Annotated in this window: 58 protein-coding genes and 2 pseudogenes; 50 read left to right on the forward strand and 10 right to left on the reverse strand. The window is 36.2% G+C overall.

Translation table 11 applies throughout. The annotated features are described in order from the left end of the window. Positions 1–120: pseudogene (locus tag KI369_RS06325) on the reverse strand (ornithine cyclodeaminase family protein); the annotation flags it as partial. A 169-nt stretch (positions 121–289) separates the two neighbouring features. After that, a pseudogene (locus KI369_RS06330) lies at positions 290–361 on the reverse strand (phosphoglycerate mutase); the annotation flags it as partial. Positions 362–529: 168 nt separating this feature from the next. Here KI369_RS06330 and KI369_RS06335 point away from each other — a divergent pair. The 3 genes from KI369_RS06335 to KI369_RS06345 all read left to right on the forward strand — a co-directional run bounded on the left by KI369_RS06335 (position 530) and on the right by KI369_RS06345 (position 2,452). Continuing rightward, positions 530–1,132 (forward strand): histidine phosphatase family protein, encoded by a 603-nt coding sequence (locus KI369_RS06335; RefSeq protein ID WP_212955423.1) that lies wholly within the window; start codon positions 530–532, stop codon positions 1,130–1,132. Positions 1,133–1,150: 18 nt separating this feature from the next. Then, positions 1,151–1,687 carry a delta-aminolevulinic acid dehydratase gene (locus KI369_RS06340; protein WP_212955424.1) on the forward strand — a complete coding sequence of 179 codons (537 nt, stop codon included), beginning with the start codon at positions 1,151–1,153 and terminating at the stop codon, positions 1,685–1,687. 264 nt (positions 1,688–1,951) lie between these two features. Continuing rightward, positions 1,952–2,452 (forward strand): DoxX family protein, encoded by a 501-nt coding sequence (locus KI369_RS06345; protein ID WP_212955425.1) that lies wholly within the window; start codon positions 1,952–1,954, stop codon positions 2,450–2,452. Positions 2,453–2,493: 41 nt separating this feature from the next. Here the strand turns inward: KI369_RS06345 and KI369_RS06350 are convergent, their stop codons facing one another. Both KI369_RS06350 and KI369_RS06355 read right to left on the reverse strand, forming a co-directional pair. Next, entirely contained in the window at positions 2,494–3,378 is an 885-nt protein-coding gene (locus KI369_RS06350; RefSeq protein WP_212955426.1) for an alpha/beta fold hydrolase, read from the reverse strand. A gap of 15 nt (positions 3,379–3,393) precedes the next feature. Continuing rightward, positions 3,394–4,227, reverse strand: a complete 834-nt coding sequence (locus tag KI369_RS06355; protein WP_212955427.1) for a GNAT family N-acetyltransferase — start codon at positions 4,225–4,227, stop codon at positions 3,394–3,396. A 261-nt stretch (positions 4,228–4,488) separates the two neighbouring features. Here KI369_RS06355 and KI369_RS06360 point away from each other — a divergent pair, with 261 nt between their 5' ends. Together KI369_RS06360 and KI369_RS06365 are read left to right on the forward strand one after the other, a co-directional pair. Further along, entirely contained in the window at positions 4,489–5,874 is a 1,386-nt protein-coding gene (locus tag KI369_RS06360; protein ID WP_212955429.1) for an alkaline phosphatase, read from the forward strand. A gap of 6 nt (positions 5,875–5,880) precedes the next feature. Beyond that, the gene (locus KI369_RS06365; protein WP_438800498.1) at positions 5,881–6,399 is read left to right on the forward strand and encodes a hypothetical protein; all 519 of its coding nucleotides are present in this window, start codon (positions 5,881–5,883) and stop codon (positions 6,397–6,399) included. A 54-nt stretch (positions 6,400–6,453) separates the two neighbouring features. On the opposite strand, the gene KI369_RS06370 is transcribed toward KI369_RS06365, so the two are convergent. Beyond that, positions 6,454–7,104, reverse strand: coding sequence for a GTP pyrophosphokinase (locus KI369_RS06370; RefSeq protein ID WP_000456215.1), 651 nt, complete (start codon positions 7,102–7,104; stop codon positions 6,454–6,456). Between the two features lie 338 nt (positions 7,105–7,442). Here KI369_RS06370 and rpmG point away from each other — a divergent pair, with 338 nt between their 5' ends. Further along, positions 7,443–7,592 carry a 50S ribosomal protein L33 gene (gene rpmG / locus KI369_RS06375; RefSeq protein WP_001265617.1) on the forward strand — a complete coding sequence of 50 codons (150 nt, stop codon included), beginning with the start codon at positions 7,443–7,445 and terminating at the stop codon, positions 7,590–7,592. Positions 7,593–7,680: 88 nt separating this feature from the next. Next, positions 7,681–9,177 (forward strand): YcdB/YcdC domain-containing protein, encoded by a 1,497-nt coding sequence (locus tag KI369_RS06380; protein WP_212955435.1) that lies wholly within the window; start codon positions 7,681–7,683, stop codon positions 9,175–9,177. 54 nt (positions 9,178–9,231) lie between these two features. Here KI369_RS06380 and KI369_RS06385 read toward each other — a convergent pair whose 3' ends face one another. After that, a complete protein-coding gene (locus KI369_RS06385; protein WP_212955436.1) occupies positions 9,232–9,462 on the reverse strand; it encodes a hypothetical protein in 231 nt (76 codons plus the stop codon). A 258-nt stretch (positions 9,463–9,720) separates the two neighbouring features. Between KI369_RS06385 and sigK the strand changes: the two genes are divergently transcribed. Then, on the forward strand, positions 9,721–10,434 hold the full coding sequence (gene sigK, locus KI369_RS06390) for an RNA polymerase sporulation sigma factor SigK (RefSeq protein WP_000051382.1): 714 nt from the start codon (positions 9,721–9,723) through the stop codon (positions 10,432–10,434). A gap of 290 nt (positions 10,435–10,724) precedes the next feature. Continuing rightward, positions 10,725–11,513, forward strand: a complete 789-nt coding sequence (locus tag KI369_RS06395; RefSeq protein ID WP_212955437.1) for a phosphatidylserine decarboxylase — start codon at positions 10,725–10,727, stop codon at positions 11,511–11,513. Positions 11,514–11,661: 148 nt separating this feature from the next. Here the strand turns inward: KI369_RS06395 and KI369_RS06400 are convergent, their stop codons facing one another. Then, positions 11,662–11,817 (reverse strand): sporulation histidine kinase inhibitor Sda, encoded by a 156-nt coding sequence (locus tag KI369_RS06400; protein WP_000853283.1) that lies wholly within the window; start codon positions 11,815–11,817, stop codon positions 11,662–11,664. A gap of 247 nt (positions 11,818–12,064) precedes the next feature. On the opposite strand from KI369_RS06400, the gene KI369_RS06405 reads away from it, so the two are divergent. The 8 genes from KI369_RS06405 (at position 12,065) to KI369_RS06440 (ending at position 17,200) form a co-directional block, all read left to right on the forward strand. Next, positions 12,065–12,577, forward strand: a complete 513-nt coding sequence (locus KI369_RS06405) for a YqeG family HAD IIIA-type phosphatase (protein ID WP_000765308.1) — start codon at positions 12,065–12,067, stop codon at positions 12,575–12,577. A 3-nt stretch (positions 12,578–12,580) separates the two neighbouring features. Beyond that, positions 12,581–13,687 (forward strand): ribosome biogenesis GTPase YqeH, encoded by a 1,107-nt coding sequence (gene yqeH / locus KI369_RS06410; RefSeq protein WP_144612527.1) that lies wholly within the window; start codon positions 12,581–12,583, stop codon positions 13,685–13,687. 15 nt (positions 13,688–13,702) lie between these two features. Further along, positions 13,703–14,536: a shikimate dehydrogenase gene (gene aroE / locus KI369_RS06415; protein WP_212955438.1), complete on the forward strand. Its 834-nt coding sequence runs from the start codon at positions 13,703–13,705 to the stop codon at positions 14,534–14,536. 5 nt (positions 14,537–14,541) lie between these two features. Beyond that, the gene (gene yhbY / locus KI369_RS06420; RefSeq protein ID WP_000955224.1) at positions 14,542–14,835 is read left to right on the forward strand and encodes a ribosome assembly RNA-binding protein YhbY; all 294 of its coding nucleotides are present in this window, start codon (positions 14,542–14,544) and stop codon (positions 14,833–14,835) included. 137 nt (positions 14,836–14,972) lie between these two features. Continuing rightward, on the forward strand, positions 14,973–15,542 hold the full coding sequence (gene nadD, locus KI369_RS06425; protein WP_212955439.1) for a nicotinate-nucleotide adenylyltransferase: 570 nt from the start codon (positions 14,973–14,975) through the stop codon (positions 15,540–15,542). Further along, positions 15,532–16,101, forward strand: a complete 570-nt coding sequence (gene yqeK / locus KI369_RS06430; protein WP_212955440.1) for a bis(5'-nucleosyl)-tetraphosphatase (symmetrical) YqeK — start codon at positions 15,532–15,534, stop codon at positions 16,099–16,101. Before nadD ends, yqeK begins: the two co-directional genes overlap by 11 nt. Next, positions 16,098–16,454 carry a ribosome silencing factor gene (gene rsfS, locus KI369_RS06435; RefSeq protein WP_212955441.1) on the forward strand — a complete coding sequence of 119 codons (357 nt, stop codon included), beginning with the start codon at positions 16,098–16,100 and terminating at the stop codon, positions 16,452–16,454. The genes yqeK and rsfS overlap by 4 nt, the downstream gene beginning before the upstream one ends. Beyond that, entirely contained in the window at positions 16,451–17,200 is a 750-nt protein-coding gene (locus KI369_RS06440; protein ID WP_212955442.1) for a class I SAM-dependent DNA methyltransferase, read from the forward strand. The genes rsfS and KI369_RS06440 overlap by 4 nt, the downstream gene beginning before the upstream one ends. A 171-nt stretch (positions 17,201–17,371) precedes the next feature. On the opposite strand, the gene comER is transcribed toward KI369_RS06440, so the two are convergent. Next, positions 17,372–18,199 carry a late competence protein ComER gene (gene comER / locus KI369_RS06445; RefSeq protein WP_212955443.1) on the reverse strand — a complete coding sequence of 276 codons (828 nt, stop codon included), beginning with the start codon at positions 18,197–18,199 and terminating at the stop codon, positions 17,372–17,374. 77 nt (positions 18,200–18,276) lie between these two features. Between comER and KI369_RS06450 the strand changes: the two genes are divergently transcribed. The 3 genes from KI369_RS06450 to KI369_RS06460 all read left to right on the forward strand — a co-directional run bounded on the left by KI369_RS06450 (position 18,277) and on the right by KI369_RS06460 (position 21,833). After that, positions 18,277–18,876 carry a helix-hairpin-helix domain-containing protein gene (locus tag KI369_RS06450; RefSeq protein WP_212955444.1) on the forward strand — a complete coding sequence of 200 codons (600 nt, stop codon included), beginning with the start codon at positions 18,277–18,279 and terminating at the stop codon, positions 18,874–18,876. Positions 18,877–18,939: 63 nt separating this feature from the next. Next, on the forward strand, positions 18,940–19,497 hold the full coding sequence (locus KI369_RS06455) for a ComE operon protein 2 (RefSeq protein WP_000439786.1): 558 nt from the start codon (positions 18,940–18,942) through the stop codon (positions 19,495–19,497). Positions 19,498–19,511: 14 nt separating this feature from the next. After that, entirely contained in the window at positions 19,512–21,833 is a 2,322-nt protein-coding gene (locus KI369_RS06460; RefSeq protein WP_212955445.1) for a DNA internalization-related competence protein ComEC/Rec2, read from the forward strand. 29 nt (positions 21,834–21,862) lie between these two features. On the opposite strand, the gene KI369_RS06465 is transcribed toward KI369_RS06460, so the two are convergent. Continuing rightward, on the reverse strand, positions 21,863–21,997 hold the full coding sequence (locus KI369_RS06465; protein WP_000997609.1) for a YqzM family protein: 135 nt from the start codon (positions 21,995–21,997) through the stop codon (positions 21,863–21,865). 346 nt (positions 21,998–22,343) lie between these two features. Here KI369_RS06465 and holA point away from each other — a divergent pair, with 346 nt between their 5' ends. Beyond that, entirely contained in the window at positions 22,344–23,354 is a 1,011-nt protein-coding gene (holA, locus tag KI369_RS06470; protein WP_212955446.1) for a DNA polymerase III subunit delta, read from the forward strand. A gap of 83 nt (positions 23,355–23,437) precedes the next feature. On the opposite strand, the gene rpsT is transcribed toward holA, so the two are convergent. Continuing rightward, positions 23,438–23,695: a 30S ribosomal protein S20 gene (rpsT, locus tag KI369_RS06475; protein ID WP_001274011.1), complete on the reverse strand. Its 258-nt coding sequence runs from the start codon at positions 23,693–23,695 to the stop codon at positions 23,438–23,440. Between the two features lie 181 nt (positions 23,696–23,876). On the opposite strand from rpsT, the gene gpr reads away from it, so the two are divergent. The 29 genes from gpr to rpoD all read left to right on the forward strand — a co-directional run bounded on the left by gpr (position 23,877) and on the right by rpoD (position 52,210). Continuing rightward, positions 23,877–24,980, forward strand: a complete 1,104-nt coding sequence (gpr, locus tag KI369_RS06480) for a GPR endopeptidase (protein ID WP_212955447.1) — start codon at positions 23,877–23,879, stop codon at positions 24,978–24,980. Beyond that, positions 24,980–25,348 (forward strand): YqxA family protein, encoded by a 369-nt coding sequence (locus tag KI369_RS06485; RefSeq protein ID WP_212955460.1) that lies wholly within the window; start codon positions 24,980–24,982, stop codon positions 25,346–25,348. The genes gpr and KI369_RS06485 overlap by 1 nt, the downstream gene beginning before the upstream one ends. A gap of 204 nt (positions 25,349–25,552) precedes the next feature. Beyond that, the gene (gene lepA, locus KI369_RS06490; protein WP_144612543.1) at positions 25,553–27,376 is read left to right on the forward strand and encodes an elongation factor 4; all 1,824 of its coding nucleotides are present in this window, start codon (positions 25,553–25,555) and stop codon (positions 27,374–27,376) included. A 150-nt stretch (positions 27,377–27,526) separates the two neighbouring features. Beyond that, positions 27,527–27,901: a winged helix-turn-helix transcriptional regulator gene (locus KI369_RS06495; RefSeq protein WP_001293536.1), complete on the forward strand. Its 375-nt coding sequence runs from the start codon at positions 27,527–27,529 to the stop codon at positions 27,899–27,901. A gap of 51 nt (positions 27,902–27,952) precedes the next feature. Further along, entirely contained in the window at positions 27,953–29,092 is a 1,140-nt protein-coding gene (gene hemW, locus KI369_RS06500; RefSeq protein WP_212955448.1) for a radical SAM family heme chaperone HemW, read from the forward strand. Between the two features lie 133 nt (positions 29,093–29,225). Further along, on the forward strand, positions 29,226–30,242 hold the full coding sequence (gene hrcA / locus KI369_RS06505; RefSeq protein WP_212955449.1) for a heat-inducible transcriptional repressor HrcA: 1,017 nt from the start codon (positions 29,226–29,228) through the stop codon (positions 30,240–30,242). 114 nt (positions 30,243–30,356) lie between these two features. Continuing rightward, positions 30,357–30,923 carry a nucleotide exchange factor GrpE gene (gene grpE, locus KI369_RS06510; RefSeq protein ID WP_193672006.1) on the forward strand — a complete coding sequence of 189 codons (567 nt, stop codon included), beginning with the start codon at positions 30,357–30,359 and terminating at the stop codon, positions 30,921–30,923. 26 nt (positions 30,924–30,949) lie between these two features. After that, a complete protein-coding gene (gene dnaK / locus KI369_RS06515) occupies positions 30,950–32,785 on the forward strand; it encodes a molecular chaperone DnaK (RefSeq protein ID WP_212955450.1) in 1,836 nt (611 codons plus the stop codon). Between the two features lie 193 nt (positions 32,786–32,978). Then, the gene (dnaJ, locus tag KI369_RS06520) at positions 32,979–34,094 is read left to right on the forward strand and encodes a molecular chaperone DnaJ (protein ID WP_016086237.1); all 1,116 of its coding nucleotides are present in this window, start codon (positions 32,979–32,981) and stop codon (positions 34,092–34,094) included. A gap of 28 nt (positions 34,095–34,122) precedes the next feature. Continuing rightward, positions 34,123–35,061, forward strand: a complete 939-nt coding sequence (gene prmA / locus KI369_RS06525) for a 50S ribosomal protein L11 methyltransferase (protein WP_212955451.1) — start codon at positions 34,123–34,125, stop codon at positions 35,059–35,061. Between the two features lie 144 nt (positions 35,062–35,205). Beyond that, the gene (locus KI369_RS06530) at positions 35,206–35,955 is read left to right on the forward strand and encodes a 16S rRNA (uracil(1498)-N(3))-methyltransferase (protein WP_064474770.1); all 750 of its coding nucleotides are present in this window, start codon (positions 35,206–35,208) and stop codon (positions 35,953–35,955) included. 6 nt (positions 35,956–35,961) lie between these two features. Further along, positions 35,962–37,314 (forward strand): tRNA (N(6)-L-threonylcarbamoyladenosine(37)-C(2))-methylthiotransferase MtaB, encoded by a 1,353-nt coding sequence (mtaB, locus tag KI369_RS06535; protein ID WP_212955452.1) that lies wholly within the window; start codon positions 35,962–35,964, stop codon positions 37,312–37,314. A 452-nt stretch (positions 37,315–37,766) separates the two neighbouring features. Beyond that, complete coding sequence (gene rpsU / locus KI369_RS06540; RefSeq protein ID WP_000048061.1) at positions 37,767–37,940, forward strand: 30S ribosomal protein S21; 174 nt, start codon at positions 37,767–37,769, stop codon at positions 37,938–37,940. Between the two features lie 15 nt (positions 37,941–37,955). Further along, a complete protein-coding gene (locus KI369_RS06545; protein WP_212955453.1) occupies positions 37,956–38,399 on the forward strand; it encodes a GatB/YqeY domain-containing protein in 444 nt (147 codons plus the stop codon). A gap of 108 nt (positions 38,400–38,507) precedes the next feature. Continuing rightward, positions 38,508–38,801 carry a sporulation protein YqfC gene (gene yqfC / locus KI369_RS06550; protein WP_212955454.1) on the forward strand — a complete coding sequence of 98 codons (294 nt, stop codon included), beginning with the start codon at positions 38,508–38,510 and terminating at the stop codon, positions 38,799–38,801. Between the two features lie 177 nt (positions 38,802–38,978). After that, positions 38,979–40,178 carry a sporulation protein YqfD gene (gene yqfD, locus KI369_RS06555; RefSeq protein WP_212955455.1) on the forward strand — a complete coding sequence of 400 codons (1,200 nt, stop codon included), beginning with the start codon at positions 38,979–38,981 and terminating at the stop codon, positions 40,176–40,178. A 3-nt stretch (positions 40,179–40,181) separates the two neighbouring features. Continuing rightward, the gene (locus KI369_RS06560) at positions 40,182–41,141 is read left to right on the forward strand and encodes a PhoH family protein (RefSeq protein WP_144612551.1); all 960 of its coding nucleotides are present in this window, start codon (positions 40,182–40,184) and stop codon (positions 41,139–41,141) included. A 193-nt stretch (positions 41,142–41,334) separates the two neighbouring features. After that, the gene (locus tag KI369_RS06565) at positions 41,335–43,479 is read left to right on the forward strand and encodes an HD family phosphohydrolase (protein WP_212955456.1); all 2,145 of its coding nucleotides are present in this window, start codon (positions 41,335–41,337) and stop codon (positions 43,477–43,479) included. Beyond that, positions 43,476–43,946, forward strand: coding sequence for an rRNA maturation RNase YbeY (ybeY, locus tag KI369_RS06570; protein ID WP_212955457.1), 471 nt, complete (start codon positions 43,476–43,478; stop codon positions 43,944–43,946). Before KI369_RS06565 ends, ybeY begins: the two co-directional genes overlap by 4 nt. After that, complete coding sequence (locus KI369_RS06575) at positions 43,943–44,296, forward strand: diacylglycerol kinase family protein (protein ID WP_144612558.1); 354 nt, start codon at positions 43,943–43,945, stop codon at positions 44,294–44,296. Before ybeY ends, KI369_RS06575 begins: the two co-directional genes overlap by 4 nt. A 99-nt stretch (positions 44,297–44,395) precedes the next feature. Beyond that, the gene (locus tag KI369_RS06580) at positions 44,396–44,794 is read left to right on the forward strand and encodes a cytidine deaminase (protein ID WP_063260793.1); all 399 of its coding nucleotides are present in this window, start codon (positions 44,396–44,398) and stop codon (positions 44,792–44,794) included. Further along, positions 44,787–45,692, forward strand: a complete 906-nt coding sequence (gene era, locus KI369_RS06585) for a GTPase Era (RefSeq protein WP_048531222.1) — start codon at positions 44,787–44,789, stop codon at positions 45,690–45,692. Before KI369_RS06580 ends, era begins: the two co-directional genes overlap by 8 nt. Positions 45,693–45,868: 176 nt before the next feature. Then, positions 45,869–46,012, forward strand: a complete 144-nt coding sequence (locus KI369_RS06590) for a YqzL family protein (protein WP_000883924.1) — start codon at positions 45,869–45,871, stop codon at positions 46,010–46,012. A 33-nt stretch (positions 46,013–46,045) separates the two neighbouring features. Beyond that, the gene (gene recO / locus KI369_RS06595) at positions 46,046–46,792 is read left to right on the forward strand and encodes a DNA repair protein RecO (protein ID WP_144612562.1); all 747 of its coding nucleotides are present in this window, start codon (positions 46,046–46,048) and stop codon (positions 46,790–46,792) included. A gap of 107 nt (positions 46,793–46,899) precedes the next feature. Further along, the gene (ccpN, locus tag KI369_RS06600; protein ID WP_000583758.1) at positions 46,900–47,532 is read left to right on the forward strand and encodes a transcriptional regulator CcpN; all 633 of its coding nucleotides are present in this window, start codon (positions 46,900–46,902) and stop codon (positions 47,530–47,532) included. 29 nt (positions 47,533–47,561) lie between these two features. Beyond that, positions 47,562–48,374, forward strand: coding sequence for a pyruvate, water dikinase regulatory protein (locus tag KI369_RS06605; protein WP_212955458.1), 813 nt, complete (start codon positions 47,562–47,564; stop codon positions 48,372–48,374). Positions 48,375–48,741: 367 nt separating this feature from the next. Continuing rightward, positions 48,742–48,897, forward strand: coding sequence for a hypothetical protein (locus KI369_RS06610; RefSeq protein WP_212955461.1), 156 nt, complete (start codon positions 48,742–48,744; stop codon positions 48,895–48,897). Positions 48,898–49,226: 329 nt separating this feature from the next. Further along, positions 49,227–51,023, forward strand: coding sequence for a DNA primase (gene dnaG / locus KI369_RS06615; protein ID WP_212955459.1), 1,797 nt, complete (start codon positions 49,227–49,229; stop codon positions 51,021–51,023). A gap of 59 nt (positions 51,024–51,082) precedes the next feature. Further along, positions 51,083–52,210 carry an RNA polymerase sigma factor RpoD gene (gene rpoD, locus KI369_RS06620; RefSeq protein WP_144612568.1) on the forward strand — a complete coding sequence of 376 codons (1,128 nt, stop codon included), beginning with the start codon at positions 51,083–51,085 and terminating at the stop codon, positions 52,208–52,210. Positions 52,211–52,412 lie beyond the last annotated feature (202 nt).

Here is a 52,412-nt window from a genome sequence, read left to right on the forward strand (position 1 = left end):
GCCGCGTATTGGTGTGATCGTTCTTTCTGCGGAAAATTCTTGTAAAGCAAGCGCCGCGTATTCAATGACTTCGTTCATATTTACTAAGTTTCTTTGTTCGTTCGCGCTTATGACTAGCATATCTTTCCACCTCCTCCTTCTACCCCGTATTAACGGGCAGTAAGACTCCCATCTAAAAATTCGGTTGAACAAAGAAGTTACATGGGAGATCAACTGCCCGTAAAAGCCCGATTGGTTCAACTAATAATCCGTGGGGGATGAACAAAACCCCCACGGATTAAAGTTTCACTTTATCACTACTAAAAAATCCGTTTATATATCCCCATATAATCATTCTGATTAAGATGGTTATCCATTTCATATTTGTGATTCCCCTCTCTTGTAAAAAGTATTTTACATGTATGTTTGTAATAGTTCCTAATCATTTGTGTCAAACATTTTTTACATATCAGTTTTGTATGTAGCAGGAATAAAGGGTCAAATAGGGAAGAAATATGTAAGAGGATTCCATATTGAGAGGAGGATGGGTATGAAACTCGTCTTTGTTCGGCACGGTGAAGGAGAACATACAAAAGATTTGCCGGCAAGTTTACAAGTGCTTCATCCACCATTAACGGATGAGGGAAGGAATCAGGCTGGATTCATTCAATACAATGTACCATTACAGGAAACGGATATATTAATCGCTAGCCCTACACTTAGAACTTTACAAACGGCAGCGATATGGAGTGAGAAAGTAGCTTGTCAAAAAATCGTCCATCCATATGCATCCCCACGTATTTTTCCTTATCGAGAAGGAGCAAAAACATTACCATGTGACCACATAGTAGATCAGGGGGTAATAACAAATTTATTTCCACATTTTTCGATAGAGAAAAGTACAAATAAACAGCTATGGACGGAAGGTATAAATACTATTCCAGAGAATCGTTTTCAGCAAATCGTAGATGAATTTCTTCTTTGGTGTTGTCAGCTAGGCGCTGAAAGAATTTGCATTGTATCTCACGACGGGACAATTACAGCATATAGGCAATATTTACAGAAAGTCGTTTTAACTAGATCAGATTTTTTGAAAGAAACGGATATATATGAAATGGACTTATCCCATAAAATTCTGATTGATAAGGGCTGATTATAGGATGGGGGTTGTATGTTGAATATTGCATTAGTAGTTGGTTTTAATTCGGATTTAGAGGCGCAATCAATCCGAGCATCACTTGAATACTTTGGGGCGAAAGTTATAACGTACTGGATTGGTAGACCGAAAGAATTCATCGACATTCTTTCTGGAAAGGATTTATATAACGATATTAATTATGTTGTCTTTTGCTTTCATGGTGAAGAAGGAAAGTTTGTCATGGAAGAGTTAGGCGAAGAAGTATATGAACAAGATGAACCGAGAGGATATTTTGGTACAGAAGAAATTTACGAATATGCAAAATTGCATAATACACATATTGTAAATAGCGGGTGCACGTTAGGGGATCAAAATTTAGCAAAATCTTTTTTACATAGTGGTGCGAAATCATATATTGGATCGATTGATTATGTAGATGGAAATGCAGCACTTATGTTTACTATACGCTTATTTTATGGGGTTATTAACCATGGGAAAACGTTAGAAGAAGCGTTTCAAGAAGCGAGTTTAATTGATGAGGAGACACGTACATTTCGATTCTATAAGTAGTGTGAAACACGTTTATTCTATATTCGAATAAACGTGTTTCACATTTAACTCACATTTTTTTTACATTTTCTTCAATGAAAACCATTATCACTTATGGTATGATATGTTCAAGTTTTTACAGGTAATAGAAGTTACTATATAAACGTTAGTTTTTAATGTTTCATACACATGTCGTGAATTATTTGTAATTAACATTTTAAAAATAAGTAACTAATGTTATTATATTATCTGTAACTAACTTAATTACAACTTTAGGAGGAAGATATGGTAATTCAATTTTTAAGAGAAAACAAAGCAGTTTCTTTTGTGTTAGCAGTAATTCGAGTGTATCTTGGTTACACATGGTTAATGGCTGGAATTGGTAAACTACAAGGAACAGGATTCGATGCAACTGGTTATTTACAGGGTGCAATTGAAAAATCTAAAGGAGCACAACCGGCTGTTCAATCTTGGTGGGCATCATTTTTACAAGATTTCGCAATTCCAAACGTTGATCTATTTAATACACTTGTAACGTGGGGAGAAATTTTAGTCGGAATTGGTTTAATTGTAGGCTGTTTAACAAAAACAGCGGTCTTTTTCGGTCTTGTAATGAACTTTTCCTATATGTTTAGTGGGTCAATTGGTGTGAATCCTGAAATGGTTATTCTATCCATATTCGTTCTAGTTTCTGGTATGAATGCTGGTAAATTTGGAATAGATGGTTTCGTTATTCCGAAAGTATTAGGTTCAAAAACTCAAAAACGCCAAAAGCAAGCTGCTTAATATATGAAAGCGGGTATCTCAAAATGAGATACCCGCTTATGTTATTTTTCAACTTTTATTGGATTGTTTTTAAAGAATTCTTTTACATAACCTACAAATTCTTGTGGTTCTTGACGAAATGGTGCATGATAACCTTTTTCGATAACATGGAAAGTACTATTTTTTAAGAATTGATGATATGTTTCTCCTTCTTTCCAAGAAACGCTACTATCATTTCTTCCCCATATAATTAATGTTGGTTGTTTCAGTTCATTTGCATTGATTTGAAGACGTCTCGGCCATAATTTCATTTTATTGTAATGCTCTTCATCATTACGTTTAAATTTCACTTTGCTCTCATCATAATCTGCAATAGAAGAAACGGTATTTAAATCAGTCGATAACTGTGGTTTTGGTGAACCTTGTTTATTAACGAGTGTATGCGGACCGCCTGTAGCATCAGTTAAAATAAGGTGGGTAACGGCTTCAGGATATAAATACGTTAAATTAAGAGAAATTTCTCCGCCCATTGAGTGTCCTAGTATCGCAAACGAATTATAACCTAGTTTTTTCATTAATTTATAATACAAATTTGCATGAGTAGGGAAAGAATAATGAAAATCTATCGGCTTAGATGAGCGGCCGAATCCTAAAGCATCTACAGAAATAATTGTATGATCTTTTGATAGGTCTGAGTAAATCTTTTGAAAACCATTTGACGATCCTCCAAATCCATGGATCATAAGTAAAGGTGGTTTTTCATTACCAATCTTTTTGAAGTAAATGGTTTGACCATCTATTTCTACCATTTTTTCCTCGGTAGCTAGTTTCGCTGTAATTGTATTTTTCACTTGTTTTACTTGTTCTACTGGCTTTTCTGCTGCACTACATCCTACTAATAGTGTAAGAGTAAGACAACTTACCATAAAATAGCTAAATCGCCTCAATGAGGTGTCTCCTTTCTAACATAACGCTGTATCTATCATAGCAAATAGCATATTACGATTTCCAGGAAGTTGGCTACCATTTTTTATCATAAGAGGTGAAAGAAGCGTTTCTTGGAAATTTTCTGTTTGAAGAAGTTTGCGAAATGAAAATTGTGAATGTGGGACATCAATTCTTACTGTGCCATTCCAACATTCACATATGTTTTGTAGTAATTGAATAGCATCTTCTTCTCGTTTGGCGATAAGTGGATTGATACATAATATATTACCTTTTTGTATGCATAAGGAAAAAGCTTCTATACGGTTATGTCTCTCAATTTTAAAAGAGTGGCTCGTTCTTGGTAATAGTAATGAATAAAGTAAAGAACGATCGGCACCAGTTGTAATTTGATCGAGGGAAATAAGCGATATAAGGTCTTTTTCTTTTATTTGTTTTGTATGAGTGATATTTGTCTTAGTAGTTTGTTTTTCAAAACGATGAATCGTCGTTATTGTTTGAAATCCGCATGATGTATAAAGAGGCTCGCCAGCTTTTGTTGCAATAAGTGCAATTGGTTGTTTTTTATGAGTGTGTTCTAAGCAGTGATTAAGCAAAATACGCCCGATGCCTCGGCCTTGAAAATGAGGATGGACGATTAACATACCAATAGTAGAAAACCTATCTTTAAAAGGAAATACGCCTCCAGCTGCAATCAGTTTATTTTCATGCATATAACCGACAAGTGTACCGAGAGAAAGGTACATTTCGAATTGTTTTTTCATAAATGCTTTATTTTGTAACCATCCAATAGATTTGCAAAGGTCGAGTAAATCAAAAATAAAAGTTTCATCTAGCTTTATTATTTTCATAAATGTTCACCACATTTCTATTAATTTTCATAAAAGTAGATTGAAAATGTTAAATAAGAGATTTACGTTACATGAAATCCAACTTGTTTATATTTTGATTGTAAAGGGGAAGATGGTTGATATGAAAAGACAAAGTTATACAAATTATAACTGATATTTACATAAGTTAACAAAAAATTTACATATAACTAATTTTCTCTTAACAGTCTTCTATTAAATTTGATAGTGGGAAATGAATAACCTAATTAGGGGGACAAGACAGTGAAAAAGTTTGTGAAAAAAGCATGGCCATTTGCAGTTGTGGCGTCGTTAGCAGTTACTTCGGTAGCAACATGGAATTTTACACGTTCTAGTGAAGTGAGCGCAGATGAGAGCGGAAGCAATGCAAAGATTAAAAATGTCATTGTATTAATTGGGGATGGTATGGGCCCTTCATATATGACGGCTCACCGTTATATGAAAGATAATCCAAAAACATTTGAGATGGAATCTACAGAGTTTGATAAACATCTTGTAGGAACACAAAAAACATATCCGGAAGATGAACATGAAAATATCACAGACTCTGCATCTGCAGCAACTGCTATGTCAGCAGGAATTAAAACATATAATGCGGCAATTGCAGTTGATAATGATAAAGCAGAAGTGAAAACTGTTCTTGAACAAGCGAAAGAAAAAGGAAAATCAACGGGACTTGTTGCTACTTCTGAAATTACACATGCAACACCAGCTGCTTTCGGTGCGCATGATATTAGTCGTAAAAATATGGACGCAATTGCAAATGATTATTTTGATGAAAAAATTAAAGGGAAGCATAAAGTAGACGTTATGCTTGGCGGCGGAGTAAATAACTTTGTTAGAAAAGATCGTAATCTTACAGAAGAATTTAAGAAATCTGGTTATAGCTATGTAACTGATCGCAATCAATTGTTAAATGATAAAAACGATCAAATTCTAGGTTTATTTGCGCCAGGCGGTTTAGATAAAATGATTGACCGTACCGATAAAACACCTTCATTAGAAGAAATGACAAATGCAGCAATTGAACGTTTGAACAAAAATAAAAATGGTTTCTTCTTAATGGTTGAAGGAAGTCAAATCGACTGGGCTGGACACGATAATGATATTGTTGGTGCAATGAGTGAAATGGAAGACTTTGAAAAAGCATTTAAAGCAGCGATTGAGTTTGCGAAAAAAGATAAAAATACGTTAGTCGTTGCAACGGCAGACCATGCTACTGGTGGATTATCGTTAGGTGCGAATGGCGAGTATAACTTTAAAGTAGATCCAATTAAAGCTGCAAAACGCACACCAGACTTCATGGCAAATGAGATTGCAAAAGGTGCAAATGTAGAAGAAACATTGAAAAAATATATTGATTTACAATTAACACCAGAAGAAATTAAAGCGGTAAATGATATTGCTCCTTCAAAAGATGTAACAAAGATTGATAACGCGATTGAGGATATTTTCAATAAGCGTTCGGTTACAGGCTGGACGACAGGTGGACATACAGGGGAAGATGTAAACGTATATGCATTTGGACCTGGTAAATACTTGTTCTCTGGTGTTCAAGAGAATACAAATATCGCTAAACGTGTCTTTGATATTGTTGGCGGTGGCGATCCGAATAAAGGAAGACGCTAATTATAAATGAAAGTGAGGCGAAATGCCTCACTTTTCTTTTTAGGAGATGGGGAAATGAGTTCGTTTTTCAGATGGGTAGGATCTCTTCTAATAGGAGCATTATTGCTAGTGGGATGTCAATCGAAGGAGAATCATATAGAAGAACAAAAATCTACTACTACAAAAACTGAGGAAAAGGTAGAAATAACGAAAGAAGAAGAGAAATCGATTCAAGATGTGATGGAGAAATTTGTACGGACGACAAATGAAAAAAATCTTGCTGAACATATGGAGTTATTTTCAAGGAAGATGCCTAGTGCTGAAGACTTGAAAACACAAAAAGAAGCCGCTTTTCAAAAGGGAAATAAGAAAATTGAATTGGAACATATAGACATAAAAGCTAGTAAAGTAGGGTATGTTGTTGTTGAAACAAAGGAAAAGGAACTAGAAGGAGCGGTCACTCTTCAGAAGACTGTACAGTATGCGCTTGGAAAAGAAGAGGATGGATGGAAAATTGAAGAAGTTCGCACCATAGGGAAGAAGTAACGTAAAACTTCCGTAAATGGCGAAATAAAAAGGTTCTCATTGGAGAGAACCTTTTTATAGTGGTAACATAATTTGATTTGAGCATGCTTCAATATCATCAATATCTTGGCGAATGGTTGCCATTTTATTATCGAGGTCTTCAGCCTTCATTGCTGCATCATGTAGTTCATCTTTTAAATACTCAGGTATTTTCCCTTCATATTTATAATAAAGTTTATGTTCTAAACTTGCCCAGAAGTCCATTGCGAGCGTACGTAACTGAATTTCTGCAAAGACTTCTTTTGTACCAGAATTCAGTGATAAAGGATATTTAATAATCATGTGTAAACTTTTATAGCCGTTTCCCTTTGGATTAGCGATATAATCTTTTACCTCTATGATTTCCATATCTTCACGCTTTTGAATGACTTCTTTTAAATGATAAATATCTTCTACGAAGCAACATGTAATACGAATGCCGATAATATCTTGTAAATGCGTTTGCGCATTTTCAACTGTCGGTAATAAGTTTTTACGCTCAAGCTTTTTAATAATACTTTCAGGCTGTTTTAATCTTGTTTTTATATGTTCAAACGGGTTGTAATCCTCTAAAAATTGGGCTTCCCGGTTCATAATTTCAAATTTAGTTTTTAACTCTTCTAAAGCAAATGTATATGGTAGTACAAAAGCTTTCCAATAGTTAACGGTTGATTGATTATATTCCATTTATATACACACCTTTTCCTATTTACAAGTGAGGTTGTTATTATACTAAATACCAAAGCATATAAGCGCAAGCAGCAAATGATGAGATCATAAAACGATATTTAGTTTTCATACTTTCAGCTCCTTTCAAGTAAAATTCTATATGAATAAACGTGATTGTTAATAAGTTCACTATGTATAATCCCTATAGTAATAGATTCATGTGAATTTCGTATGAACTAATTGTTTCAGATTTTTGTCTTTTTTTTGCAATTGACAAATAGAATAAAATTATATAACATATAAATCGTAATCATTACGATTTAGTTTGCGATCTTTAAAAGAAAGGAGAATTACATATGCGTGTAAATATTACATTAGCTTGTACGGAGTGTGGTGATCGTAATTATATTTCTAAAAAGAATAAACGAAACAATCCAGAGCGTATCGAACTAAAAAAATATTGCCCACGATTAAAACGGGTAACGCTACATCGTGAGACGAAGTAGGAGACTAGAGATCACTCTAGTCTTTTTTGTTTATAGTTCTTTGGTTTTGTTTGTTATAATTACCTTAAATTGTAATAAATGGAGGGGTATGATGAATCAAAGAGATAAAGAAAGAAAAGAGAAAGTGGCTCATATGATTGATATTCCAGATGATTATAAGCTTGTTGTAGATGATCAAGAAAGTGTGGATGATCCATATCATCTATTATGGTGGGAGCATAAAGAGGATGAGGAGAGAACGATACAAATTACGTTGAATAGACATACTGGTAATTTAATTGAATTTAGTATAGATGATAAAAAATATTTTTCGAGCGGTAAGGAAGCGATAGGAGAGAATAAAGCAAGAGAGATTGCAAATGCATTCTTAAAAAAATATACAAAAGAAGGATATGAATTTTATACATATGTAACGGTTAAGGACGACAGACGTGGTTGGAAAGAAGTAAATTATATGCAAGAAGTGAATGGTTATCCATTGCCGAATACAGGGGGTGTTGTGCGAGTTTGTCCTTCAGGTAATGTTATGCATTTTCATTATAATGGACAAAAAGCTATTGATGAAAAAACGGTATGGCCAAGTGAGATTGTTGAGGAGAACGTCGTCTTAGAAAATTTGAAAGCTAGACAAGATATGAGACTTGTATTTGTAGATTTAACACATTCTTCATGTGAGTATGAAAATGGAGAAGAAATAAAAGGGTATCATTTTGTATATGAACCAGAACCTAGCCATGCGTTTATTAATGCAAGTACAGGTAAAGATTTATTTGGACCAGAACATTATAAATTACCTTCTACAGTACTTGTTGATAAACCGCTAAAGAGTAGTCAAAAAAAAGATGTGTTTGATTTATTTGATTGGGATAAGGGGAAATTTGTCAAATTAGATGAAAAAGTAGATGAGGATGAAGTCCGGTTAAAATTTGTATTAAAAGAAGAATTACAAAAAGAAATAGAAGAGAAGGATTCATATTCAATGGATGAGTTCTATAAGAAACATTTTCCGATGTTGAAGCATGATGAATTCGTTGTAATTACTTTAGATAAAGAAACAGATCAATTGCTTTCTTTTTTCATGTGGAAGGACGAGAAAAAAAGAAAAACAGTATTATCAAGAGAACAATGTTTACAAAAAGCAATTCAATTTTTAGAGCGAATGATTCCGGATATCACACAATATCTTCGTCTTTGGGAGGAACGTGAAGAAGCAGAAGATGGGATTGAAAGATTTACCTTTTCTGTATATGTGAATGGTATTCCGGCAGAGTATAAGCAATTTATGATCAATATCAATGCAGAAAATGGTGCAGTGATGAGCTACTCTGGAGAATCTAGCAATTTTATAAAAGAATTACTTACATATGAAACAACACCGAAAGTAACAAAAGAAAAAGCGTTAGAAATATACAAGGATGCTCTTCGAGTTAAATTAGAATGGTCTATAGATCATGAGGCAGAAGAAACGGCATATCAATTGCTGTATAAACAAACGACGGATGAAAATGATAAAGAATTCTTCGAGTGTAGTCGAGAAATTCGTTATATTAATGCCTATACTGGAGGGGAAATTTGGAGCAAATAAGCTTTTAAATAAGGGAAAAGGTCTTCGAGAGAAGACCTTTTTTAGAAAGAACAATTATTTTTCGTATGTATCAATTTTGTATAACCACTTCTGTACACTAGCGGGTGGTCCTTCTGTTCGCCACTTTGTTGTACACATTCCACAAGAACAGTGGACTTTTCCTTTTGCAAAAATACCGGCAATTTCAGGAGTATATCCCCAGGCGTGTTTTGCAATATCCATCTTTCGGCGCATTGTACGTTGACGTTGGTGTCTCGTGTAAGCACGTGTTCTTTCAAATTTCATATTTGTAATCCCTCCTTGTAGTACAAGCAGCTTGCAAGAGCGTACAAGGAGTTCATCTCTTACAAGCTACTCGTGTACAAGAGGGAAATGAAATATTTCATATTCCACTCTCCAATCTTTTGTTTAAGTATACGTAGTGGGGCTTTATGAGACAATTATTATGCTTAAAAACAAATTGGAATGATATCGTACAGACACAAACAACCTCACGCCCACATACACTTAGTAAAGACCACTATTTTGGCGGAGGTGAAAGGTTTGAGTCTATTCGCCGCAATTGGATATATGGTTCGAGAAGTGTTTGTCTTTGTTTCTTATGTGAAGAATAATGCGTTCCCACAGCCGTTATCGTCAGACGATGAGAGAAAGTACTTAGAGTTAATGGAGCAAGGTGATGCTCAAGCGAGAAATCTGTTAATTGAACATAATTTACGGCTTGTAGCTCATATCGTTAAAAAATTTGAAAACACCGGTGAAGATGCAGAAGATTTAATTTCAATTGGTACAATTGGGCTCATTAAAGCAATAGAGAGTTATTCTGCGGGGAAAGGAACAAAGCTTGCGACGTATGCAGCACGCTGTATTGAAAATGAAATTTTGATGCATTTACGTGTACTGAAAAAAACGAAAAAAGACGTTTCACTTCATGATCCAATCGGGCAAGATAAAGAGGGGAATGAAATATCGCTTATTGATATATTAAAATCAGAGTCTGAAGATGTAATTGATATGATCCAGCTTAGTATGGAGTTAGAAAAGATTAAAGAGTATATTGATATTTTAGACGAACGAGAGAAAGAAGTTATCGTGAAGCGTTTTGGACTGGGGCTTGATAAGGAGAAAACGCAACGAGAGATTGCGAAGGCACTTGGTATTTCCAGAAGCTACGTATCAAGAATTGAAAAGCGCGCTTTAATGAAAATGTTCCATGAATTTGTAAGAGCTGAGAAAGAGAAGAAAGCGAAAGAATAATGTATATTGCAAGCAGCCATATTTTAAAATGGGCTGCTTTTCTTTTTGTAAATAAGGAAAGAAAAAGAGTTGTGTTTAGAAGAAATCCATGTTCACTGTTGAAAATGACGGATTCTATCTGTAATATTAGAGGGTGCTAAACAATTTAAGAATAATACCATACTTAGTTTTCCGCATGTATAATATGGCGGTTCTATATGATATGTGGGAATAAGAACCAATTTTACATCTGATATAGAAGGAAAAGAAGGGGAAGCTAAAGTTATAGACTGATTAGGAGGTTTCGCAATTTGCGACGTACATTATATCGACTTATGATCGAACTTACAAATGGTCGTTTTACTTCTTATATATTACGTAAATTTGCACAATCTCGTTTGAGCTCTATCATTATTCCATCGTATGCGAAAGTTTTTCAAATTAATCAAGATGAGATGGAAAAGGGTTTGAAGGAATATAGAACATTGCATGAATTATTTACGCGTAAGCTAAAAGAAGGAAAGCGTAGTATTGATACAGATGCATCGAGTATCGTTAGTCCTGTTGATGGTGTTTTTGCTGATCACGGTCCTATTGAGGACACAAAAACATTTGATATTAAAGGCAAGCGTTATTCAATCGTGGATATGCTAGGTAATGAAGAACGTGCAAAGCGATATGCAGGTGGTACATACATGGTTATTTATTTAAGCCCAAGTCATTATCATCGTATTCATAGTCCGCTTTCTGGTTCCGTGACTGAAAGATTTGTACTTGGTAGAAAGTCATATCCGGTAAATGCAGCTGGTATGGAATACGGGAAAGAGCCATTGTCAAAAAATTATCGCTCTGTTACAGAAGTAAATAGTGACGGTAAACATATGGCGCTTGTAAAAGTAGGAGCTATGTTTGTTAATAGTATTGAACTACTGCATGAAAGAGACACTGTTCAAAAAGGTGAAGAAATGGCATACTTTACATTTGGTTCAACAGTTGTGTTATTGTTTGAAAAAGATATGATAAAAGTAGTGCAGGAATTGAAGAGTGGACAAGAGCTTCGTCTTGGTGAAAAAATTGCTACTCGATTGGCTCATAAGTAAAGAAAAGATTTTATAACTGTAAGCAAGAGTTATGGACAAAGATGCTTAATGATGAAATTCCCTAGATGGGAGTACTTGTTTATTCGAGAGCCATCGCAGGATGGCTCTTTTTACAAGTTAGCTCATTGAAATTTCACTTTATATGTAATCAAGACGATTTGACAAGCTTGTCCTCTAATGAGCGTCTAATCATTTCTTGTTTTATAAGTAAAATGAAGTCGGGATTTAATTTTAGTTCTTTTGCTTTATAATAAGACTCAGTGAGTAACTCAGTAGATAACTGTTCCATATATTTTGTTTTCAAGGTGAGTCACCTCCTAATAATTTAAGGATTGATTCGTTGTTGCATTTAATGTACCAAAAAAATATGACAGTCACAAACGAGTGGTTATCCACATACCTAGGTGGATAAAATGTGTATAGATTGTTAGTAAATTCCAAATTGACTGAAAAATTAATGTGGAAAATGTGTACAATTTTATCCACAGGTCATATATCGAAATATGTTGTCGAAAAATTTTTATGAAAACTCCTCAAAGAGGTGAAAGAAATTGAAGCTATTTTTACCAAATGAATATGTAAAAAATGTATATCATGTTCAACCAGAAGATTTGAAAAAACGTGGAATTAAAGGTGTTATTACTGATTTAGATAACACGTTAATTGAATGGGATCGTCCAAATGCAACGCCACAACTTGAAGAATGGTTTTTGAAAATGAAAGAGCAAGGCATTCAAGTAACGGTCGTTTCAAATAATAATGAGCAACGTGTGAAAGACTTTGCTGATCCATTAGGTATTCCATTTATTCATAGTGCGCGTAAACCATTTGTTCGCGCGTTTAAGCGTGCGATACAAGAGATGCATCTGCAACCAGATGAAGTTGTAGTAATTGGAGATCAGTTACTAACTGATGTGCTAGGTGGAAACCGAGTGGGACTTCATACGATTTTAGTTGTACCGGTAGCACAAACGGACGGATTAGTAACGCGCTTTAATCGAAAAATTGAACGAAGAATTATGAGAAATATGAAGAAAAAAGGTTTAATTAACTGGGAGGAATAAAGTTTGACTGAAACAATTAAATGTATTGGTTGCGGTGTAGAAATTCAAACAGAAGATAAAAATGAAGTGGGATATGCTCCTACCTCATCTTTAGAGAAAGAACAAGTAATTTGTCAACGCTGTTTTCGCTTGAAACATTACAACGAAATTCAAGATGTATCATTAACAGATGATGACTTCCTACGTATTCTAAATGGAATTGGAAAATCGGATGCGTTAGTAGTTAAGATTGTAGATATTTTTGATTTTAATGGTAGCTGGTTACCTGGATTACATCGTTTCGTGGGAAATAATAAAGTATTACTTGTTGGAAATAAAGCTGATTTAATTCCTAAGTCAGTAAAACATGATAAAGTAAAGCATTGGATGCGCTATAGTGCAAAGCAGCTAGGATTAAAGCCAGAAGATGTCTTTTTAATTAGTGCAGCGAAAGGGCAAGGAATTGCTGAGCTAGCAGATGCTATTGAGTATTATCGCGACGGAAAAGATGTTTACGTTGTAGGATGTACGAATGTAGGAAAATCAACATTTATTAATCGTATGATTAAAGAATTTAGTGATGAGACTGAAAATGTAATTACAACATCTCATTTCCCAGGAACAACACTTGATTTAATTGATATTCCGTTAGATGAAGAATCTTCTTTATATGATACGCCAGGTATTATTAACCACCATCAAATGGCTCATTATGTTGGAAAACAAAGCTTAAAGCTTATTACACCAACAAAAGAAATTAAGCCGATGGTGTTCCAGTTAAATGAAGAACAAACATTATTCTTCAGTGGCTTGGCGCGTTTTGATTATGTAAGTGGTGGTCGTCGTGCATTTACTTGTCACTTCTCGAATCGTTTAACAATCCATCGTACAAAGCTTGAGAAAGCAGATGAATTGTATAAAAATCATGCTGGGGATTTACTAAGCCCGCCAACACCGGAAGAACTAGAAAATATGCCAGAGCTAGTGAAGTACGAATTTAATATCCGTGAACCAAAAACGGATGTTGTATTCTCTGGATTAGGATGGGTTACTGTAAACGAACCGGGAGCGAAAATTGTTGCACACGTACCAAAAGGAGTAAGTGTTTCATTGCGTAAATCTTTAATTTAATATGGAGAGGGATTTATGAAACAATTATATGGTGTAATCGGAAATCCAATTGGACATTCATTATCGCCCGTTATGCATAACGATGCATTTGAACACTTGAATATGGATGCCCATTATCATGCATTTCTTGTTAAAGAGGAAGTGCTAGGGGAAGCAGTAAGAGGTTTAAAAGCATTAGGTATTTCAGGATTTAATGTAACAACTCCGCATAAAGTTGCTATTATGGATTATTTGGATGAGATTGACCCGCTAGCAAAACAAATCGGTGCAGTAAATACAGTGGTTCATAAGGATGGAAAATTGATTGGCTACAATACAGATGGAATTGGTTTTGTCCGAGCATTGCAGTCCATTAGTAGTGAACCACTTCAAGAGAAACGTATTTTATTGCTTGGCGCAGGTGGTGCTAGTCGAGCTATTTATTTTTCTCTTGCTGATGTAGGTGTGAAAGAGGTTGATGTAGCTAATCGTACAATAGATAAGGCGAAAGAACTTATTGCTGCATGTACGGCTACTGTTTCTTCTGTTCCTTTATCTTTAGAAAAAGCAACAGAAGAACAAGGAAATTATGATATTATCATTCAGACGACAACGATAGGTATGCATCCACGTGTTGAACATACGCCATTACAAATTTCTTCGTTAAAAAAAGGGACGATTGTATCAGATATAATTTACAACCCATTTGAAACGAAAATTTTATGTGAGGCGAAAGAGCAAGGTGCACTCATTCAAAATGGTATTGATATGTTTGTTTATCAAGGTGCACTTGCGTTTGAAATGTGGACAGGGCGCGTGCCAAATATCGAACGAATGAAACAATTAGTTATAAGAAAGCTTGGAGGCTAACATACATGTTAACAGGAAAACAAAAAAGATTTTTACGTGCACAAGCACATCATTTAACACCAATTTTTCAAGTAGGAAAAGGCGGAGTAAATGAAAATATGATTAAACAAATCGCAGATACTTTAGAAGCTCGTGAGCTATTTAAAGTAAGTGTGCTACAAAACTGTGAATTCGATCGCCGTGAAGTTGCAGAAGAACTTGCAAAAGGTGCACGTGCTGAAATCGTTCAAGTAATTGGAAGCACAATCGTTTTATACAAAGAATCAAGAGAAAATAAACAAATTAAGCTTCCTCGATAAAAAGATTAGCACGAGCTATTTTTATCGCTGATATGTAATGATGTAGAGAGCGAAACCAATTGAACTTTTATTAATAGCAACTCTCTTCATTCCTTACCGAAGAGAGTTGCTGTACGTAAAAGGAAGGGGCGTTTCTTTTGAGGAAAATTGGCATCATTGGCGGTACGTTTGATCCGCCACATTATGGACATTTGCTAATTGCAAATGAAGTATATCACGCTTTGAATTTAGAAGAAGTATGGTTCTTACCGAACCAAATTCCACCGCATAAACAAGGGCGGAATATTACAAGTGTAGAAAATCGCTTGCAAATGTTAGAACTTGCGACTGAGGCGGAGGAGCATTTTTCCATTTGTTTAGAAGAGCTAAACAGGAAGGGCCCATCTTACACGTATGACACTATGTTACAATTGACGAAGAAGTATCCGGATGTGCAGTTTCACTTTATTATTGGTGGAGATATGGTTGAGTATTTACCGAAGTGGTATAACATTGAAGCGTTACTTAATCTTGTAACATTTGTTGGGGTTGCAAGACCTGGTTATACATTGCGTACACCTTATCCTATTACCACTGTGGAAATTCCGGAGTTTGCAGTTTCTTCATCTTTATTGCGTGAGAGATATAAAGAGAAGAGAACATGTAAATATTTACTTCCTGAAAAAGTACAGGTATATATCGAGAGGAATGGGTTGTATGAATCGTGACAAAGCACTTCATATTGTCAAACAACAAATGCATGAAAAACGTTATATACACACAATTGGTGTAATGGAGACAGCAATTGAACTTGCTAAGTTATACGGTGTGGATGAAAAAAAGGCTGAAGTTGCAGCTATATTCCATGATTATGCGAAGTGTAGAGCGATTTCTGAGATGGAAGAGATTATTAAAAGTGAAGATTTGCCGAAAGATTTACTTTGTTATAACAAAGAGTTATGGCATGCACCTGTTGGGGCATACTTAGTAGAAAAAGAAGTAGGCATTACGGATCCTGAAATCCTGCAAGCTATTACATATCATACAAGTGGTCATGAGAACATGACGATGTTAGATAAAGTAATTTATGTAGCTGATTACATTGAGCCTGGGCGAAAGTTTCCAGGAGTGGAGGAAGCTCGTAAACTCGCATATACGGATGTAAATCAAGCTTTATTATTTGCGTTAAAGCGAACAATTCAATTTTTAATGGAAAAAAATCAAACGATTTATCCATTAACATTCCAAACATACAACGCAGTTATCAAGGAGGAAATGAGTAAATGAAAGATAAAGATTTATTAGTATTAGCAGCAAAAGCAGCTGATGATAAGAGAGCAGAAGATATGGTTGTCCTAAACATGCAAGGTATTTCACCAATTGCAGATTATTTCATTATTTGTCACGGTAACTCAGATAAGCAAGTGCAAGCAATTGCACGTGAAATTAAAGCAAAAGCACACGAGTTCCAAATCGACGTACAACGTATGGAAGGTTTTGACGAAGCACGCTGGGTATTAGTTGACCTTGGAGATGTAGTTGCTCATGTATTCCATAAAGATGAGCGTAATCACTATAATTTAGAGCGTCTATGGGGCGATGTGCCACGTGAAGATATTACAGAAGAGCTAGACCAATGAATTACGAACAATTTGCATTGCTGTACGACGAACTCATGAATGATGTCCCTTATGATAAATGGGTAGAATTCACAGAGGAAAGCTTACAGCAAGCGGATATGAAAGAGGCGAAGATTCTTGATGTAGCATGCGGTACTGGTAATGTAACACTTCCGCTTGTACAAAAGGGTTACGATGTAATCGGTGTCGATCTTTCAGAAGAAATGTTAGCAGTTGCTCAGCAAAAACTAGGCGGGGAAGGATATTTTATTCCTTTTTATCAACAAGATATGCAAGAGCTTGATGTTCCGGGTGAGTTTGACTGTGTAACGATTTTTTGTGATTCATTAAATTATGTATTGCAAGAAGATGGAGTGCAAGAAACGTTTCGAAGAGTGTTTCACCATTTACGTCAAGATGGTTTGTTTTTATTTGATGTACATTCTTTATATAAAATACATCATGTATTTCAAAATGAAACATACACAGTAAATGGAGAAGAAATATCTCTTATTTGGAATTGCTTCCCTGGTGAAGAATCAAATAGTGTAGAACATGATTTAACGTTCTTTGTTCAAGATCCAGAAGAAGATGTGTACCATCGTTTTGACGAATGTCACGTGCAACGTGCATATCTGGTTGAAGAGTTAACGAAATGGCTTGAAGCAACTGGTTTTACAGTGCTTCGCGTAACCGGTGACTTTGAGAGACTTGAAGTTACAGAACAAACAGAGCGTATTTTCTTCATGGCAAAGAAAAACGGATAAAACAAAAGCAACCGAGAAGGTTGCTTTTGTTTTGTAAAGAAGATGTACTTTTCGTTCTAGCATAATTAGAAGGTGTTATACGTGAATTGTAAAAATACTGGTTTAAGTGAAATTGTAATGTAAAAAAGTAAGTATTTATAAAAAGGATTTGGAATGACGATGACGTATTTATTATGTGTGTTTATTAAATTGCTGATCAACGCATTTTAAATCTTCATCAAATTTCTCGTGTGTCCGCTCAATTAATTTATGAAACATATCCCCAACATGTTCTTCTAAAACACGAATGCCTTCTCCTGTAACGCCGCCTTTAACACATACTTTTTCTTGTAAAGTAGGCAATGTGAAAATCCCTTTTTCAAGTAGTTTCCCCATTCCAACGACCATTTCACTTACTAAAGTAGTGGCTTCTTCATGTGTAATATTTGTTTTATCTACAGCAGCGTTAATGAAACATTGTAATAAGTAGCTAAAGAATGCAGGGCCGCAGCTTGCTATATCAGATGAAACGCGCGTTATATCTTCTTCTATTACAAGGGGAGTAGAAATGTTTTTGAATAGGCGAAATAGCTTTTGTTGCCACTCTTCAGAGCATTTACTTCCAAACGTAAATAGTGATGCACCAGACAGGGCGCGGTTTGTAATGCTCGGAATGATACGTGCAACGTGGCAAGGTACAAGTGTCTCTAATTGTGATGGAGATATTGGACTTGTGATAGAAACTAAGCACTTTTCATCAGAGAAATGTTCAGCGTACTTTTGTAGGATCGGGTATATATCTATCGGTTTTACGCAAATAAAAATAAGATGTGATCGTTCGATTACCTCATCGATAGTTTTGGCTATATGAACAGAAGGGTATTTTTCCTTTATGTGATATGCTTTGGCGGGCGTTCGATTAATCATTGTAAGGCACGAAGGTTTGACAGCACGGGTTTCTAAAAATGCGTCGATTAGTATATTCCCCATGTTCCCTGTCCCTATAATTCCTATGTTCAATGTTTCATCCCTCCTTCGTAACAGCTTTCTCCTAAACAATATGAATGATGTTATAAATTTATGATTAGAGGTGAAAAATGATGTGGGATTTTCCAAAGAAATGGTTGGGGTTAGTAGCTATTATTGGAACTGTACTTTTTCTTCTTTTTTGGAAAACAAACCAGTACACAGAGCGAGCGGTCATTGCAACGAATGTTCAAACGAAAGAGATCGAGAAAAAAAGTAAACCGAAAATATCGGATACAAAGCAGCAGAAAAAAATAATTGTAATTGATATAAAAGGGGCTGTTGTTAAAGAAGGGGTGTATGAAATGAAAGAAGGGGACCGGGTCAAGGATGCCATTGAACAGGCAGGTGGTTTTTTACCTGAAGCAGATAGGAAGAAGGTAAATTTAGCACAAATGGTACAAGACCAAATGATCCTTAATGTACCGAATACAAACGAACAAGTACAAGAAGTAGCTGCTATTTCAAAGGGGGAGGGGAAAGTTCAAATAAATGCAGCTACTAAAGAACAACTTGAAAAAATTACAGGCATTGGTTCTCGGAAAGCAGAAAGTATTTTGAAATATCGAGAGGAACATGGTCCTTTTCAGAAAATAGAAGATTTGTTAGAGATTGATGGGATCGGTGTGAAGTCATTGGAAAAAATAAAAGATCAAATTATTATTCCGTAAAAGATTGACGAAGTTTTTCTTCATTCGCTACACTACAAGTAGACAAAAAAGTAGGTGAAAAATATGGAACGAATTTCATGGGATCAATATTTTATGACGCAAAGCCATTTGCTATCTTTACGTAGTACATGTACAAGGCTTGCAGTAGGAGCGACAATCGTTCGTGATAAACGAATTATTGCTGGTGGATATAATGGTTCAATTAAAGGTGGCGTACATTGTATAGATGACGGATGCTACGTTATTGATAATCATTGTGTTCGTACAATTCACGCAGAAATGAATGCTTTATTACAATGTGCAAAGTTTGGTGTGAAAACGGAGGAAGCGGAAATTTATGTTACGCATTTTCCTTGTTTACAATGCTGTAAGGCAATTATTCAAAGTGGTATTACAGCGGTTTATTATGCGCAGGATTATAAAAATCATCCATATGCCGTAGAGTTATTTGAAAAAGCGAATGTAACAGTGAAACACGTTCCGCTAGAATATAATATTGCAGCATTAGAGGATCAAAAGCGTCATATGGAGTTAAAAGAACTATTTGCATCTTTAGAAAAAGAGAACTTATCGATGGAAGAATTACAGCATGTATTCACGAAAGCAAAAATGATGCTATAAGGAGTGAGTATAAGTTGCATGGACAATGGGGCTATGTTGCAATCTCATTTATAATAGGGATTGCAACTGCCTTCTCCTCTTCGGTTTTATTGCTGATTAGTTGTCTCGTTCTATATGTTATCTTTTGTTTGTATCGTACTTCGCGTAAAACCTTCCTTTATTGTATAATAGCGTGTTTTAGTGGCGCTATGTACACTGCGTATGTTCAAGGGCAAAACAAGCCTCTAGGAGAGTCCTACGAAGCTACAAGAGGAGTGATATACAATACACCTCTTATTAACGGGGATCGTCTATCATTCCAAGTTGAAGATCAGTATAAAAATATAGTGCAGTTACGTTACAAAATTAAATCAGCCTCGGAAAAGAAACAACTGCGTCAATTACATGCAGGAGCATCATGTGTATTCGAAGGTGAGAGGAAAGAACCACCGATAGCTCGGAATTTTCATGGTTTTAATTATCGTGATTATTTGTATAAGCAAAATATTCATTTCATATTGGAAGCTACACATATTTCTGAATGCTATAAAACATCATTGTCACCTGTGCAATGGATTCTTCTTTTAAGGCAGCAAGCAATCTTGGGAGTTACAGAAATGTTACCGGAGCAATCAGGTGCTTTTATGAATGCATTAGTATTTGGTGATAGACAACAAATGATATATGAAGTTGAAGAGCAATATCAACAATTTGGTCTTGTACATTTGTTGGCGATTTCAGGATCGCATATTGTATTGTTAATGGTGATCGTGTATTTTATTTTGCTAAGAATTGGTTTGACGAGGGAGGTAGCGACAGTATGTCTTATCTTTTGCATTCCTCTATATACGATTTTAGCAGGAGCATCACCATCTGTTATAAGAGCTTCTATAACAGGAGTTTTGATGTTGATTGCTTTCATATGTTCTATTCGTTTATCTAGCTTAGATGCTTTAAGTGTAACAGCTATATGTATGCTTATATTTGATCCGTATCTTGTGTTTAATATTGGCTTTCAGTTTTCTTTCGTTGGTAGTTTTGCTTTACTTTTGTCAGCCTCGTTTTTACTAGAGAGTAGTAATGGAGTAATCAGAAATTCTATTTATATTTCTCTTATTTCACAGCTCGTTAGTACTCCAATTTTGTTATATCACTTCGGTTATTTTTCTCCATATAGTATTTTTCTTAATATTCTATACGTTCCATTTTTATCTCTCATTGTGTTGCCGTGCAGTATTGTTATCTTGGTGTGTATACCGATCGTCCCATTTCTTGCAACAGGACTTGCGAATGTACTATCAATAGGATTGAATCTTTCCAATGATTTTTTAAGGTATTGTGAAAGTTTACCATTTATCCGCCTTAATTTCGGACGAACACCCATACTTCTTGTAGCTCTATATTGCGCGAGTATTGTTAGTGTATTAATGGTTTGGGAAAGGTGGATGTCGAAGGGGATTATGCTTATAGCCTCGGGTATATTTCTGTTTATTTGTACATGTCATTATGCATCTCCGTATTTTCGGGAAAGCGGGAGTGTGACATTTCTTGATGTTGGACAGGGGGACGCGATATTAATTCGCCTTCCGTACGATAAAGAGATTTATCTTATTGATACTGGTGGAACAATTCGTGTAAACAAGGAAGAATGGCAGCGGAAAAAGCATGAATTTTCAGTTGGGAATGATATTTTGATCCCTTATTTACAAAAGGAGGGCATTAAAACAATCGATAAATTAATCGTAACGCATGGAGATGCTGATCATATAGGTGCTGCGCAAGAGTTATTATCAAATATAAATGTAAAAGAAGTTGTATTTGGCCGAAAGGAACAAGATGCGTTATTAGAAAAAGGGTTAAAGAAACAGGCGTTAGAAAAGGAAGTGAAAATAAGTGAAGTGGGGGAAGGGGAGAGTTGGAGTGTAAATGAGGCGGAATTTTTTGTGTTAGCTCCAACAGGAAAAGAAAGAAGTGAGAATAACGCTTCAATTGTAATATGGGCAAAATTAGGAGGGTTAACGTGGCTGTTTACAGGTGATGTAGAAGAAGAAGGAGAGAAGTTTTTAATAGCTATGTATCCAGATTTACGGACCGATGTTTTAAAGGTTGCTCATCATGGGAGTAACACGTCGTCTATAGCGCCTTTTTTGAGCGCTGTACAGCCTAATATAGCGATTATTTCTGCAGGTGAGCGTAATAGGTATGGACACCCTCATAAGGAAGTTATAGAGCGTTTTGAGAAGATGGGGATTGAAATATGGCGCACGGATAAGCAAGGTGCTATTTCCTATGTTTTTAAAGGGGAACACGGAACCTTTCGTAGTAAAATCACATATGATGAAACACATAATAGATAAAAAAGAAGACTGCCAGTAAGCAGCAGTCTTTAAGAACCGATAAATTTAATAACAGTTGCAATGATGAAAAGTGTTGCGAAAAAACCAAATGAGACGATAAATCCTACCCCTGAATCAATAGCGTCATTGCGTTTACTTTGAACGTTTTGTTCAAAATCATTCATTTAGAATCCCTCCCCAACATTCCACTTTAGTATAAAATATTGTCAGAAAAAAATCTACAATTTCCATAGGAAGACAAATATAGCTTTTTTACTACTTTTAAATCATGAAGTAACGTGAGTTTTTTGTTTCCAAGCATGTTAACAGTTGGCACTTATACTCGAATTTTTATTGTGAATAATAAAGGGAAGGTGATTACCGCACACCAATAAGAAACCCGGGACTTATTGCGTGGCGTTTAATATAAATAAAGGGACGGGTTATACAGCCTGTTCCTTTGTACTTGTAAAACAAAAGCTAGGGCATTAGTATAAATATATATTGCCAAGTTAGGGAGTAGGAAAAAGTATGAGTGATATACATAAAAAGATTAAAAAGAAGCAGTTTGCTCCGTTGTATTTAGTGTATGGAACGGAAGCGTTTTTTATAAATGAAACGATAAAGCTTATTACAACAGAAGCGCTTGAAGAGGAAGATCGCGAGTTTAATGTTGTGACATATGATTTAGAAGAAGCATATCTAGAAGATGTGGTTGAGGATGCACGTACACTTCCTTTTTTTGGAGAACGTAAAGTGCTATTAATAAAATCACCACTATTTTTAACTTCACAAAAAGAAAAGTTAGAGCAGAATATAAAAATTTTAGAAGAATACATTGGGGAGCCTTCTCCATTTTCTATTCTTGTTTTTGTTGCGCCTTACGAAAAACTGGATGAACGAAAAAAAATTACAAAACTATTAAAGAAAACAGCGGATGTAGTAGAAGCGAATGCGATGCAAGTGCAGGATGTTCAGAAGTGGATTGTTGCCCGCGCGGATGAAGTGCATGTACATATTGATAATGGTGCTGTTAGTTTGTTGTTAGAGCTTGTGGGAAGTAATGTAACGATGTTGGCGAAGGAAATGGACAAATTAACGTTATACGTCGGTATGGGCGGAGAGATTACACCGAAACTTGTTGCAGATCTTGTGCCAAAATCAGTGGAACAAAATGTGTTTGCTTTGACAGAAAAAGTGGTAAAAAAAGATATCGCAGGTGCGATGCAAATTTTGGATGGATTATTTACGCAGCAAGAGGAACCCATTAAACTGCTTGCGTTATTGGTAAGTCAATTCCGCTTGCTCTATCAAGTGAAAGAGTTACAGCAACGTGGTTATGGACAAAATCAAATTGCGTCTCATATTGGTGTGCATCCATATCGTGTAAAGTTAGCGATGAATCAAACGAAGTTTTTCTCTTTTGAAGAATTAAAAAAAGTAATTATAGAATTAGCGGAAGCTGATTATAGTATGAAGACAGGAAAAATGGATAAGAAACTTGTGCTTGAGTTTTTCTTAATGCGGTTAAATCATATGTAATGAAACAAAAAAGTTCACGTGCTTAGTGCGTGAACTTTTTTGTATATAAAAAAACGATCCAAATGGATCGTTTTTTAAACGCCTTACGCGTTTACTTGTTTCGCTAAGCGAGATTTTTGACGAGCTGCAGCGTTTTGGTGGATAAGACCTTTACGAGCTGCTTTGTCAAGTTTTTTAGAAGCAGTTTTGAAAGCTTCTTTAGCATTTTCAAGATCGTTATTAGTAACTAAAGCTTCTACAGTTTTAACAGCAGAACGCATGTCAGACTTGATAGAAGCGTTATGTGCACGACGCTCTTCGCTAAGTTTAGCGCGTTTGATAGCAGATTTGATGTTTGCCATACTTTTCACCTCCCTGGTGCAATCGAATGACTCGATTCATAACATAGAACAAGTGATATTCTATCAAACGGTGAAGAGAATTGCAATAGTATATCAATGAAATTTCACGTAAAGGAAAGAATGACCTTATATAACTTTGGGAAATCTAACGATATTTACTATGAATTACGGAGGAGATACGATGAAAGAACCATTGGATTTAAGTAAATATAGTGTTAGAACTGACCTTGCTGTAGAGGCACATCAAATGTTGCAAGAGCGTCAAGAAGAGCAACAAGGGATACAAGGAGTTATTGTAAAAGAGAGGGAAGAAGAAGGTATTACCATTACGAAAGTAACGATTGATGAAGTTGCCTCTGAATCGATGGGGAAAAAACCGGGGAGTTATTTAACGCTTGAAGTACAAGGTATACGTCAACAAGATACAGAGCTGCAACAAAAAGTAGAGCGTATTTTTGCAAAAGAATTTTCTTATTTCTTAGAAGAGGTTGGCGTTACGAAAGAAGCGAGTTGTTTAATTGTTGGTCTTGGGAATTGGAATGTAACGCCAGATGCGCTTGGACCGATAGTTGTAGAAAATGTATTGGTAACGAGACATTTGTTTCAATTACAGCCTGAAAGTGTAGAAGAAGGGTTTAGACCTGTTAGTGCGATTCGGCCGGGGGTAATGGGGATTACAGGAATTGAAACGAGCGATGTCATTTATGGAATCATTGAGAAGACGAAGCCAGACTTTGTCATTGCAATTGATGCATTAGCTGCTCGTTCTATTGAACGAGTGAATAGCACGATACAAATTTCTGATACGGGAATTCATCCTGGATCAGGTGTTGGGAATAAACGTAAGGAACTAAGTAAAGAAACATTGGGTATTCCTGTTATCGCGATTGGTGTTCCGACTGTGGTTGATGCCGTTTCGATTACAAGCGATACAATTGATTTTATTTTGAAACATTTTGGCAGGGAGATGAAGGAAGGGAACAAACCTTCCCGATCTTTGTTACCAGCTGGATTTACATTTGGAGAAAAGAAAAAATTAACAGAAGAAGATATGCCGGATGAAAAGAGCCGGAATATGTTTTTAGGTGCTGTAGGTACACTGGAAGATGAAGAGAAGAGAAAATTAATTTATGAAGTGTTATCTCCTCTTGGCCATAATTTAATGGTGACTCCGAAAGAAGTGGATGCCTTTATAGAGGATATGGCAAATGTAATAGCGAGCGGTTTAAATGCAGCGCTGCATCATCAAATTGACCAAGATAATACAGGAGCATACACACATTGATGGGAAGAGACGATAATCATGTAAGCAGCTTTTCGCTTTTATGTATATGTAGTGCGGCCATATGTTTACTTATGATAATAGCAGGGGTGGCACTGGCTAATCATGGTTTGAAGAGTATGAAAGGTTATCAGCAAATGTCATATGAACAAATCGCTCATATGACAGGAACAGAGGGGGCGGGTGTAGAATCAGAAATTTTGGGAAGTTCGTTTTCCGTTACCGAAAAACAAAAACAATTAGAAAGCTTAAAAAGTTTTAATGTTGTAGAAGGAATTGGTATGGCAATAGCAAGTGCTACTTATGAAGTAACAAAGTTTGGAACGGATATAGTTGTTGGGAAAGTGAAAGAGATTTTTAGCCAAGGGTAGCAAGAAGAACGGTTGTCTTACCATTTTGTACGACAGCCGTTTTTTAATTTGAAAAAGGTTTGTCTCTTATGGTTTGTTCGCATAAGATATAGATAGAATGATTTGTATTGTAAGCAGCACGAGTTTTCATTGAATCTTTGCTGCTCTATTGATATAATCAGTGCTAGTGTATATTGGCGAGACTATTAGGAGTTGAGAACATAGATGAACAAAGAAGAAAGAGCAAAAAGACAGTCCAAAATCCGTAATTTCTCTATCATTGCTCATATTGACCACGGAAAATCAACGTTAGCAGACCGTATTTTAGAGAAAACAAACGCGTTAACACAACGTGAAATGAAAGCTCAATTGCTTGACTCTATGGATTTAGAGCGTGAGCGTGGTATTACAATTAAATTAAACGCAGTACAGTTAACGTATAAAGCAAAAGACGGTGAAGAATATATTCTTCACTTAATTGATACACCAGGACACGTCGACTTTACGTATGAAGTATCTCGTAGTTTAGCGGCTTGTGAAGGTGCAATTCTTGTAGTAGATGCGGCGCAAGGTATTGAAGCGCAAACGTTAGCAAACGTATACTTAGCGCTTGATAACAATTTAGAAATTTTACCGGTTATTAATAAAATCGACTTACCAAGTGCAGACCCAGAACGTGTACGTCAAGAGGTAGAAGATGTAATCGGTTTAGATGCATCAGAAGCTGTACTTGCTTCTGCAAAAGCTGGGATTGGTATTGAAGAAATTTTAGAACAAATCGTTGAAAAAGTACCAGCACCAACAGGTGATTCTGAAGAGCCGTTACAATGTATGATTTTTGACTCTTTATATGATCCGTACCGTGGTGTAATTGCTTATATCCGTGTTGTAAATGGAACGGTAAAAGTTGGCGATAAAGTACGTATGATGGCAACTGGTAAAGAATTTGAAGTAACAGAAGTAGGTGTATTTACACCGAAGACTACGCAACGTGATGAGTTAACTGTAGGTGATGTAGGATTCTTAGCGGCATCGATTAAAAATGTTGGTGACACACGTGTTGGTGATACGATTACACATGCGAAACGTCCAGCTGCAGAGCCGTTAGCAGGTTATCGTAAATTAAACCCAATGGTATTCTGTGGTTTATATCCAATTGATTCTGCACGTTACAACGACTTACGTGATGCGTTAGAAAAATTAGAGTTAAACGATTCTGCTCTTGAGTTTGAACCAGAAACATCTCAAGCACTAGGATTTGGTTTCCGTTGTGGTTTCTTAGGACTTCTTCACATGGAAATCATTCAAGAACGTATTGAACGTGAATTTAAAATTGACTTAATTACAACAGCGCCAAGCGTTATTTATAAAGTGTATTTAACAAACGGTGAAGATGTTATTGTTGATAATCCATCTAATATGCCAGATCCACAGTCTATCGATCGTGTAGAAGAGCCGTTTGTAAAGGCTTCAATTATGGTTCCAAATGACTATGTTGGAGCTGTAATGGAAATTTGCCAAGGTAAACGTGGAACGTTTATTGATATGCAATATTTAGATGAAACACGTGTTACATTAACATATGAAATCCCGTTATCAGAAATCGTATATGATTTCTTCGATCAGTTGAAATCAAACACAAAAGGATATGCATCATTTGACTACGAGTTAATTGGCTACAAACCATCTAAACTTGTGAAAATGGATATTCTTTTAAATAATGAACAAGTCGATGCTTTATCATTTATCGTGCATCGTGATTCAGCGTATGACCGCGGTAAAGTGATTGTAGAGAAATTAAAAGATTTAATTCCAAGACAGCAGTTTGAAGTACCAATTCAAGCGACGATCGGAAACAAAGTTGTAGCGCGTTCTACAATTAAGGCGATGCGTAAAAACGTACTTGCGAAATGTTACGGTGGTGACATTTCTCGTAAACGTAAACTTCTTGATAAGCAAAAAGAAGGTAAAAAACGTATGAAGTCTGTTGGTTCTGTAGAAGTACCGCAAGAAGCGTTCATGGCTGTACTGAAAATGGATGACAATTAATAATTGATTGTTATTTCATGCGAATCGATATAAAAAAAGAAGTCGTTTATACGACTTCTTTTTTATATCATTACTTTTTAGACAACATAGCTTCTCTCATTTACAATAGTGAGAGAGCTTTTTAGTTCATATAGAGTTAGGGGTTTGTTAATGTCCGAAAATATTCGAAAAGATATTCACGAGAAAATACAAAATGGCAATTTTAATTGTGAAAAGGAATTGACGCTTTCTATTATTAGCGGAAAGTGGAAAGTTGTGATACTGTGGCATCTTGGTGTGGAAGGACCTCATCGTTTTAGTGAATTACAACGATTATTCCCAAGCATTTCTCATAAAGTTTTGTCGAATCAATTAAAAGAGTTAATGGAAGATGGGATTGTTGACCGAACAGTATACCCAGAAATTCCTCCGCGAGTGGAGTATTATATGACGGAATTAGGCATGTCGCTTTTACCAATCGTTGAAATGATGTATGATTGGGGAAAAATGCGAATGGAGCAAATTCGTAATACGTTAGAGAAGTAAAGAAGCCTCCCGAGCGCGGAGGTTTTCTTTTTAGAAAGGTAGGAGTTATTTTTGGTGCAAGCTGCATATATTCATATTCCGTTTTGTCAGCATATTTGTCACTATTGTGATTTTAATAAAGTGTTTATTGAACGCCAACCGGTCGATCAATATTTAGAGTATTTAGAGAAAGAAATAATAAATACAGTTCAAAAGGTACCGTTTGATAGTATGAAAACGATTTTTGTTGGTGGAGGAACTCCGACAGCGTTAAACATGGAGCAGACAAAGAAATTATTAGATATTATAAATCGTCGTTTACGTCCATTTGCCCCGAATTGTGAATTAACATTTGAAGCGAATCCGGGTGATTTGCCGAAAGAGAAGTTAAATGTGTTACTAGAAGGTGGAGTAAACCGAATTAGTTTTGGTGTACAAACATTTCGAGACGAATTGCTTGAGAAAATTGGACGTAAGCATACGAGGGAAGATGCGTTTGTAGCAATTAGAGAAGCGCAGGAAGTGGGCTTTAAAAATATAAATGTAGACATTATTTATGCTCTGCCAGGGCAGACGATAGAAGATGTAAAAGAAACATTGGACATTGCTTTTACACTTGGTGTGCAACATTTCTCCGCATATTCATTAATTGTGGAACCGAAAACTGTATTTTATAACTTAATGAATAAAGGGAAATTAAGACTTCCAGGTGAAGACCACGAAGCGAAAATGTATGAAATGGTAATGGATGAAATGGAGAAACACGGCTATAGCCAGTATGAAATTAGCAATTTCTCAAAAGGTGATAATGAAAGTAGACATAATCTCACATACTGGAATAATGAAGAGTATTATGGATTTGGAGCTGGAGCGCATAGTTATGTAAATGGAGAACGTATCCAAAATGTAGGGCCGCTCAAGCAATATTTTAATAAAATCGATGAAACTGGATTTCCGTATTTAGATGTTCACGCGGTGACGGAGAAAGAAAGAATGGAAGAAGAGTTGTTCTTAGGGCTTCGAAAAACAAAAGGTGTATCTAAAATAGCGTTTCAAAAGAAATTTAATATGGAAATGAATCAGGTTTTTGCGAAGCAGTTACAAAGCAACCAAGAACAAGGGTTGCTTGAAGAGAGTGATGGATATGTTCGTTTAACGCGAAAAGGAAAGTTATTAGGGAATGAAGTATTCCAATCATTTTTGATTGACTAATTAAATGTTCCATTAACGTGAAAAAGTTTCATTATTTCGTGACGTTTCCGTTGACAATTGAATGTCAATTTTGGTAAGTTATTAATAGATTTAGCACTCGAAGACAAAGAGTGCTAACAGAGGTGATGATGAGATGCTTACGGAACGTCAGCTCTTAATTTTACAAACAATTATTGATGACTTTATTGGATCAGCGCAACCTGTTGGGTCGAGGACGTTGGCGAAGAAAGATGAAATTACGTATAGTTCAGCTACTATTCGAAATGAAATGGCTGATTTAGAGGAACTAGGATTTATTGAGAAAACGCATAGTTCTTCAGGACGTGTTCCTTCTGAAAAAGGATATCGTTTTTATGTAGACCATCTGTTAGCGCCGCAAAATTTACCGAACGATGAAATTGTACAAATTAAAGATTTGTTTGCTGAAAGAATTTTTGAAGCGGAAAAGATTGCACAGCAATCGGCTCAAATTTTATCAGAGATTACGAATTATACGGCCATTGTTCTTGGACCGAAGTTAAGCACAAATAAACTTAAAAACGTACAAATTGTACCGCTTGATCGTCAAACTGCAGTCGCTATTATTGTAACGGATACAGGGCATGTACAAAGCAAAACGATTACCGTTCCGGAATCTGTTGATTTATCAGATTTAGAAAAAATGGTTAATATTTTAAATGAAAAGCTGTCGGGCGTACCAATGGCAGAACTGCATAACAAAATCTTTAAAGAGATTGTTACAGTTTTACGTGGGTATGTTCATAATTACGATAGTGCAATAAAAATGTTAGATGGTACATTTCAAGTTCCTTTATCGGAAAAGATATACTTTGGAGGAAAAGCAAATATGCTTTCGCAACCAGAGTTCCATGACATTCACAAAGTAAGATCCTTGCTGACGATGATTGATAATGAAGCCGAGTTTTATGACATTTTGCGTCATAAACAAGTAGGTATTCAAGTGAAAATCGGTAGGGAAAACTCTGCGACGGCCATGGAAGATTGTAGTTTAATTTCTGCAACATATTCGATTGGAGAAGAGCAGCTTGGAACAATTGCTATTTTAGGTCCGACAAGAATGCAGTACTCTCGGGTAATTAGTTTGTTACAGTTATTTACGAGACAATTTACTGATGGACTTAAAAAGTAAATAAGAGTAATACATTCGCTCAAGTAATGAAATTTTCATTGCTGTGTGTAATATATAATGCTTAGGTAATTGTGTTCAGCATAATACCTAATACCTTTTAAGGAGGTGAATATTGTGGAAGAGCGTAACGAACAAGTGGTAGAAGAAGTAAAAGAAGCGCAAGTTGAAGAAGCTGTCACGGCAGAAAACAGTGAAAAAACTGTAGAAGAAAAAAGTGAGGCTGCTCTTTTACAAGAAAAAGTAGATGAGTTACAAGCGAAACTAACGGAAACGGAAGGTCGCACATTACGTCTACAAGCTGATTTTGAAAATTATAAGCGTCGTGTCCAAATGGATAAACAGGCTGCTGAAAAATATAGAGCACAAAGTCTAGTTTCAGATATTTTGCCAGCTCTTGATAATTTTGAAAGAGCAATGCAAGTGGAAGCAACTGATGAGCAAACGAAATCCTTGTTACAAGGTATGGAAATGGTGCATCGTCAATTGTTAGAAGCACTGACTAAAGAAGGTGTTGAAGCGATTGAAGCTGTTGGTAAACAGTTTGATCCTAATGAACACCAAGCTATTATGCAAGTGGAAGATAGTGAATTTGAATCAAACGCGGTAGTTGAAGAATTCCAAAAAGGTTATAAACTAAAAGACCGTGTGATTCGCCCATCAATGGTAAAAGTAAATCAATAATTTACATAAAAGTAGGAGGATTCGCCATGAGTAAAATTATCGGTATTGACTTAGGTACAACAAACTCTTGTGTAGCTGTTATGGAAGGTGGAGAACCAAAGGTTATCCCAAATCCAGAAGGAAACCGTACAACACCTTCTGTTGTAGCTTTTAAAAATGAAGAGCGTCAAGTTGGGGAAGTTGCAAAGCGTCAAGCAATTACAAACCCAAATACAATCATGTCTGTTAAACGTCATATGGGTACAGACTACAAAGTAGAAGTTGAAGGTAAAGATTATACACCTCAAGAAATTTCTGCAATCATTTTACAAAACTTAAAAGCTTCTGCTGAAGCATACTTAGGTGAAACAGTTACGAAAGCTGTTATTACAGTACCTGCATACTTCAACGATGCAGAACGTCAAGCGACAAAAGATGCTGGTCGTATCGCTGGTTTAGAAGTTGAGCGTATCATTAACGAACCAACAGCAGCAGCGCTTGCTTACGGTTTAGAAAAACAAGATGAAGAGCAAAAAATCTTAGTATATGACTTAGGTGGCGGTACATTTGACGTATCTATCCTTGAGTTAGCAGACGGAACATTCGAAGTTATTTCAACTGCTGGTGACAATCGTCTTGGTGGAGATGACTTTGACCAAGTTATTATTGACCACTTAGTAGCTGAGTTCAAAAAAGAAAATAACATTGATTTAAGCCAAGATAAAATGGCACTTCAACGTTTGAAAGATGCAGCTGAAAAAGCGAAAAAAGATCTTTCAGGTGTAACACAAACACAAATTTCATTACCATTCATTAGTGCCGGAGCTGCTGGTCCATTACACTTAGAATTAACATTAACAAGAGCGAAATTCGAAGAGCTTTCAGCAGGTCTTGTTGAAAGAACTTTAGAGCCAACTCGTCGTGCATTAAAAGACGCTGGTTTTGCTCCAAGCGAATTAGATAAAGTTATCCTTGTTGGTGGATCTACTCGTATCCCAGCTGTACAAGAAGCTATTAAACGTGAAACTGGTAAAGAACCATATAAAGGTGTAAACCCTGATGAAGTTGTAGCATTAGGTGCTGCAGTTCAAGGTGGCGTACTTACTGGTGATGTAGAAGGCGTACTATTATTAGATGTAACTCCACTTTCTTTAGGTATTGAAACTATGGGTGGTGTGTTCACGAAATTAATCGAGCGTAACACTACAATTCCAACAAGTAAGTCACAAGTATTCTCGACAGCTGCTGATAACCAACCGGCAGTAGACATTCACGTATTACAAGGTGAGCGTCCAATGTCAGCTGATAACAAAACATTAGGTCGTTTCCAATTAACAGACCTTCCACCAGCACCACGTGGTATTCCACAAATCGAAGTAACATTCGATATTGATGCGAACGGTATCGTTAACGTACGTGCGAAAGACTTAGGAACAAGCAAAGAACAAGCTATTACAATCCAATCTTCTTCAGGTCTTTCTGATGAAGAAGTAGATCGTATGGTACAAGAAGCAGAAGCAAATGCTGACGCTGACCAAAAACGTAAGGAAGAAGTTGAACTTCGTAACGAAGCTGACCAACTTGTATTCCAAACGGACAAAGTTGTAAAAGATTTAGAAGGTAAAGTGGATGAGGCTGAAGTTGCAAAAGCAACAGAAGCGAAAGAGGCACTACAAGCTGCGATCGAGAAGAATGAGCTTGAGGAAATCCGTGCGAAAAAAGACGCTTTACAAGAAATCGTACAACAATTAAGTGTTAAATTATACGAGCAAGCTCAAGCAGCTGCAGGGCAAGCAGAAGGTGCACAAGGGGCACAAGATGCTGGCGCGAAGAAAGACAATGTAGTAGACGCTGAGTTTGAAGAAGTAAAAGAAGATAAGTAATATAAATAAGTAAGATGACAAAAAGTCAAAGTCAAGCGTGCCTTGGCTTTGGCTTTTTTCATGAATGAGAAGAAAAGTGTGAGGTTCTTAAGTTTTTTACTTTGCATACTGTAAGTGAGGAAACTTTGTTGCAAAGCACTTTCTTTCGGTGTTAAAATTACGTTTATGTGAAAGATTCGGGGGTTGTAAATTTATGAGTAAACGAGATTATTATGAGGTCCTTGGACTTAGCAAGGGTGCTTCAAAAGATGAAATAAAAAAAGCGTATCGTCGTTTGGCTAAAAAATACCATCCAGACGTAAGTAAAGAAGAAAATGCAATTGAAAAGTTTAAAGAAGTACAAGAAGCATACGAAGTATTAAGCGACGATCAAAAGCGCGCGCAATATGATCAATTTGGTCATGCTGGTGCAAATCAAGGTTTCGGTGGCTTTGGCGGCGGAGGAGACTTCGGCGGTGGCTTCGGTTTCGAAGATATCTTTAGTTCGTTCTTTGGCGGCGGTGGCGGTAGACGTCGTGATCCAAATGCTCCGCGTCAAGGTGCTGATTTACAATATCAAGTTACTTTAGAGTTTGAAGAAGCTATTTTTGGTAAAGAATTAAATGTCGAGATTCCAGTAGAAGATCCATGTGATACTTGTAAAGGTAGCGGAGCGAAACCAGGAACTTCAAAAGAAACATGTAAACATTGTTCAGGATCAGGGCAAGTAAGTGTAGAACAAAATACACCATTTGGTCGTATCGTAAACCGTCAAGCTTGTGGTCATTGTTCAGGAACTGGTCAAATGATTAAAGAAAAATGTACGACATGTCACGGTTCTGGTAAAGTACGTAAACGTAAAAAAATCAACGTTAAAATTCCAGCAGGTATTGATAATGGTCAACAAATTCGCGTATCTGGAAAAGGTGAAGCGGGCGTAAATGGCGGACCGGCAGGAGATTTATATGTTGTTGTTCATGTAAGAAATCATGAATTCTTTGAGCGTGAAGGAGACCACATTATTTGCGAAATGCCATTAACATTTGCGCAAATGGCACTTGGTGCTGAAGTGGAAGTTCCTACTGTTCATGGGAAAGTGAAGCTGAAAATTCCAGCAGGAACACAAACAGGAACAGAATTCCGCTTAAAAGGAAAAGGTGCTCCAAACGTACGTGGATACGGTCAAGGAGATCAATATGTAGTCGTTCGTGTTGTTGTACCGACGAAATTAACTTCACATCAAAAAGATTTATTACGTGAATTTGCGGGACAAGAAGAGCAGGATGATAGTCTATTTGGAAAGCTTAAACGTGCTTTCAAAGGGGAATAATGGAAATAAAAAATGGAGTTGGTAAATTGTGAAATGGTCAGAAATTAGTATTCATACAACAGAAGAAGCAGTAGAAGCTGTCTCTCATATTTTACATGAAGCTGGTGCTAGTGGAGTTGCGATTGAGGATCCAGCGGAATTGACGAAAGAGCGCGAGCAACAATATGGTGAAATTTATGCATTGAATCCAGATGAATATCCGGCGGAAGGTGTATTAATAAAAGCGTATTTCCCGCAAACGGATTCTTTACATGAAACGATTGCAGGTGTAAAATCATCTATTGATATGCTTCCATCTTACGACATCGAAATTGGTACTGGAAATATTACAGTTAACGAAGTCAATGAAGAAGATTGGGCTACTGCTTGGAAAAAATATTACCATCCAGTACAAATTTCTGATACATTCACAATTGTGCCGACGTGGGAAGAATATACACCATCTTCTCCGGAAGAAAAAATTATTGAATTAGATCCAGGTATGGCGTTTGGGACAGGAACTCATCCGACAACAACGATGTGTATTCGTGCATTAGAAAAAACAGTTCAGCCAGGTGACACTATCATTGATGTAGGAACAGGTTCTGGTGTACTTAGTATTGCAGCGGCAAAATTAGGTGCGTCTTCTGTTCAAGCGTATGATTTAGATCCGGTTGCGGTTGAAAGTGCAGAAATGAATGTACGTTTAAATAAAACAGATGATATCGTTTCTGTTGGGCAAAATAGTCTTTTAGAAGGCATTGAAGGTCCTGTTGATTTAATTGTAGCTAACTTATTAGCAGAAATTATTCTATTATTCCCTGAAGATGCAGCAAGAGTTGTGAAGTCGGGCGGATTATTTATTACATCCGGCATTATTGCAGCGAAGGAAAAGGTAATTTCTGAAGCATTAGAAAAAGCTGGATTTACAATTAAAGAAGTGTTACGAATGGAAGATTGGGTAGCAATTATTGCACGAAATGCGTAATATAGATTTTAGTCTATAATGAAAAGGGGAGTCTCTCACTATAAGGTGAGGGACTTGCCGTTTGTTATATGAAAAATGATAACGTTTCGTTCTTTTCGTAAGTGATGACTTACGAAAGGAACGAAACTCTACTAAGGTGATTATATGCAACGTTATTTTGTAGAAGAAAAATATGTAAATGAGACAAGTATTCGCATTGTAGGTGATGACGTACATCATATCGCAAGAGTGATGCGTATGTCAGCTGGTGATCACATTTACTGCTGTGTAAACGGAAAAACAGCAGTATGTTCAATTGATGAAATTACCAGTGAATTTATTAATACGGCTATTGTAGAATGGGTAGAGGCGTCAAGTGAACTTCCTGTTTTCGTGACGATTGCAAGTGGACTGCCGAAAGGAGATAAGCTAGAGTTAATTTTCCAAAAAGGAACTGAGCTTGGGGCAGCTGCATTCTTACCATTTCAAGCATCTCGATCTATCGTAAAATGGGATGCAAAAAAAGCTGATAAAAAAGTTGAGCGTTTAAGAAAAATTGTGAAAGAAGCTGCGGAACAATCGCATAGAAGTGAAATTCCAGAAGTGCATGCTCCGGCATCGTTTAAGCAATTGCTTTCAATGAGTAATGAGTATGATGTATGTCTTGTTGCGTACGAAGAGGAAGCAAAACAAGGTGAGAAGTCCAATTTTGCTAAAGCTTTAACGACGATGAAACCAGGCCAAAAACTATTGATTGTATTTGGACCAGAAGGTGGTTTAGCGGAGGAAGAGATTACTACGCTTCGTGAACATAAATTTGTACCATGTAGTTTAGGACCAAGAATTTTAAGAACAGAAACGGCGCCGTTATACGCGTTAAGTGCTGCTTCGTATCATTTTGAATTGATGGGGTGATGATCAATGTCAACTGTTGCGTTCCATACGTTAGGTTGTAAAGTAAACCACTATGAAACAGAAGCCATTTGGCAATTGTTTAAGCAAGGTGGATATGAAAGAACTGAATATGAAAAGAAAGCTGATGTATATGTTATTAATACGTGTACAGTAACGAATACCGGAGATAAGAAAAGTCGTCAAGTTATTAGACGTGCTGTTCGTCAAAACCCGGATGCGGTAATTTGTGTAACGGGATGTTACGCACAAACATCTCCAGCGGAAATTATGGCGATTCCAGGTGTAGATATTGTAGTTGGTACACAGGATCGTGAAAAGATGTTAGGATACATCGAAGAATTCCGCAAAGAGCGTCAACCAATTAATGCTGTCCGCAACATTATGAAAACACGTGTATACGAAGAACTAGATGTACCTTATTTCACGGATCGTACACGTGCATCTTTAAAAATACAAGAAGGTTGTAATAACTTCTGTACATTCTGTATTATTCCTTGGGCACGTGGTTTAATGCGTTCTCGTGATGGGAAAGAAGTTATTAAACAAGCACAGCAATTAGTAAATGCAGGCTATAAAGAAATCGTCTTAACAGGTATTCATACAGGTGGGTACGGCGAAGATATTAAAGATTATAACTTAGCTGGATTACTTCGTGATATGGAAGCGGAAGTAGGCGGATTAAAGCGTCTTCGTATTTCTTCTATTGAAGCGAGTCAGATTTCAGATGAAGTAATTGAAGTGTTAGATAAGTCAGAAGTAGTTGTGCGTCACTTACACATTCCATTGCAATCTGGATCTAATACTGTATTAAAGCGTATGCGTCGTAAGTATACGATGGAATTTTTCCAAGAGCGTTTAGATCGTTTGAAAGAAGCGTTACCAGGTCTTGCGATTACATCGGACGTAATCGTTGGTTTCCCAGGTGAAACGGAAGAAGAATTTATGGAAACATACAATTTCATTAAAGAGAATCGCTTCTCTGAGTTACACGTGTTCCCTTACTCCAAACGTACAGGAACACCTGCAGCGCGTATGGAAGATCAAGTTCCTGAAGATGTGAAGAACGATCGTGTTCACCGCTTAATTGAACTATCTAATCAATTAGCGAAAGAGTATGCGTCACAGTTTGAAGGAGAAGTACTTGAAATTATTCCAGAAGAACAATTTAAAGAGGGCGACCGTGAGGGGTTATATGTAGGTTATACAGATAACTACTTGAAAATTGTATTTGAAGGATCCGAAGAATTAATTGGTAAACTAGTGAAAGTGAAAATCACGAAAGCTGGTTATCCATATAACGAAGCGCAATTTGTTCGTGTTCTTGAAGATGATGTAAAAAAAGAATCAGCAAGCGCATAAAGTGAAACTTTAATCAGCGGAGGGTGAATCTCCCGCTGATTATTAGCCCGATACCCACCTAACTTCTTTGTTTTGGCTAAATTTTGAGGTGGGGGTCTTACTGTCCGGTAAATAGCGGGTAAAAAAAGCATGCAAACGGAAACGATTTGCATGCTTTCTTTTTTAGTGGAGAAGTTAAGTACTGAAAATGTACGAAATGCGTAGTTGTGTCGTATATTGTTGTATGAAAAAAGGTGTCATGACAAAAATATAGTTGTCTTCAGAAGAAAGGATAACAGCTATCTGCATAGTTTTTGAAAAAGGAAGAGCATCTATTCTTCTTTTATTCTGCCAAATAGTTGACCTGAAGTGATAAAATGTATTATAATCGTAAAAGACATGCTGAAGAAGTGTTTCTTTTTGCATGCTGAAGTTAGTATGTAAGTGTGATGTTTCGGAGGGAGGGAAAGAGAATGTCAAAAACAGTCGTTCGTAAAAACGAGTCTTTGGAGGATGCACTTCGCCGTTTTAAAAGATCGGTTTCTAAAACTGGTACACTTGCTGAAGCAAGAAAGCGCGAGTTTTATGAAAAACCAAGTGTAAAACGTAAGAAGAAATCTGAAGCGGCAAGAAAGCGTAAATTCTAAGAGAGGGTGTAAGTTATGAGTCTTCTCGGTCGTTTAAACGATGATATGAAACAAGCGATGAAGAATAAACAAAAAGAAAAATTAACCGTCATTCGTATGGTTAAGGCTGCTTTACAAAATGAAGGTATTAAACTGCAACATACTCTTACTGAAGAAGAGGAATTAACAGTTTTAGCTCGTGAAGTAAAACAGTATAAGGACTCCCTCCTTGAATTTAAAAAAGCTGGTCGTGAAGACCTTGTTGATAAACTGCAAAGTGAAATTCAGATTTTAAGCGCATATTTGCCGGAGCAATTAACTGAAGAGGAACTGGTTGAGGTAATCAAGCAAGTTATTTCTGAAGTTGGTGCGACTTCTAAAGCAGATATGGGTAAGGTGATGACTGCTGTTATGCCGAAAGTAAAAGGTAAAACAGACGGATCACTTGTGAATAAGCTGGTTATCCAGCTATTAGCATAAAAAAACGTCTCATTTCGTATGAGACGTTTTTTTATGCTTTTTTTCCGTTTGGACGTGATATTACAAGCTCTTTTTTCATACATATGGGATGAGAGGGGGTCTTTGGAGATGAAAAAATTAGAACAAATGAAGAATTGGTTAACGAAGCAAATAGACCTGCCAGTGGATGTGCTAATGGATCTACCTCGGATCACGCTTGTTGGGCAAGTGCATATCTATATAGAAAATCATCGAGGTTTATTAGTATTTTCAGATAAAGAAGTAAGATTGTTGTTAAAGCATGGTCAATTATTAATTAAGGGGCAATCCTTTGTTATTAAAACAATCCTTCCAGAAGAACTTTTGCTTGAAGGGATGATTGAGCAAGTGACGTTTTTGGAAAACGAACAGAAAGAGAAGTGAGGGAAACTTCCGTATGTGAAGTTTTTCTTCTTTATTCTAACGATTTGACCCTACTATTTAGTTTATTCTTGCTATTTATGGAAAATAAAACTCTTTATTTCATTTTCGTACGAGCTATTTTACTAATTAAAGTGAAAAGTAGTGTGTCTACTTTGGGAAAGGTAGTGAAGGTAGTAGATGAAAAATAAATGGTTTATAAAGTGGCTTGGGTATGTAAAAGTACGAATTGAAGGTAGAGGAGCAGAGCGGTTCGTTAACGAATGTGTACGTAGGAAATTATTAGTTTGGGACGTTAAGAAAATTGCTGATGAAACGTTAGTTTTTTGTATGCTATTACGAGATGTGAAAAAAATAAAACCAATTTATAGAAAAAATGAATGTAAACTATATTTTATTGGGCGTTACGGTTTTCCTTTTTTGAATAAGCGTTTAATTAAAAATAGTGGATTTTTAATTGGTTTTTTAATTTTCTTTTTTGGTATGATTGCATTATCTAATATGGTTTGGAAAATTGAAATTACAGGAGCAAAACCTGAAACAGAATATATATTGATGAAAGAATTAGACAAAATGGGTATTAAAAAAGGAAAATTACAATTCCAAATGCCTAGTGTAGAAGATGTACAACGTCATTTGACAGACAATATTAATGCGATTACTTGGGCAGGACTAGAAATAAGAGGAACGACGTACCATTTTAAAATTGTTGAAAAAAATGAACCGAAAAAAGAAAAGGAACAAAGGCCGCAAAATTTAGTGGCTAAAAAAGAAGCAATTGTTACAAAAACATTTATTGAAGTAGGAAAGCCAGTCGTTTTAAAAAATGACCATGTAGAAAAAGGGCAACTTCTTGTATCAGGGATATATGGTAATGAGGAGAGTCCAACGATTGTTTCGGCGAAAGGTATTGTATACGGAGAAACGTGGTACACATCTCAGGTGAATGTGCCGCTAAAGACACAATTTCAAGTATATACTGGCAATACCTATAATGAGCATTACCTTACATTTGGAAGTGCAAAAATAAAAATATGGGGATTTCAACATGATAAGTATAAACGCTCTCGTACGGAAAGTGTAAAACATAATGTGAAATTATTTGGTTTTACACTGCCGATCGCGTACGAAAAAGATATCGTGCGTGAAGAGGAAGAAGCAAATCGAGAATATACAGAAAAACAGGCAATGAAAGTAGCGAAAGAGATGGCTGAAAAAGAACTAAAGAAAAAATTGGATGAACATGCTATGATTGTAAGTGATAAGATTTTGAGTAAAGAGGTTGAGGCGGATCAACTAAAAGTCACATTGCATTATACTGTGATTGAAAATATTGCAGAGTCACAACCAATATCCGAATCCGATATTCAAGGAGACTGAGTAATGGCAGAACAATTAGTAGAAATGAACCAACAATTGGAAAATACTAACGAAGCAATCGCTCTTTTTGGAGTCAATGATGCTCATTTGAAAGTAATTGAACGGGAACTGAATGTATCGATTGTAACAAGAGGTGAAACTGTTCATGCATCTGGAGCAGTTGAAACTGTGACACTCGTAGAAAAAATCTTACAGCAATTACTTGTTGTTATTCGAAAAGGTGTATCAATTGCAGAAAGAGATGTTGCGTATGCAATTCAGCTCGCACAACAAGGGAAAATTGCTCAATTTGAAGAGTTATATGAAGAAGAAATCTTTAAAACGGCAAAAGGTAAATCCATTCGTGTAAAAACAATGGGGCAAAGAAGGTATATTCATGCAATGAAGAAGAATGATATTGTATTTGGAATAGGACCTGCTGGGACTGGGAAAACATACTTAGCTGTAGTAATGGCTGTGAGAGCTTTAAAGCAAGGGTATGTAAAGAAAATCATTTTAACGAGACCGGCTGTAGAAGCTGGAGAAAGTTTAGGTTTTTTACCAGGAGATTTGAAAGAGAAGGTAGATCCGTATTTACGTCCATTGTATGATGCATTGCACGATATTCTTGGACAAGAATATACGCAGCGTATGATGGAGCGAGGTGTAATTGAAATCGCGCCTCTTGCTTATATGAGAGGGCGTACGCTCGATGATTCATTTGTTATTTTAGATGAAGCGCAAAATACAACGGGTGCACAAATAAAAATGTTTTTAACAAGATTGGGTTTTAGTTCTAAAATGGTTATTACAGGGGACCCTTCACAAGTAGACTTACCAAAAGGGGTAAAATCAGGGCTTTCGCTAGCTTCTAACATTTTATCTGGTGTATCAGGTCTTTCGTTCATTACGTTAGAACAAACAGACGTTGTGAGGCATCCACTGGTGCAACGTATTATTGAGGCATATGATAAAATGGAATGATCCTATTTGTCAGGATCATTTCTTTTTGTATTAAGGTTGGCGAACGACATATTTTTTACTATCATAAAAGATAAGAGAAATAAACTATAGGTACTGGTGTATCAAAATATTACCTAAAGGTATCGTTGGCTAGAAGAAATGAAAGCTATAAATAGTTTCACTTTATTTCTGGAGAGGAGAAGGTATTGAAATCATGTTAAGATCTCAAGAAATTTCTAAGTGGTTTCGTAATTTACAACATTCGAAAAAACTAAGTTGGATTTCTTACGTTTTATTAGGGGCAGTGCTGTTTTTTGCACTTATGAATAATGTAAAACCAGAGCAATTAGATGTTGATATGTATTCTATTGCAAAAAAAACAATTCATTCTCCTATTAAAATTGAAGATAAGGTTATAACGGACAGAAAAAAACAAGAGGCCGCTCAAAAAGTTGGGGATCAATATACATATAGAAGTGAATATAAACAAAATAGAGTAGATATTGTAAATGATGTTTTTGCCAAGGTAAATGAAGTAATTCAAGAAATGAAAGCTGCTGGACCTGAAGAGCAAAAAAAGATGACCGATGCAAATAAATTAGAAAAGTTGAAGAAGAAGTTGCCATCTAATTTAACAAAGGAATTATCTGAAGAGAATTTATTATACTTTATTAATGCAGAACCGGATCAATTAGAATTAGCAAAGAACGCGGCTTTAACGTCTGTTAGTGTTATTATGGGTGGAAATATTAAAATGTCCGAAGAAATAGCAGCAAAAGAGCGGTTTGTTAATGAAATGAAAAGCCTCAATGTGAATAGCGGATTGAAGGAAGCTGTGAATGCGCTAGGATCATATGCGATTACAGCAAATTATTTTTATGATCCGGCTGTAACGAAAGAGAAGAAGAAAGCGGAAGAAGATTTAGTTCCACCTGTTTATATTCTTCAAGGACAAGTTATTGTTAGAGAAGGTGAAACGATTTCAAGTGATATGTATAATCAGTTGAAATTAGTTGGTTTATTAGAGAAAGGTAATAGTTTTCAGCCTTATGTTGGATTAGCAGTGCTCATCGGTGTGTTACTGTACTTCATGCATAAGCAGTTTGAAGTGTTTTTACAGCGTAAAAGAGAAGATAGACCGTATATTTTAGCTTATATTACAATTTTGTCTATCACGATTGTTTTAATGAAAACTATTAGTTTGTTTCAAAAGCTTGAATATGCAGGGATTGCGTATGTTGTCCCAGTTGCGATGGGAACAATACTTGTAAAACTAATGATTGGCGATCGATTTGTATTTTTAACAAGTATGATTTTTTCTGTGTGCGGAAGTATTATGTTTAATGAAGGGGTAACAAGCACACTGAATTATAGTGTAGGTATTTATGTGTTATTAAGTTCATTATCAGTAAGCATTTTCTTAAGAGAAAAAAATCGTCGTACGATGATTTTACAAGCTGGTATACTCGTTTCTATCTTAAATGTAGTCGTCTTAGCGGCGTTATTATTATTACGTAATGGGAATTTTTCACCTCTTGAAATTGGAACACAATTATTGATGGCTTCCGTTTCAGGAATTATCTCATCCGTTTTAGCTATGGGGATATTACCATATTTAGAGAGTGGACTTGGGATTGTATCAAGCATGAAGCTTATGGAGCTATCGAGTCCGAATCATCCGCTTTTGCGTAGAATTTTGTTAGAAGCGCCAGGAACATATCACCATAGTGTAATGGTAGCGAATCTTTCTGAGGCAGCTTGTGAAGCGGTTGGAGCAAATGGTGTATTAGCACGTGTAGGAGCGTATTATCATGATGTAGGGAAAACAGTACAACCGCAATTCTTTATTGAAAACCAGATGGGAATTGAAAATCCACATGATAAATTAGATCCTGTGACAAGTAAAGATATTATCATTGCCCATGTAACAGATGGAGTGAAAATGCTCGAAGAATACCATATTCCACAAGAAATTATCGATATTGCTGGACAACACCATGGTACAACACTGCTTAAATATTTTTATTATAAGGCGATTAAAGAAGATAAAGAAAAATATACAGAAGAGATGTTCCGTTATCCGGGCTCAAAAGCAACTTCTAAAGAATCGGCAATCGTTGGTATTGCTGATAGCGTTGAGGCGGCGGTACGTTCTATGAATCATCCAACGCCAGATCAAATTAATAATTTAGTACAAAGTATTATTAAAGATCGCTTGCAAGATGGGCAATTTAGTGAATGTGATTTGACATTTAAGGAACTACAAATCGTTGGAAAAACGTTATGTGAAACGTTAAATGGTATTTTCCATTCGCGTATTACATATCCGGAACCACCGGAAGAGAAGGAGAAAGAATGAGTTTATTAATTGATTTCATTGATGAAACAGAAGAAGTGAAAGAAGAATATGTGAATTTAATTCGTGAGATATTAGGAACAGCGGCTCAAATGGAAAAAATAGAGGCTGGTGCGGAGTTATCAGTGACATTTGTAGATAACGAACGCATTCGTGAGATTAATCGTGATTATCGAGATAAGGATCAGCCTACTGATGTCATTTCCTTTGCTATGGAAGAAATGGGAGAAGGAGAAATGGAAATTGTAGGTGCAGAGATGCCGCGTATGTTAGGTGACCTTATTATTTCTATTCCGAGAGCGAAAGAACAAGCTGAAGAGTATGGGCATTCTTTTGATCGTGAACTTGGATTTTTAGCGTTACATGGCTTTTTACATTTACTTGGTTATGACCACATGACAGAAGAAGATGAAAAAGAAATGTTTGGAAGGCAAAAAGAAATTTTAGAGGCATTTGGATTAGGTCGATGAAAAAAGGAAAACTTATAAATAGTTTTGGATATGCTATAGCAGGTATATTCTTTTGTCTTCGTCATGAACGAAATATGAAAATTCATTATTTAGCCGCAGTCATTGTTATATGCTGCGGCTTTTATTTCCATATTACGAAAGTAGAGTGGATGATATTACTTATTGTAATAGGAATTGTAATGAGTTTAGAGATGGTAAATACGGCTGTGGAAAAAACAGTAGATTTAGCGACTACCGATATACATCCGTTTGCGAAAATTGCAAAGGATGTTGCAGCGGGAGCAGTTTTATTGTTTGCGATAATAGCCGTTATAATTGGTGCTATTATCTTTTTACCGTATGTGGTATAGTTGCATTCCAAAGCTTTTATTAAGCTTTGAAAGTGCCGTAAAGGCCTTTAATAAGAGAGTGTATCTATTCACAGCTGTGAACAGGAAGGATGCGGGAATATGAATAGTGAACAATTAATTCAAGAAGCAATCGAAGCGCGTAAACAAGCGTACGTACCATATTCTAAATTTCAAGTAGGTGCAGCATTATTAACACAGGATGGAAAAGTATATCGTGGATGTAATGTTGAGAATGCATCATATGGCTTATGTAATTGTGCAGAAAGAACAGCTTTATTTAAGGCGGTTTCTGAAGGAGATAAAGAGTTTGTAGCTATCGCGATTGTAGCGGACACAAAGCGTCCAGTACCTCCTTGTGGAGCATGTCGACAAGTTATGGTAGAATTATGTAAACAGGATACGAAAGTATACCTATCAAATCTACATGGTGACGTTCAAGAGACGACAGTCGGAGAGTTGTTACCAGGAGCATTTTTAGCGGAGGATTTACATGAATAGAAAAGGTTATAAATCAGGTTTTGTCTCTATTATTGGCAGACCGAATGTTGGGAAATCTACATTTTTAAATCGTATTATCGGCCAGAAAATTGCCATTATGAGTGACAAACCACAAACAACTCGTAATAAAATTCAAGGCGTATATACAGAAAATGATTCACAAGTAATTTTCATTGATACACCAGGAATACATAAACCTAAACATAAATTAGGCGACTTCATGGTGAAGATGGCTCAAACGACATTAAAAGAAGTTGATATTGTTCTGTTTATGGTCAATGCAGTTGAAGGATTTGGTCGTGGTGAGGAATTTATCATTGAGAAATTAAAAGAAACGAAACAACCAGTATTTTTAGTAATTAATAAAATCGACCAACTTCATCCAGAGCAATTATTAGAGTTAATTGATCAATACCGCAAACTACACGAGTTTGCAGAGATTGTACCAATTTCTGCATTAGACGGTAATAATGTGGACGCTTTAATTGGAACAATTAAAAAGTATTTACCAGAAGGACCGCAATACTATCCAGATAATCAAGTAACGGATCATCCGGAGAGATTTATTATTGCAGAGCTTATTCGTGAGAAAGTACTACATTTAACACGTGAAGAAGTGCCACATTCTGTGGCTGTTGTTATCGATGCAATTCAAAAACGCGAAGGCGGGGCAGTTTATATCAATGCAACGATTGTTGTGGAACGTCCATCGCAAAAAGGGATTATTATCGGAAAACAAGGGAAGATGTTAAAAGAAGTTGGTAAGCGAGCTCGCTTTGATATTGAAGCATTACTTGGTTCTAAAGTATTTTTAGAAGTATGGGTAAAAGTGCAAAAAGATTGGCGTAATAAAATGTCTCAGCTTCGTGACCTTGGTTTCCGCGAAGACGAGTACTAAAATAGAGTAAAGCTGTAATCAGCGGATGTTTTGTTCATCCGCTGATTATTGGTTTTTATGAGTTTTGACAAATTAGGAAAAATTTTTCTCACATGAAAATGGACAAAATGGGTCAATTTAATAACAACAAAGGAAATTGGTTTATAGGCTACGCTTATTGAGAAAGGTGGATTCTTATGCTAGATTTTACCTGGAAGTTTTTCTCCAAAACAGGAAGCATTGAAACGTACTTGCTTTTGAAAGAAATGGAAAAAGACGTAAACGATGAGATGGATCAACATGAAGAGGAGCTAGCGCATCTAGACTCTCCAATTTCTTGACCCGTTTTGTTCAAACCTTGGATGGTGACGAACATGTTTCAAAAAGTTGAGGGCATCATTATCCGTACGACAGATTACGGAGAAACGAACAAGATTGTTACAATATTCTCAAGAGAATTGGGTAAGGTAAGTGCAATGGCAAGAGGAGCGAAAAAACCGAAAAGTCGGTTAGCATCTGTTTCGCAACTTATGACACATGGTAATTTTCTTATTCAAATGGGATCTGGACTTGGAACTTTGCAACAAGGCGAGATTATTTCAACCATGAAAGAAATTCGCGAGGATATATTTTTAACTGCTTATGCATCATTTATTATTGAGTTAACTGATAAAGCAACAGAAGATAAAAAACATAATCCATATTTATTTGAAATGTTATATCAAACGTTGCATTATATGTGTGAGGGTGTTGATCCAGAAGTATTATCATTAATTTATCAAACGAAAATGCTTCCGGTATTAGGGATGCGCCCATACTTTGATACATGTGCGATTTGTCATCAAGAAACAGATTTTGTCGCCTTCTCTGTTCGGGAAGGCGGTTTTCTGTGCTCGCGTCATGCTGAGCAAGACCAGTATCGCATACCAGTGGGGGAAGCTGTTCATAAATTGTTACGTCTTTTCTACCACTTCGATTTACATAGACTTGGCAATGTATCAGTGAAGGATAGCACAAAAAAACAAATGCGTTTAGTATTGAATACATATTATGATGAATATTGCGGGATTTATTTGAAATCAAGACGTTTCTTAGAACAACTTGATAAGTTTCAAATATAATTTTGGGCCGTATACGGTCCTTTTTACATCCTATCTTTTTCGAATAGCATATTTAGTATATAATATTTAAGAGATAGTATAACTTTTTTCGTTGTGCATTAAAGGTGGTGATTATCATAGAGCTGAATAAACGGCAAGAACATATCATTCAGATTGTAAAAGATCACGGTCCTATTACAGGGGAGTCAATTGCTGCGCAATTGGGATTAACACGTGCAACGCTAAGACCAGACTTAGCAATTTTAACGATGGCTGGTTATTTAGAAGCGCGTCCACGCGTAGGTTATTTTTATACGGGTAAAACTGGGGGGCAGCTATTATCTGAAGCTGTTAAGAAAATTAAAGTACAAGATTATCAATCTAGACCAGTTGTAATTGATAAAAATGTATCAGTATACGATGCGATTTGTACTATGTTTTTAGAGGATGTAGGTACATTATTCGTTGTAGATCAATCGACTCTATTAGTTGGCGTTGTATCTCGTAAAGATTTATTACGAGCTAGCCTAGGAAAGCAGGATTTAACCTCTCTTCCGGTTAATATTATCATGACAAGGATGCCAAACATTGCGATGTGTCGTAGAGAAGATTCTTTATATGATATTGCGATGGAATTAATAGAAAGACAGATTGACGCGATGCCAGTTGTAAAAGATACGAAACAAGGTTTAGAAGTGATTGGACGAATTACAAAAACAAATATTACACGTGCGTTTGTAAACTTAGTAAATAACGAATAAGTGTAATTTGTTTAAAGTGAGGTAATGTAATGGATAATAAAATCGTATATGTCGTATCTGACTCTGTTGGAGAAACGGCTGATTTGGTTGTTCGAGCGGCAATGGGGCAATTCCCATTTGCTCCTGATATTAGACGTGTACCGTATGTAGAAGATACAGGGACATTAAAAGAAGTGATTTCGATTGCTAAGAGCAATCAAGCGCTTATTTGTTTTACGTTAGTAAAGCCTGACATGCGTCAGTATTTAGTGGCAGAGGCTGCAAAAGAGGGCGTAGAAGCATATGATATTATCGGGCCTCTAATTGATCAAATTGAAGAAATTACAGGGCAAGTGCCGAGGTATGAGCCGGGTGTTGTTCGTAGATTAGATGAAGAATACTTTAAAAAGATTGAAGCGATTGAGTTTGCTGTAAAGTATGATGATGGTAGAGACGCACGTGGTATTTTAAAAGCAGATATCGTATTGATTGGCATTTCGCGCACATCAAAAACACCACTTTCTCAATATTTAGCTCATAACAAACGTTTGAAAGTTGCTAATGTACCACTCGTACCAGAAGTAGATCCGCCTGAAGAATTATATCAAGTGGCTAAAGAAAAATGCTTCGGTTTGAAAATTACGCCAGATAAGTTGAATCATATTCGAAAAGAGCGATTGAAATCACTTGGACTAAGTGACGGTGCAACATATGCCAATATTAATCGTATTAAAGAAGAAATTGATCACTTTGAGAATGTAGTTAGTAAAATAAATTGTCAAGTAATTGATGTATCGAATAAAGCGATTGAAGAAACAGCCAACATTATTGTGAATGCAGTGCAAAACCAAAAAATGTTTTAGCACATTTACCAAAGGTGAATGTGCTTTTTTCGCTCGTGAGAAACACAATGCCTGTTGATTTCGTAATAGATTATAGCGAAGTGGTTATACTTATATTCTTCTGTCTTTTTATTATGCTAAAGGCACGGTTTCGTTATCCTGAAATAGAAGATGAAAAAATAAAGGGATATGTAGCGTAGTTGAAGAAAATATATTATAATAAAAAATTGTGATAAAAACCTATATTTTACGTTTAGACTTTAATTTTTCAGAATAAACTAGGGATAGGATTTACGAAAAGACATGTAATTACGTTAAATCGACAAAATCTATACAAGAAAACGCACATTATGGGAGGATTCGCAGAAGGGATGTAGAATACAGAAATATGCAAAACATCAATATCGTATTAGTTGATGCAGATGCATATCCTGTGAATGCTGAAAATTGTGCAAGTTGGAACGAAAGTTCATGTCGAAATTTTGTTTGTCACATCGTATGCTCATCGTTTAAGGAAGCAGCAAGGAAAATTGGATCTATGTAGATACTGAATAAGCTAAAGTTGATTTTTTATATGTATCAACATGCAAAAGAAACAGATCTCGTGATCACATAGCATATGGTGCTTGCTAGTCTTCTTGTAAAAAAGTGTATATGTATTGTCTCCAGGAGGTACATTTGTAACAGATGAGCAAATGGATACAATTTTATATAGTAGGTACGTATCTGCGAAATTACGCAGAAAAAGGCCTACAAAATCGTTTGATAACGTGATCGACAACACTTTCTAATAAATTTAGAAAAAATATTGTCGAATTATAAAGGAATTTTTTAATTTATATCGAATACAAAATACGACACGGAGATGGATTTATGGGGAACAGAATTCCCGAAGAAGTTGTTGAACAGATTCGGACGTCATCGGATATTGTAGAAGTGATTGGTGAATACGTTCAACTTAGAAAACAGGGGCGTAACTATTTCGGCCTTTGTCCATTTCATGGTGAGAATTCGCCTTCATTCTCTGTTTCATCTGATAAGCAAATTTTTCATTGCTTCGGATGTGGAGAAGGTGGGAATGTATTTTCCTTTCTAATGAAAATGGAAGGACTGGCTTTTACCGAGGCTGTTCAAAAGCTAGGTGAAAGAAATGGAATTGCGGTTGCAGAGTATACATCAGGGCAAGGACAACAAGAAGACATATCTGATGACACTGTCATCATGCAACAGGCTCATGAACTTTTGAAAAAGTATTATCATCATTTATTAGTAAATACAGAAGAAGGAAATGAAGCACTTTCGTATTTGTTAAAACGTGGTATTACGAAAGAAATGATTGAGAAGTTTGAAATTGGTTATGCGTCACCTGCTTGGGATGCAGCAACGAAAATTTTACAAAAAAGAGGCTTATCGCTGTCTAGTATGGAACAAGCTGGTCTTCTCATAAGAAGCGAGAAGGATGGTAGCCATTATGATCGCTTCCGTGGAAGGGTTATGTTTCCGATCTATACGTTACAAGGTAAAGTGATAGCGTTTAGTGGAAGGGCGTTAGGAGATGACACTCCCAAGTATTTAAATAGCCCTGAAACACCGATTTTTCATAAAAGTAAATTGTTGTATAATTTCCATCAAGCGAGGCCGTTTATTAGAAAACGTGGGCAAGTGGTCCTTTTTGAGGGGTATGCCGACGTACTAGCTGCGGTAAAAAGTGGTGTGGAGGAAGCTGTTGCGACAATGGGAACAGCTTTAACTGAAGAACAAGCAAAACTTCTGCGACGTAACGTTGAAACTGTTGTTCTTTGCTATGATGGTGATAAAGCAGGGCGAGAAGCAACGATGAAAGCAGGGCAATTATTGTTGCAAGTTGGTTGTCAAGTGAAAGTTACATCCTTGCCAGATAAGCTTGATCCTGATGAATATGTGCAACAATATGGGACAACTGCTTTTGAAAATCTTGTGAAATCAAGTATAAGTTTTGTTGGTTTTAAAATAAATTATTTGCGTTTAGGGAAAAATTTGCAAGATGAGTCTGGCAAAGAAGAATATGTGAAAAGTGTTTTAAAAGAGTTATCGTTGCTACAGGATGCGATGCAGGCAGAATCATATCTGAAGTCGTTATCGCAAGAATTTTCGTATTCAATGGAAACACTTTTGAATCAATTGCACCAATATCGCAAAGAACAAAAGGTACAGCAAAAACAAGTAAAGCAGGTTTCTAAGCCATCTCAAATTGTTCAAACAAAGCCGAAGTTAACAGGTTTTGAAAGGGCAGAAAGAGAAATTATTTACCATATGTTGCAAAGTCCAGAAGTGGCTGTTCGTATGGAATCCCACATAGAAGATTTTCACACAGAAGAACATAAAGGGATTTTATATGAACTATACGCATATTATGAAAAGGGAAATGAACCTTCAGTCGGAACATTTTTAAGTTGGCTCGCTGATGAAAAGTTGAAAAATATTATCACTGATATTTCGACGGATGAATTTATTAATCCAGAATACACAGAAGAAGTGTTACAAGGCCATTTGGAGACACTTAGACGTCATCAAGAAAAACTTGAAAAGACGGAAATCATCTTTAAGATAAAACAAATGGAAAAAACAGATCCTGTAGAGGCTGCTAAATATTATGTAGCATATTTACAAAATCAAAAAGCGAGAAAATAGCTTTTTTGATAAATTTTTAGTATAATGAATGTTTGTATCTCGCGTAAGGAGGGGAACAGATGGCTGACAAACCAGCTCGTTCTAAACAAATTGAAACTGAAATGACCCTTGAGCAAGTGAAAGAACAACTCACTGAGCTCGGAAAAAAACGTGGCGTTCTTACATATGAAGAGATTGCAGAACGCATGAATGGGTTTGAAATTGAATCCGATCATATGGATGAATACTATGAATATTTAGGTGAACAAGGGATTGACTTAGTTGGCGACAATGACAACGACGAAGGCCCTAATAATCGCCAAATAGCAAAATCGGAAGAAGAATTCGACCTTAACGATTTAAGTGTACCACCAGGGGTTAAAATCAACGATCCTGTTCGTATGTATTTAAAAGAAATTGGTCGTGTAGATTTACTATCTGCAGAAGAAGAAATTCGACTTGCAACGCGTATTGAAGAAGGCGATGAAGAAGCGAAACGTCGTCTTGCAGAAGCAAACTTACGTCTTGTAGTAAGTATTGCAAAGCGCTACGTGGGCCGTGGTATGCTTTTCTTAGACTTGATCCAAGAAGGGAATATGGGTCTAATTAAAGCGGTTGAAAAGTTCGATTATCGTAAAGGTTTCAAATTTAGTACGTATGCAACTTGGTGGATTCGCCAAGCAATTACACGTGCGATTGCAGACCAAGCAAGAACAATTCGTATCCCAGTTCATATGGTTGAAACGATTAATAAGTTAATTCGTGTACAACGTCAATTATTACAAGATTTAGGACGCGAACCATCTCCTGAAGAGATTGGTGAAGAAATGGATCTTGCTCCAGAAAAAGTACGCGAAATCTTAAAAATTGCACAGGAGCCAGTTTCTCTTGAAACACCAATTGGTGAAGAAGATGACTCCCATTTAGGTGATTTCATTGAAGACCAAGAAGCAACATCGCCTGCGGACCATGCAGCGTATGAATTGCTAAAAGAACAATTAGAAGATGTGTTAGATACACTAACAGATCGTGAAGAAAATGTTCTGCGTCTTCGTTTTGGTTTAGATGATGGACGAACTCGTACGCTTGAAGAAGTTGGGAAAGTATTCGGCGTAACGAGAGAACGTATCCGTCAAATTGAAGCAAAAGCACTTCGTAAATTAAGACATCCAAGCCGTAGCAAGCGTCTTAAGGATTTCTTAGAATAGGCTACCTTTAAGTTTACTTCACCTTTGTGAAGTAAACTTCTTTATTTTGTTAACTTTTGTTAAACTTTAGCTATCGGCAGCGATTACAATTTCTTGTAATTTATTTTACAGAATTGTCTTTTGATTTGCAAATGCTCATTTTTCGATTTTTCGATTAATTTTGTTTATTCTATACAAAAATATATGTAGAAAAGTGAGAAAT

The organism is Bacillus sanguinis (assembly GCF_018332475.1).
Taxonomy (GTDB): Bacteria; Bacillota; Bacilli; order Bacillales; family Bacillaceae_G; genus Bacillus_A; species Bacillus_A sanguinis.

Excerpts from the sequence above, each read along its gene's own strand:
- KI369_RS06335 (WP_212955423.1), top strand. The coding sequence starts at position 530 with ATGAAACTCGTCTTTGTTCGGCACGGTGAAGGAGAACATACAAAAGAT.
- KI369_RS06340 (WP_212955424.1), top strand. The coding sequence starts at position 1,151 with ATGTTGAATATTGCATTAGTAGTTGGTTTTAATTCGGATTTAGAGGCG.
- KI369_RS06345 (WP_212955425.1), top strand. The coding sequence starts at position 1,952 with ATGGTAATTCAATTTTTAAGAGAAAACAAAGCAGTTTCTTTTGTGTTA.
- KI369_RS06355 (WP_212955427.1), bottom strand. The coding sequence starts at position 4,227 with ATGAAAATAATAAAGCTAGATGAAACTTTTATTTTTGATTTACTCGAC.
- KI369_RS06365 (WP_438800498.1), top strand. The coding sequence starts at position 5,881 with ATGAAAGTGAGGCGAAATGCCTCACTTTTCTTTTTAGGAGATGGGGAA.
- KI369_RS06370 (WP_000456215.1), bottom strand. The coding sequence starts at position 7,104 with ATGGAATATAATCAATCAACCGTTAACTATTGGAAAGCTTTTGTACTA.
- rpmG (WP_001265617.1), top strand. The coding sequence starts at position 7,443 with ATGCGTGTAAATATTACATTAGCTTGTACGGAGTGTGGTGATCGTAAT.
- KI369_RS06380 (WP_212955435.1), top strand. The coding sequence starts at position 7,681 with ATGATGAATCAAAGAGATAAAGAAAGAAAAGAGAAAGTGGCTCATATG.
- KI369_RS06385 (WP_212955436.1), bottom strand. The coding sequence starts at position 9,462 with ATGAAATTTGAAAGAACACGTGCTTACACGAGACACCAACGTCAACGT.
- aroE (WP_212955438.1), top strand. The coding sequence starts at position 13,703 with ATGAAACAATTATATGGTGTAATCGGAAATCCAATTGGACATTCATTA.
- yhbY (WP_000955224.1), top strand. The coding sequence starts at position 14,542 with ATGTTAACAGGAAAACAAAAAAGATTTTTACGTGCACAAGCACATCAT.
- yqeK (WP_212955440.1), top strand. The coding sequence starts at position 15,532 with ATGAATCGTGACAAAGCACTTCATATTGTCAAACAACAAATGCATGAA.
- rsfS (WP_212955441.1), top strand. The coding sequence starts at position 16,098 with ATGAAAGATAAAGATTTATTAGTATTAGCAGCAAAAGCAGCTGATGAT.
- KI369_RS06440 (WP_212955442.1), top strand. The coding sequence starts at position 16,451 with ATGAATTACGAACAATTTGCATTGCTGTACGACGAACTCATGAATGAT.
- KI369_RS06450 (WP_212955444.1), top strand. The coding sequence starts at position 18,277 with ATGATGTGGGATTTTCCAAAGAAATGGTTGGGGTTAGTAGCTATTATT.
- KI369_RS06455 (WP_000439786.1), top strand. The coding sequence starts at position 18,940 with ATGGAACGAATTTCATGGGATCAATATTTTATGACGCAAAGCCATTTG.
- KI369_RS06465 (WP_000997609.1), bottom strand. The coding sequence starts at position 21,997 with ATGAATGATTTTGAACAAAACGTTCAAAGTAAACGCAATGACGCTATT.
- holA (WP_212955446.1), top strand. The coding sequence starts at position 22,344 with ATGAGTGATATACATAAAAAGATTAAAAAGAAGCAGTTTGCTCCGTTG.
- rpsT (WP_001274011.1), bottom strand. The coding sequence starts at position 23,695 with ATGGCAAACATCAAATCTGCTATCAAACGCGCTAAACTTAGCGAAGAG.
- gpr (WP_212955447.1), top strand. The coding sequence starts at position 23,877 with ATGAAAGAACCATTGGATTTAAGTAAATATAGTGTTAGAACTGACCTT.
- KI369_RS06485 (WP_212955460.1), top strand. The coding sequence starts at position 24,980 with ATGGGAAGAGACGATAATCATGTAAGCAGCTTTTCGCTTTTATGTATA.
- lepA (WP_144612543.1), top strand. The coding sequence starts at position 25,553 with ATGAACAAAGAAGAAAGAGCAAAAAGACAGTCCAAAATCCGTAATTTC.
- KI369_RS06495 (WP_001293536.1), top strand. The coding sequence starts at position 27,527 with ATGTCCGAAAATATTCGAAAAGATATTCACGAGAAAATACAAAATGGC.
- hrcA (WP_212955449.1), top strand. The coding sequence starts at position 29,226 with ATGCTTACGGAACGTCAGCTCTTAATTTTACAAACAATTATTGATGAC.
- dnaK (WP_212955450.1), top strand. The coding sequence starts at position 30,950 with ATGAGTAAAATTATCGGTATTGACTTAGGTACAACAAACTCTTGTGTA.
- dnaJ (WP_016086237.1), top strand. The coding sequence starts at position 32,979 with ATGAGTAAACGAGATTATTATGAGGTCCTTGGACTTAGCAAGGGTGCT.
- KI369_RS06530 (WP_064474770.1), top strand. The coding sequence starts at position 35,206 with ATGCAACGTTATTTTGTAGAAGAAAAATATGTAAATGAGACAAGTATT.
- mtaB (WP_212955452.1), top strand. The coding sequence starts at position 35,962 with ATGTCAACTGTTGCGTTCCATACGTTAGGTTGTAAAGTAAACCACTAT.
- rpsU (WP_000048061.1), top strand. The coding sequence starts at position 37,767 with ATGTCAAAAACAGTCGTTCGTAAAAACGAGTCTTTGGAGGATGCACTT.
- KI369_RS06545 (WP_212955453.1), top strand. The coding sequence starts at position 37,956 with ATGAGTCTTCTCGGTCGTTTAAACGATGATATGAAACAAGCGATGAAG.
- yqfC (WP_212955454.1), top strand. The coding sequence starts at position 38,508 with ATGAAAAAATTAGAACAAATGAAGAATTGGTTAACGAAGCAAATAGAC.
- yqfD (WP_212955455.1), top strand. The coding sequence starts at position 38,979 with ATGAAAAATAAATGGTTTATAAAGTGGCTTGGGTATGTAAAAGTACGA.
- KI369_RS06560 (WP_144612551.1), top strand. The coding sequence starts at position 40,182 with ATGGCAGAACAATTAGTAGAAATGAACCAACAATTGGAAAATACTAAC.
- KI369_RS06565 (WP_212955456.1), top strand. The coding sequence starts at position 41,335 with ATGTTAAGATCTCAAGAAATTTCTAAGTGGTTTCGTAATTTACAACAT.
- ybeY (WP_212955457.1), top strand. The coding sequence starts at position 43,476 with ATGAGTTTATTAATTGATTTCATTGATGAAACAGAAGAAGTGAAAGAA.
- KI369_RS06575 (WP_144612558.1), top strand. The coding sequence starts at position 43,943 with ATGAAAAAAGGAAAACTTATAAATAGTTTTGGATATGCTATAGCAGGT.
- KI369_RS06580 (WP_063260793.1), top strand. The coding sequence starts at position 44,396 with ATGAATAGTGAACAATTAATTCAAGAAGCAATCGAAGCGCGTAAACAA.
- era (WP_048531222.1), top strand. The coding sequence starts at position 44,787 with ATGAATAGAAAAGGTTATAAATCAGGTTTTGTCTCTATTATTGGCAGA.
- KI369_RS06590 (WP_000883924.1), top strand. The coding sequence starts at position 45,869 with ATGCTAGATTTTACCTGGAAGTTTTTCTCCAAAACAGGAAGCATTGAA.
- recO (WP_144612562.1), top strand. The coding sequence starts at position 46,046 with ATGTTTCAAAAAGTTGAGGGCATCATTATCCGTACGACAGATTACGGA.
- KI369_RS06605 (WP_212955458.1), top strand. The coding sequence starts at position 47,562 with ATGGATAATAAAATCGTATATGTCGTATCTGACTCTGTTGGAGAAACG.
- KI369_RS06610 (WP_212955461.1), top strand. The coding sequence starts at position 48,742 with ATGCAAAACATCAATATCGTATTAGTTGATGCAGATGCATATCCTGTG.
- dnaG (WP_212955459.1), top strand. The coding sequence starts at position 49,227 with ATGGGGAACAGAATTCCCGAAGAAGTTGTTGAACAGATTCGGACGTCA.
- rpoD (WP_144612568.1), top strand. The coding sequence starts at position 51,083 with ATGGCTGACAAACCAGCTCGTTCTAAACAAATTGAAACTGAAATGACC.